General features: G+C 64.4%; 53 protein-coding genes and 2 tRNA genes. 28 read left to right on the top strand and 27 right to left on the bottom strand.

The annotated features are described in order from the left end of the window. Window positions 1–142: 142 nt before the first annotated feature. Window positions 143–1,333, bottom strand: coding sequence for a DNA cytosine methyltransferase (locus tag EXE46_RS08050; protein WP_137687904.1), 1,191 nt, complete (start codon window positions 1,331–1,333; stop codon window positions 143–145). A gap of 123 nt (window positions 1,334–1,456) precedes the next feature. Further along, entirely contained in the window at window positions 1,457–2,074 is a 618-nt protein-coding gene (locus tag EXE46_RS08045; RefSeq protein ID WP_137687903.1) for a carbonic anhydrase, read from the bottom strand. 213 nt (window positions 2,075–2,287) lie between these two features. Here EXE46_RS08045 and EXE46_RS08040 point away from each other — a divergent pair. Continuing rightward, window positions 2,288–2,361 (top strand) — tRNA-Phe (locus tag EXE46_RS08040). 357 nt (window positions 2,362–2,718) lie between these two features. Here EXE46_RS08040 and EXE46_RS17715 read toward each other — a convergent pair. Continuing rightward, a complete protein-coding gene (locus tag EXE46_RS17715; RefSeq protein WP_137687902.1) occupies window positions 2,719–2,985 on the bottom strand; it encodes a MarR family transcriptional regulator in 267 nt (88 codons plus the stop codon). A 134-nt stretch (window positions 2,986–3,119) separates the two neighbouring features. On the opposite strand from EXE46_RS17715, the gene EXE46_RS08030 reads away from it, so the two are divergent. After that, a complete protein-coding gene (locus tag EXE46_RS08030; protein WP_137687936.1) occupies window positions 3,120–3,851 on the top strand; it encodes a PH domain-containing protein in 732 nt (243 codons plus the stop codon). 258 nt (window positions 3,852–4,109) lie between these two features. Here the strand turns inward: EXE46_RS08030 and EXE46_RS08025 are convergent, their stop codons facing one another. Then, complete coding sequence (locus EXE46_RS08025; protein ID WP_137687901.1) at window positions 4,110–4,547, bottom strand: hypothetical protein; 438 nt, start codon at window positions 4,545–4,547, stop codon at window positions 4,110–4,112. 373 nt (window positions 4,548–4,920) lie between these two features. Here EXE46_RS08025 and EXE46_RS08020 point away from each other — a divergent pair, with 373 nt between their 5' ends. Further along, window positions 4,921–6,147 (top strand): hypothetical protein, encoded by a 1,227-nt coding sequence (locus EXE46_RS08020; RefSeq protein WP_137687900.1) that lies wholly within the window; start codon window positions 4,921–4,923, stop codon window positions 6,145–6,147. Next, window positions 6,105–6,362 carry a hypothetical protein gene (locus EXE46_RS08015; RefSeq protein ID WP_137687899.1) on the top strand — a complete coding sequence of 86 codons (258 nt, stop codon included), beginning with the start codon at window positions 6,105–6,107 and terminating at the stop codon, window positions 6,360–6,362. Before EXE46_RS08020 ends, EXE46_RS08015 begins: the two co-directional genes overlap by 43 nt. Window positions 6,363–6,633: 271 nt before the next feature. Here EXE46_RS08015 and EXE46_RS08010 read toward each other — a convergent pair whose 3' ends face one another. Beyond that, entirely contained in the window at window positions 6,634–7,197 is a 564-nt protein-coding gene (locus tag EXE46_RS08010; RefSeq protein WP_241981514.1) for a hypothetical protein, read from the bottom strand. Window positions 7,198–7,733: 536 nt separating this feature from the next. Here EXE46_RS08010 and EXE46_RS08005 point away from each other — a divergent pair. Further along, entirely contained in the window at window positions 7,734–8,399 is a 666-nt protein-coding gene (locus EXE46_RS08005) for a hypothetical protein (RefSeq protein ID WP_137687898.1), read from the top strand. Window positions 8,400–8,401: 2 nt separating this feature from the next. Here EXE46_RS08005 and EXE46_RS08000 read toward each other — a convergent pair whose 3' ends face one another. The 4 genes from EXE46_RS08000 to EXE46_RS17105 form a co-directional block, all read right to left on the bottom strand. Next, window positions 8,402–9,430: a tyrosine-type recombinase/integrase gene (locus EXE46_RS08000; RefSeq protein WP_137687897.1), complete on the bottom strand. Its 1,029-nt coding sequence runs from the start codon at window positions 9,428–9,430 to the stop codon at window positions 8,402–8,404. Between the two features lie 456 nt (window positions 9,431–9,886). After that, window positions 9,887–10,180 (bottom strand): zinc ribbon domain-containing protein, encoded by a 294-nt coding sequence (locus tag EXE46_RS07995; RefSeq protein WP_137687896.1) that lies wholly within the window; start codon window positions 10,178–10,180, stop codon window positions 9,887–9,889. Between the two features lie 32 nt (window positions 10,181–10,212). Next, window positions 10,213–11,307 carry an IS630 family transposase gene (locus tag EXE46_RS07990; RefSeq protein WP_137687895.1) on the bottom strand — a complete coding sequence of 365 codons (1,095 nt, stop codon included), beginning with the start codon at window positions 11,305–11,307 and terminating at the stop codon, window positions 10,213–10,215. Window positions 11,308–11,452: 145 nt separating this feature from the next. Beyond that, entirely contained in the window at window positions 11,453–11,623 is a 171-nt protein-coding gene (locus EXE46_RS17105; RefSeq protein ID WP_199234130.1) for a hypothetical protein, read from the bottom strand. A 60-nt stretch (window positions 11,624–11,683) separates the two neighbouring features. Here EXE46_RS17105 and EXE46_RS07985 point away from each other — a divergent pair, with 60 nt between their 5' ends. Next, complete coding sequence (locus EXE46_RS07985; protein ID WP_137687894.1) at window positions 11,684–12,421, top strand: HAD family hydrolase; 738 nt, start codon at window positions 11,684–11,686, stop codon at window positions 12,419–12,421. Next, window positions 12,418–13,497 carry a phosphotransferase family protein gene (locus EXE46_RS07980; RefSeq protein ID WP_137687893.1) on the top strand — a complete coding sequence of 360 codons (1,080 nt, stop codon included), beginning with the start codon at window positions 12,418–12,420 and terminating at the stop codon, window positions 13,495–13,497. The genes EXE46_RS07985 and EXE46_RS07980 overlap by 4 nt, the downstream gene beginning before the upstream one ends. Before the next feature lie 28 nt (window positions 13,498–13,525). On the opposite strand, the gene EXE46_RS07975 is transcribed toward EXE46_RS07980, so the two are convergent. Further along, on the bottom strand, window positions 13,526–14,089 hold the full coding sequence (locus EXE46_RS07975) for a hypothetical protein (RefSeq protein ID WP_199234129.1): 564 nt from the start codon (window positions 14,087–14,089) through the stop codon (window positions 13,526–13,528). 211 nt (window positions 14,090–14,300) lie between these two features. On the opposite strand from EXE46_RS07975, the gene EXE46_RS07970 reads away from it, so the two are divergent. Beyond that, window positions 14,301–14,495, top strand: a complete 195-nt coding sequence (locus EXE46_RS07970; RefSeq protein ID WP_004599158.1) for a cold-shock protein — start codon at window positions 14,301–14,303, stop codon at window positions 14,493–14,495. Window positions 14,496–14,684: 189 nt separating this feature from the next. On the opposite strand, the gene EXE46_RS07965 is transcribed toward EXE46_RS07970, so the two are convergent. Then, the gene (locus EXE46_RS07965; RefSeq protein ID WP_137687892.1) at window positions 14,685–14,999 is read right to left on the bottom strand and encodes a 2Fe-2S iron-sulfur cluster-binding protein; all 315 of its coding nucleotides are present in this window, start codon (window positions 14,997–14,999) and stop codon (window positions 14,685–14,687) included. A 229-nt stretch (window positions 15,000–15,228) separates the two neighbouring features. On the opposite strand from EXE46_RS07965, the gene EXE46_RS07960 reads away from it, so the two are divergent. From EXE46_RS07960 to EXE46_RS07945, 4 genes are all read left to right on the top strand, one after another. Next, entirely contained in the window at window positions 15,229–16,332 is a 1,104-nt protein-coding gene (locus tag EXE46_RS07960) for a hypothetical protein (RefSeq protein ID WP_137687891.1), read from the top strand. Window positions 16,333–16,416: 84 nt separating this feature from the next. Further along, window positions 16,417–16,800: a DUF5611 family protein gene (locus tag EXE46_RS07955; protein ID WP_137687890.1), complete on the top strand. Its 384-nt coding sequence runs from the start codon at window positions 16,417–16,419 to the stop codon at window positions 16,798–16,800. A 258-nt stretch (window positions 16,801–17,058) separates the two neighbouring features. Next, window positions 17,059–17,517 carry a universal stress protein gene (locus tag EXE46_RS07950; protein WP_137687889.1) on the top strand — a complete coding sequence of 153 codons (459 nt, stop codon included), beginning with the start codon at window positions 17,059–17,061 and terminating at the stop codon, window positions 17,515–17,517. Window positions 17,518–17,607: 90 nt separating this feature from the next. Continuing rightward, complete coding sequence (locus EXE46_RS07945) at window positions 17,608–18,585, top strand: ROK family protein (protein ID WP_137687888.1); 978 nt, start codon at window positions 17,608–17,610, stop codon at window positions 18,583–18,585. 32 nt (window positions 18,586–18,617) lie between these two features. Here EXE46_RS07945 and EXE46_RS07940 read toward each other — a convergent pair whose 3' ends face one another. Further along, window positions 18,618–19,628, bottom strand: a complete 1,011-nt coding sequence (locus EXE46_RS07940) for a PrsW family intramembrane metalloprotease (RefSeq protein WP_137687887.1) — start codon at window positions 19,626–19,628, stop codon at window positions 18,618–18,620. 154 nt (window positions 19,629–19,782) lie between these two features. Here EXE46_RS07940 and EXE46_RS07935 point away from each other — a divergent pair, with 154 nt between their 5' ends. From EXE46_RS07935 to EXE46_RS07925, 3 genes are all read left to right on the top strand, one after another. Beyond that, window positions 19,783–20,175 (top strand): hypothetical protein, encoded by a 393-nt coding sequence (locus EXE46_RS07935; protein WP_137687886.1) that lies wholly within the window; start codon window positions 19,783–19,785, stop codon window positions 20,173–20,175. Window positions 20,176–20,177: 2 nt separating this feature from the next. Continuing rightward, window positions 20,178–21,635: a DUF402 domain-containing protein gene (locus EXE46_RS07930; RefSeq protein ID WP_137687885.1), complete on the top strand. Its 1,458-nt coding sequence runs from the start codon at window positions 20,178–20,180 to the stop codon at window positions 21,633–21,635. A gap of 195 nt (window positions 21,636–21,830) precedes the next feature. Further along, window positions 21,831–25,649 (top strand): glycoside hydrolase family 97 catalytic domain-containing protein, encoded by a 3,819-nt coding sequence (locus EXE46_RS07925; RefSeq protein WP_137687933.1) that lies wholly within the window; start codon window positions 21,831–21,833, stop codon window positions 25,647–25,649. 45 nt (window positions 25,650–25,694) lie between these two features. Here EXE46_RS07925 and EXE46_RS07920 read toward each other — a convergent pair whose 3' ends face one another. The 3 genes from EXE46_RS07920 to EXE46_RS07910 all read right to left on the bottom strand — a co-directional run bounded on the left by EXE46_RS07920 (window position 25,695) and on the right by EXE46_RS07910 (window position 27,218). Next, window positions 25,695–26,030: a NifU family protein gene (locus EXE46_RS07920; RefSeq protein WP_137687884.1), complete on the bottom strand. Its 336-nt coding sequence runs from the start codon at window positions 26,028–26,030 to the stop codon at window positions 25,695–25,697. Between the two features lie 111 nt (window positions 26,031–26,141). Further along, window positions 26,142–26,480 (bottom strand): hypothetical protein, encoded by a 339-nt coding sequence (locus EXE46_RS07915; RefSeq protein WP_137687883.1) that lies wholly within the window; start codon window positions 26,478–26,480, stop codon window positions 26,142–26,144. Between the two features lie 147 nt (window positions 26,481–26,627). After that, a complete protein-coding gene (locus EXE46_RS07910; RefSeq protein ID WP_137687882.1) occupies window positions 26,628–27,218 on the bottom strand; it encodes a 2Fe-2S iron-sulfur cluster-binding protein in 591 nt (196 codons plus the stop codon). A 147-nt stretch (window positions 27,219–27,365) separates the two neighbouring features. Here EXE46_RS07910 and EXE46_RS07905 point away from each other — a divergent pair, with 147 nt between their 5' ends. After that, window positions 27,366–27,848 carry an RNA-binding protein gene (locus EXE46_RS07905; protein ID WP_137687881.1) on the top strand — a complete coding sequence of 161 codons (483 nt, stop codon included), beginning with the start codon at window positions 27,366–27,368 and terminating at the stop codon, window positions 27,846–27,848. Window positions 27,849–28,330: 482 nt separating this feature from the next. Further along, on the top strand, window positions 28,331–29,182 hold the full coding sequence (locus EXE46_RS07900; protein WP_137687880.1) for an endonuclease/exonuclease/phosphatase family protein: 852 nt from the start codon (window positions 28,331–28,333) through the stop codon (window positions 29,180–29,182). A gap of 7 nt (window positions 29,183–29,189) precedes the next feature. Here the strand turns inward: EXE46_RS07900 and EXE46_RS07895 are convergent, their stop codons facing one another. After that, window positions 29,190–29,918 carry a DUF1028 domain-containing protein gene (locus tag EXE46_RS07895; RefSeq protein ID WP_137687879.1) on the bottom strand — a complete coding sequence of 243 codons (729 nt, stop codon included), beginning with the start codon at window positions 29,916–29,918 and terminating at the stop codon, window positions 29,190–29,192. A 433-nt stretch (window positions 29,919–30,351) separates the two neighbouring features. Here EXE46_RS07895 and EXE46_RS07890 point away from each other — a divergent pair, with 433 nt between their 5' ends. Genes EXE46_RS07890 through EXE46_RS17385 form a run of 4 tightly spaced genes read left to right on the top strand, consistent with a single transcriptional unit; the run spans window position 30,352 to window position 39,513 of the window. Continuing rightward, on the top strand, window positions 30,352–32,427 hold the full coding sequence (locus EXE46_RS07890) for a PrkA family serine protein kinase (RefSeq protein ID WP_137687878.1): 2,076 nt from the start codon (window positions 30,352–30,354) through the stop codon (window positions 32,425–32,427). Next, on the top strand, window positions 32,424–34,871 hold the full coding sequence (locus EXE46_RS07885; protein ID WP_137687877.1) for a kinase anchor protein: 2,448 nt from the start codon (window positions 32,424–32,426) through the stop codon (window positions 34,869–34,871). Before EXE46_RS07890 ends, EXE46_RS07885 begins: the two co-directional genes overlap by 4 nt. Next, window positions 34,862–36,256 carry a DUF444 family protein gene (locus tag EXE46_RS07880; protein ID WP_137687876.1) on the top strand — a complete coding sequence of 465 codons (1,395 nt, stop codon included), beginning with the start codon at window positions 34,862–34,864 and terminating at the stop codon, window positions 36,254–36,256. Before EXE46_RS07885 ends, EXE46_RS07880 begins: the two co-directional genes overlap by 10 nt. Continuing rightward, complete coding sequence (locus EXE46_RS17385; RefSeq protein WP_137687875.1) at window positions 36,253–39,513, top strand: SpoVR family protein; 3,261 nt, start codon at window positions 36,253–36,255, stop codon at window positions 39,511–39,513. The genes EXE46_RS07880 and EXE46_RS17385 overlap by 4 nt, the downstream gene beginning before the upstream one ends. A 55-nt stretch (window positions 39,514–39,568) precedes the next feature. Here EXE46_RS17385 and EXE46_RS07870 read toward each other — a convergent pair whose 3' ends face one another. The 6 genes from EXE46_RS07870 to EXE46_RS07845 form a co-directional block, all read right to left on the bottom strand. Next, complete coding sequence (locus tag EXE46_RS07870; RefSeq protein ID WP_137687874.1) at window positions 39,569–40,279, bottom strand: alpha/beta hydrolase; 711 nt, start codon at window positions 40,277–40,279, stop codon at window positions 39,569–39,571. Between the two features lies 1 nt (window position 40,280). Then, window positions 40,281–40,889: a VOC family protein gene (locus tag EXE46_RS07865; protein WP_137687873.1), complete on the bottom strand. Its 609-nt coding sequence runs from the start codon at window positions 40,887–40,889 to the stop codon at window positions 40,281–40,283. A 94-nt stretch (window positions 40,890–40,983) separates the two neighbouring features. Further along, on the bottom strand, window positions 40,984–42,360 hold the full coding sequence (locus tag EXE46_RS07860; RefSeq protein ID WP_137687872.1) for an HD domain-containing protein: 1,377 nt from the start codon (window positions 42,358–42,360) through the stop codon (window positions 40,984–40,986). 13 nt (window positions 42,361–42,373) lie between these two features. After that, window positions 42,374–42,580 carry a hypothetical protein gene (locus EXE46_RS07855; protein ID WP_137687871.1) on the bottom strand — a complete coding sequence of 69 codons (207 nt, stop codon included), beginning with the start codon at window positions 42,578–42,580 and terminating at the stop codon, window positions 42,374–42,376. 88 nt (window positions 42,581–42,668) lie between these two features. Beyond that, complete coding sequence (locus EXE46_RS07850; protein WP_137687932.1) at window positions 42,669–43,493, bottom strand: hypothetical protein; 825 nt, start codon at window positions 43,491–43,493, stop codon at window positions 42,669–42,671. 225 nt (window positions 43,494–43,718) lie between these two features. Next, window positions 43,719–44,690: a DUF2800 domain-containing protein gene (locus EXE46_RS07845; RefSeq protein ID WP_137687870.1), complete on the bottom strand. Its 972-nt coding sequence runs from the start codon at window positions 44,688–44,690 to the stop codon at window positions 43,719–43,721. An 84-nt stretch (window positions 44,691–44,774) separates the two neighbouring features. On the opposite strand from EXE46_RS07845, the gene EXE46_RS07840 reads away from it, so the two are divergent. From EXE46_RS07840 to EXE46_RS07825, 4 genes are read left to right on the top strand one after another with little or no spacing between them, the layout of a single operon-like run. Continuing rightward, window positions 44,775–47,135, top strand: coding sequence for a DEAD/DEAH box helicase (locus EXE46_RS07840; RefSeq protein ID WP_137687869.1), 2,361 nt, complete (start codon window positions 44,775–44,777; stop codon window positions 47,133–47,135). Between the two features lie 22 nt (window positions 47,136–47,157). Continuing rightward, the gene (locus EXE46_RS07835) at window positions 47,158–47,958 is read left to right on the top strand and encodes an SWIM zinc finger domain-containing protein (protein WP_137687868.1); all 801 of its coding nucleotides are present in this window, start codon (window positions 47,158–47,160) and stop codon (window positions 47,956–47,958) included. Beyond that, complete coding sequence (locus tag EXE46_RS07830) at window positions 47,951–48,730, top strand: hypothetical protein (protein ID WP_137687867.1); 780 nt, start codon at window positions 47,951–47,953, stop codon at window positions 48,728–48,730. Before EXE46_RS07835 ends, EXE46_RS07830 begins: the two co-directional genes overlap by 8 nt. Further along, entirely contained in the window at window positions 48,727–49,095 is a 369-nt protein-coding gene (locus EXE46_RS07825) for a calcium-binding protein (RefSeq protein ID WP_137687866.1), read from the top strand. Before EXE46_RS07830 ends, EXE46_RS07825 begins: the two co-directional genes overlap by 4 nt. 77 nt (window positions 49,096–49,172) lie before the next feature. Here the strand turns inward: EXE46_RS07825 and EXE46_RS07820 are convergent, their stop codons facing one another. The 4 genes from EXE46_RS07820 to EXE46_RS07805 all read right to left on the bottom strand — a co-directional run bounded on the left by EXE46_RS07820 (window position 49,173) and on the right by EXE46_RS07805 (window position 52,624). After that, entirely contained in the window at window positions 49,173–49,517 is a 345-nt protein-coding gene (locus EXE46_RS07820) for a DUF5615 family PIN-like protein (RefSeq protein WP_137687865.1), read from the bottom strand. 3 nt (window positions 49,518–49,520) lie between these two features. Then, complete coding sequence (locus EXE46_RS07815) at window positions 49,521–49,811, bottom strand: DUF433 domain-containing protein (RefSeq protein WP_137687864.1); 291 nt, start codon at window positions 49,809–49,811, stop codon at window positions 49,521–49,523. A 64-nt stretch (window positions 49,812–49,875) separates the two neighbouring features. Continuing rightward, entirely contained in the window at window positions 49,876–51,225 is a 1,350-nt protein-coding gene (locus EXE46_RS07810) for a DUF790 family protein (protein ID WP_137687863.1), read from the bottom strand. Further along, the gene (locus EXE46_RS07805) at window positions 51,212–52,624 is read right to left on the bottom strand and encodes a DEAD/DEAH box helicase (RefSeq protein WP_137687862.1); all 1,413 of its coding nucleotides are present in this window, start codon (window positions 52,622–52,624) and stop codon (window positions 51,212–51,214) included. The genes EXE46_RS07810 and EXE46_RS07805 overlap by 14 nt, the downstream gene beginning before the upstream one ends. Window positions 52,625–52,715: 91 nt before the next feature. On the opposite strand from EXE46_RS07805, the gene EXE46_RS07800 reads away from it, so the two are divergent. The 3 genes from EXE46_RS07800 to EXE46_RS07790 all read left to right on the top strand — a co-directional run bounded on the left by EXE46_RS07800 (window position 52,716) and on the right by EXE46_RS07790 (window position 55,557). Continuing rightward, window positions 52,716–54,662, top strand: a complete 1,947-nt coding sequence (locus tag EXE46_RS07800) for an SWIM zinc finger domain-containing protein (protein ID WP_137687861.1) — start codon at window positions 52,716–52,718, stop codon at window positions 54,660–54,662. Window positions 54,663–54,730: 68 nt separating this feature from the next. Then, on the top strand, window positions 54,731–55,255 hold the full coding sequence (locus tag EXE46_RS07795; protein WP_137687860.1) for an ERCC4 domain-containing protein: 525 nt from the start codon (window positions 54,731–54,733) through the stop codon (window positions 55,253–55,255). A gap of 80 nt (window positions 55,256–55,335) precedes the next feature. Then, window positions 55,336–55,557, top strand: a complete 222-nt coding sequence (locus tag EXE46_RS07790) for a UPF0175 family protein (protein WP_137687859.1) — start codon at window positions 55,336–55,338, stop codon at window positions 55,555–55,557. A 164-nt stretch (window positions 55,558–55,721) separates the two neighbouring features. Here the strand turns inward: EXE46_RS07790 and EXE46_RS07785 are convergent. Continuing rightward, window positions 55,722–55,797 (bottom strand) — tRNA-Cys (locus tag EXE46_RS07785). Window positions 55,798–55,991: the final 194 nt, after the last annotated feature.

Genomic DNA, 55,991 nt, shown 5'->3' with positions numbered 1-55,991 from the left:
CACGAGGACGAAGCACGGCGACGTAAGCACTGGAAGGAGCGAGCGCCGCGAGCGACTGAAGCGCGAAACGAACCGCGCGAGTCCCCGTGGCTGGGGCTTTGGAGTCCGTCAGTACACCGTCGATCACTTCTAAAAAGCCTTCTCAGGCCAAGTCCGTCAGCGACTGCTGTTCGTACACGTCTGGGTCGGCGGGGGGCGCGTCGCGGATCTCGGGGAAATACTCCCGGAGCCCGCACGCCAGTTCCTCGCCGAGTCGGACCGGGACCGCGTTGCCGATCTGTTTCAACACGTCGGTCTTCGTCCCCTCGAAGGCGAACTCGTCGGGGAACGTCTGGAGCCGGGCCATCTCGCGGGGCGTGAGGTAGCGGTCCTCGGTCGGGTGGATGAAGACGTTCGTGCTCACCGTCAGCGACGGCTCCTCGGGATCGAGCCGGCGGAGATACGTCCCGTACCGCTTGACGATCTCCGGCTCGTGGGGACACGTGTCGGTGTCCTCGCAGTCGCAGCGGTACTTCTTCGTCTTGAGTCGGTCGGGGAGGTCGCGGTAGTAGCCGCCCGGGGGGACGTGGCGGATGCGTTCGAGCGTCTTCTCGCCGGTGTCCGCGTACGTCATGTTCGGGAGGTCGTCGGTCGCGTCCGCGAGCGCCTCGCCGGCGGTGCGCCACTGCCCCTCGGGCGTCGTCGGCTCCGGGAAGCGGATCGGGACGTCGCGGTCGGTCCCGATGAAGAAGATCCGGCGGCGCTTCTGGGGGACGCCGTACTGTTCGGCCTCCAGCACCCGGTACTCGCACTTGTAGCCGTGGGCGGCGAACTCGTCGACGATGAGGTCTTTCACGTACCGGTCGTCGCTGGTCTGGCGGTTGATCAGGTCGCGGACGTTCTCCATCAACACCAACTGCGGTTCGAGGACGGAGACGACCCGGAGGAACTCCTCGAACAGCGTGTTCCGGCGGTCCTTCTCCATCTCGTCGAGCTCGATCTGCTCGTTGTTGAGCCGGCTGAATCCCTGACACGGGGGGCCGCCGATCACCACGTCGACGCCGTCGGGGTCGTAGCCGGCGCCCGCAACGGCCTCGCGGATCGCCGGGGCGTCGAGCTCGCGGACGTCGCCGTCGAGGAACTCGGTGTCCGAGAAGTTGCGGCGGTACGTCTCCGCGGCGGGCTCCCACTGGTCGCTGCCGAGGGCGACGTCGAAGCCGGCGCGCTCGAAGCCGAGATCGAGACCGCCACAGCCGGAGAAGAAGCCGGCGACGACCGGCGAGTCGTCGCCGCCGGACGGGGCCGCGTCGCTCGCGGCGTCCGAATCGGAGCCGGCGTCGCCGTCAGCGCTCACCGACACCACCCCGCCCGACCGCGGGCACGCGTACTCGGTCCATTCGTGACTGGATTCGCCGCGGGCGCATAAAAACATCACACCTCGGGCGTCGTCCCGCTCTCGCGCCGTCGGAGGCCGGCGTCAGGTCCGGCGCTCGCTGATCTCCTCGGCGATCCGCTCGTCGGGGCGGCGGAGCTCGCCGGACTCGACCTCGTAGACGTAGCCGGAGACGGTCGTGTCTTCGGGGATGAACGCCGACTCGCGGAGGTACTCGACCTGCGCGGCGCAGGCCGCGTCGATGTCGTCGGTCATCTTCACCCAGTCGAGCAGGTCGGCGTCGCCGATCGTGAGTTCCGGGAGGGAGGGGTCGAGGTCGGCGGCGTCGAGGTCGCCGGCCTGTGCTTCGAGACCGTCGCGGATCGCCTCGTCGGGGGCGCTCATCATCCCGCAGTCGGTGTGGTTTATCACGACGATCTCGTCGGTGTCGAAGAAGTTCGTCGTGAGCGCGGCCGAGCGGATCACGTCGTCGGTCACCTTGCCGCCGGCGTTGCGGAACACCTGCGCGTCGCCCAGATCGATGCCGAGCGCCTCCTCGACGGGGATGCGCTCGTCCATACAGGCGACGACGAGGAGGTTCTCGTCCGTGGGGATCCCCTTGCGGCGGCGGCGCGCCCAGTCGTCTCGGTCGTCGACGGAGTCTTCCAGCTTCTCGTGATGGGTGTCGTGGTCGGCGTGGTCGTTGTGATCGTGGGATGCCATCGGCATATCGAACGGGCGGGAGAGACGGGGTCGTTGCGGAAACCACGATCCGCGCCGTCGGCCCGGATCGGCGGAGATATCGTCCGCCGTCTGGGACGCGAGTCGGACGTCGAACGGAGCGAGTGCGACCGAAGGAGGCGAGCGAGCGGCGGCCGATCGGCGCGCCGCCTTTCGAAATCCTTTTGTCTCGAATCGGCGTTGATGCGAGTGCGAGCCGCCTTAGCTCAGACTGGGAGAGCACTCGACTGAAGATCGAGCTGTCCCCCGTTCAAATCGGGGAGGCGGCATCCCGATTCTACTCGATTCTCATTCGCACGCAGGCAACGCCTTACGGCGATTTTTCCGTCGATCTCCCGATTAGATTTGACCATGATTCTACTCGCGCCACGACGCCTTCCGGCGCTTCGTCCTCATTTGACCGGGGAGGCCCTTAGAATTACTCGTGTCTCTGTATCCTCGACACGCAAGGTCTGAAACGGAGGAATTCGGAATTCACCCGGATTGTGCTTCCTCTATAGGTCAGAATCGATTCTAAGCCGCGTGACAAGAACAGAGAGAGGTTTCAGGTCCACCGGCAGAGGAAAGGATCTGATTTAGAATTATCTCCGCTCATATCGCAGTCTCCTCATCTTGAGAAATCGGCTCTATTGGGAATTTGATTCTAAATCCGCCGCGTCTAGATCTCCATCGAGATACTGCCCACCGGTTTCGGTAATACGATAGACACCATTCCCGAGGTGCTGGACCATTCTATAATCGGCTAACTTCCGACATCGTTCTCCGATATACTGGCGAGAGAACCGAACGTCACCACTATCGGCCATCTTCTTGGGCGTACTGGTTTCGGTCGTTGATAGATATTCAAGAATCCGCTCATCGGCGATAGTCATCCAGTCAGCGGAATACCGCATCTACTCCATACTGGTCCACGCCATAGAAAGCCGACTTCGGAAAAATGGAATAGACTACTATAGAGTCTATGAACGCGTCAGAAAGTTATATCCTCTATTCGACAGAATAGCCAGTAAGTAACCTATCGAGAACAATGATCAGGGACAAGCTTGCCGACGCGAAGAAGCGACTTGACGAATGGGATGAGAAGAGGCGCGAGCGTTGGCAGAACAAGGTTGAGGAAACAGGTGATCGTTGGAAGGAACGACTTGAGGAAAAAGCCGCAGTAGACAGGGATATCTCCCAAGTGGAGTCAATCATCGAGCAAGCTCAGGGTGAATCGATCCGGCCGAACAACCTATTCAGGATGCTAAATAACGATGAAACAGTCCCTTATGACCTTCTCGATGAGAACGAGCAACCACACTATTTCCTGAGGGGGAGTTCCATCGACGTGGAGGGTGACGGAGCCGGAGGAGAAAGCATCACGGGCTGGGATCGCGATCGTCGAATTGGTAGTGCTTTTACCGTTCTTACGGAACAACGTGTACTGGTTATTGCCGATCATTTTCGAGGCTATGACCAGCACACTATCCCATACGGATCGATTACTAGTATTAATTTGAATACTGGCCTAGTGAGTACACGACTTACGCTTCAGACTCGCGGTGCCACGTACCATCTGTCGGTAACCACTTCCGATGATGACGAGGTGGAACAAGCAGTTGAATACCTCCGTGAGAGACGCCGCGAAGAGGACAAACCAGGTGTAGACTCAGACGATCCTCTGGATCGTCTTGAGAAACTCAAATCACTACACAATGATGGCGTCCTTACAGACGAAGAGTTTGAGGACAAAAAAGCAGAATTGCTCGATGACATTTAGCACTAATCGGGCTGTATTGGCGAGATCTAGTCCGACAAGTAAGACGGTATCTGGTATCTGAATCGGCCCCGCTCAGGCACGAGAGACGCCCGGTTGTCTCTCTATTTCTGAATACCGACCTATTGATTCGGTCAGAATTAATTCTGAGCGGGCTGACATCGGCTCTAAGCAATTAGAGGGTGGATGGCAGAAGAAAGCCTCATCTTTGCTGGAGGGATTTCTTCTACTGGCATTCACTGCGGTCCAGAGGCTCAGGATCTATATTGCTCCAATCTCTTGGAGATCTTGGAAGATTTGAGCCAAGATACGCCGGGAGGTATCAAGCATCGAATTAGCTCCCTTATCTAATCGCATACCCTCCTGCTGAATGTGCTGAGCTGCTCGGTTATATCGGATCAGACGAAGAGGAATTTCTCGCGCTACCTCCTTCGAATTCTCATCTGCCCGTTCCCGAATCACAGTTTCCATTTGATTAATGAATTCAGCGACTTCTCCCTCTGCTCGATCGTCAATCTTCTCCAAGTCGCAATAGACACCATGACTCTTCCTATTGGTATTATCCTCGGGCGCACCACCGCCGGAGTTTCCTATGGCGTTCGAATTATTGGCTGGAGCCCCACCTCCAGGATTCCCGATCGCGTTATTATTCCCGAGTGGAGCACCGACGCTTGAAGAGATATACTCATCTGCTGACATTATTGTGTTTGAGTTTGAAGTGGATCTCAAAGAAACTTGTCAGTAGAAAGCTCACTTCGATAGTGACAAGAAACTAACTTTCGTCTAGAGCGGGTTAAGCGAAACCGTTCCTTGATAGCGCCTTATCCCCAATATCTTAACAGGTAATGCCCTATCCGAAGAATTACAAAGACATCGCAGCGCATGAAGACTCGATTCAGAAAGCAAGGATGGTCAAGGAACAACTCGAACTCACGTGGTCCGACTTCCTTGAACGAGGAGCGACGGAACTTGCCGCTAACAACGAATAGCTCACAATGAAAGGAGCGAGTATCGGGGGCAAGGGTCCCAACCAGAACCCCCGAGCATTCGAACGAGGTGACTCCTCGAACCCATGTCCGATTTAGCAGTCACTCCTGATAACGGTACTGCCCCTGAAAGTGCTGAAAGCGTTCCTGAGACGGTCGTATATCGGGATCAGTGGATCTGCTGGCGATACGAGCAGGGAGGAGACAAGAAGCCCCCATACGATCCAGAGGCAGGCGAGAAAGCATCGACCAAGGAGCCGGAGACATGGAGTGACTTCGAGACGGCCATCAAGACCTACCAAGCAGGCGACTACGATGGCGTTGGGATCGTTTTGACGGAGGATGACCCAATTGTAGGTATTGACTTCGACTACTGCCGAGACCCAAAGACGGGAGATATAGAGTCTGAAATCCGTCACATCATCGAGAGTATCGACTCCTACACCGAGGTATCTCCATCTGGTACTGGCCTACATACGGTAGTCATCGGAGAGAAACCCGAAAATACTGGGAGCCGGAGCGGCGACGGTATCGAAGTCTACGATTCAGAACAATACTTTACCTTCACAGGGGACCATCTCGGCTCAACCCCGGAGACCATCGAGGAGCGGAACGAAGAACTTCAGGAGGTCTGTAGGGAACATCTCATAACGACAAGGACTGACAGAGATGACGCCATCGGAGAACTTCCCGATGATGACCCTGACGAGGATGCCATCACACAGGCCCAAGACTACATTCGAGAATTCATACACGATCAGAAGACAGGACCACGGGCACGAGAATACTACACAGATCTGCTCAAAGGTCGATACGCCAAACGAGGATTCAAAGACGACAGAAGTGGCGCAGAGACAACTCTTTGCTCTCTCACATACGGCATTCTCCTCGACAGAGATGCCAACCCAGCAAATGCGCGAAACTTGACTTACCACTACGTGAATAATGCGATTGCTGAGAACCCTCGAACCGAGAAGAGGAGAGATCTCCGCAAGTGGATTGAGGGAACGCCAAATCAACAACGGAACTATCGCCAGAACACCCTCAATTACGCGCTACAGAATTTCGACTCGGAGATCTGGAACTACTGGCGGCGGAGTGGTAAGGACGAAAGTACGAATGACTACTGCGAACACGCCTATGAGGTTACACTCGATTCCCTCTACAGTCTCACCATGGAATGCGACCTTTTCGAACCCCCCCCCACCTGTCTACTAATAATACCCCAGAGGACTGTGGGTCTTCGCGCAATTCCCGCTCCCACCCGACGATGGCAGAAATCAGCGAGCGAGCGCAGGAAAAGTACAAATTGACCGAGGATTCGTATCGAGAAATTCTCCGTCGGTTCCGGCGTGATGGCGTCGTGAAGATGGCACGGTTAGATTCGACGACCTACGTGTATTACCCGGCCAGTTACCCCGACCCTGCTGAGGCCTGTTACGTGAAAGTTGAGGGTGAGAAGCGAAAGCCGGACCCTGAGCCGACGCTGGATATAAGCGCCGATGGCAACCAGATGGTCCCGGAATAATCTTAGTAATTACAGCAGCTCACCAGGAGTGAAGGAGAGTGAACCAGATCTGAATTTGATTTTTCCAATCATACTCACGTCAATGGGACGTGACCGGGATTAGTCTCATGACCGACTATACTGGTTCTGGATTCGGTCGGATCACACTAAATGGAGAGATCTACCTTACCGACAATCTCAGCGCTGAAGATCTAGACGACGAGTAGGTGGATCGAATTGTCTATTTCAGCACAATAATGGGATTACAGGGGGAGTAGAACTAGCGGCCTGTCTAACTCCCGTCGACCTTGCTCCGGACGAGAGAGTAGGTCTCTGATGTGAATCGGTACTTGCTGGGATCGGAGTAAGGCTGTAGGACCGTTCGGCCAAGTGCCCGATTCACCTTGTCCTTGACCTCGTTGAAGTCGAACGGATTATCGACCTCGTCGAGAAGGTCCCGCGTGATACCCTCACGATCGCATACCTGCGCCACCAAGGTGTGGAGAGCGCTGGTATCCCCGTATGGGGCTGCGTTCCGGGTATCCCGGTCCGAGTCGTACTCGAGATCCAAGATGATCGGGTTAGTCCCGCCTTGGTGTTCGAGCGTGAGATATCCATCATCGACGAGATCGTTCAGGAGACGAGTGTATTTGAGCGATGTGAGCACTCGCTCCTTGTCGTCGATAGTGTCCTCAAGATCATCCACCTCCTCCGTGTCTTCACGGAGATCAGGGCGATTGAACGTTTGGGGCCCGTGGACATGGGCGATAGTCTTTGCTACTCGTCGACGTGCTGGGGTTAATTCATCCCACTGCGTGTGATTGTCAGCTGGTGTTGAGTCCGATTTGGAGCTCATATGTCGGTATCCGGCCGTCTGAGACAAGAGAAAACTATTAGACCCAAGCCACGTAATTGTGGCATAGGCCCTATACAGCCTCTCTTGTCGCAAGGACCCCGAGTCCCTGCGGCTGGATGAGGGTGTCCATGGGCTGTGCCATCGGCCCGCGGAACCTGCCAGGGAACCACGCGGGCCGAGTCACGTTCAACCGTTTTCTGAATCGTAGACTGGGATTGCCAGCGTTTGCCGTACACAATGTCGGGTTAGAACTTAAGTGTTACTCCCAATGGATATCCGGGTATTGAATTGAGATATGGATTCCAGAACTATTCTCGTATTCTCGGGGAGATATGAATCATACATTCTAAATGTCTAAAGCTTCTCTACACGGATTATAACCTATTAGGAGAGTTCTACAAGTATTTCTTACTCCATATACAATACAAAATACTCTTTGAGATACAGCCCTGGAACACTATCTCGTCTGATTCGAGGATACATCCACACTCCTGCGAAGAACTTATACTTGTATAGTTTGACTTTGTGGTCGAGCTATGGAAACTACAGCAAAATTAGAGTATGGTGTACTAGAGGTAGAAATACACGCGTTTGACGAGGAAGACTACCAGAAAGAGGTCCTTGACCTTATTCAGTTTATTGAGGATAACCAAGATTCGTTAGATGAACTTAGTGGTGTGTCTGATACTGCGGAGATAAACCAATCCAAATCTGAAGTGAAGTCTCTGGAAGAGTTCGGTGAAAGCAACCAGACAGAGACAGAGATCGAGACCATTGATCAGGAAGAAGAATCTGGACCCTTAGCAGACATCGCTTCCGAATTGAGAATATCCGAACACAAATTAGATAATTTCGTATATGTAGACCCTCAGGAAGAGGATTTCCCGGTCTTATATATTGACGAGATGGGTGACATCGGTAATCGGAAAACGGATAGACAACGAATATCCTCACTCATCTTATTGTACGTTTGGCATGAGTGTTATGACGTAGAGAGAATCAAATCCTCATCTCTGAAAGACGCCCTCGAACTCTCCGACGTATCTTCATCAGGGATGGGGAATATGTATCAAGGAGAAGGTGATCGATATTTTGACCGACGGGGGAGAGGTCCTTCAGCAACAGTTAGTCTAACCCCTCCTGGTAAGCGCCAAGCAAGAAAGCTTCTGAAAAGATTTACACAAGACGATAAAAGTGAATAGATTTAGATATTGTCCAGATATCCACGTCGCTGCTCGACCTTCACCTCCTCATCTCGCTTATCGTAGTGCTTGTCCAGAACGTCCTGTCCGACGTTCATTCTATCAGAGACAACCTTCTCAGGCACATCTTCAGTCAAGAAGTGAGTGATTGAGCCCCGTCGAATATCGTGAGGAGAAACATTGACCGGGCACTTACTATAGCCGCCATAGTCAGCCGCCTCACAGTCATCAGGATCACGGCCCTTCGGACAATCAGCACCGTAGTAGCAGGGACGAGTAACGCGATAGATCGCATCGCGGACGCTTGTCGGGTTCATACGGCCATTCCGACTGGTAAGAAGGGGCTCACGCCCATGTTCGTCTTCCACATCATGTCGGTTATATTCCCTCCAGTCCTCAATTGAGCGGCAAACTTCGGCGTTCAGAGCGACGATACGCTCGCCCTCTGTTCCGTTCTTGAGGGGAGTATCTGTTTCTGGTCGATGACGGACAGCGAGTCGTTCGGCATCTCCGTCGTAATCGTCAAGATCGAGCGCGCGAAGAGATCCGAGTCGGATTCCCGTGTGCCACAGAATCTCCACAATCACATGGGCGCGAGAGGCGTGTTCGAACTTCCGCTGATACTCAAGGAGCGCCTCTGCCTGCTCGGTATCCAATATACTCTCGCTCTGTTCGTCGGCCTTGTTGAGTTGAGGCATCAACGCCTCGAATTTCTCGTGAAGATCTTGCTCTACGGCGTCGATAGATCCACACCAGCGAATGAAGATACGAAGGGCGTCGAGTTGTCCCTGAAGCGTGATCGGCTTCAGATCGCCGTCGTCTCTCCGCCACGTCTTGAACCGCTGGAGATCTCTTCCGGAGAGATCGTTCATGTTGTCGATCCCCGCGACGTTCTCACACCAGCGGATGAAGTGCTTGAGACGGTAGTGGTAGCCGTCAAGCGTACTCTGTGATACCTCGTTCTTTCTTGCTTCCAGATACATCTCTTTCGCCGCACCCGGCGAAATGGGTTCGAGTTCTGTCTTCGTCATATCTCGTGGTCCGAAGCGCCGAATTTTGTCGAGAGGAAAGCGAGTGGACACGTGGTACTCTGCGAGCTGTCTCCCTCCCCGCGAGCGCAGCGAGCGGGGGCTCGGAAGATGAGCGCAGCGAAGTCTTCCGGTGGTTCAAATCGGGGAGGCGGCATTTTCCTGCGACCAACGGGAGCAGTGAAAATGCTCCCGAGCCGATTTGAGCAGACGAGTCGCAGCGGCCGAGCGGAGCGGGGGCGAGCGTCTCGGCGAGTTCAAATCGGGGAGGCGGCATGGCTTTTTTGCGCGATCCGCGTTCATTAACCTCGACTGAAGATCGAGCTGTCCCCCGTCCTCACGAGCGACAGCGAGCGGGGAACAGTGAGACGACCGAAGGGAGTCTCACGCGTTTCAAATCGGGGAGGCGGCATATCCTGAATCCGCGAGCGACAGCGCAGGCGGCCGGCACGGCCCCCGTCACCGCCCCGGGCCGAGCGGCGCCGCGCACTCCCGGCAGTAGGTGAATTCGCTCGCGTTTTCCGCGCCGCACTGCGGACAGGTGGAAGGGGCCTCCCCGTCGGCGTTCGGGGCCGGCGGGTCGCGGTCGTAGAGGGGGTCCGGGGCGTACCGGTCGAGGTCGCCGTCGCGTCGCTTCCGGCTGCGCTCACGGGCCTCGCGGAAGATGTCGACGAGCGCCCGGAGCCCGACGCCGAGCGCGACGAGCAGCAGCGCGCCGGTCGCGACGAGGTAGACCGTGCCGGCGTCGACCATGGGGGCGAGTACGGACCCGACAGGTATAATGATTAAGATAACTTTTGAAAGTCGAGAAACTTCTCACACCACTTCTTTGCGAAGCTGATACGCTCTGTTATTTTCTCGAAGGTTTCCTGAACGAGTTCTTTGAACTCGTTTTCGTCTTCAACGACGATCGGTGCCATCGTCCATTTGAGATGATCCCAGACCTTCTCGATTGGATTCAGGTGCGGGGAGCCTGAGGGAATGAAAATCAGGTCGATCCCAAGTTGGTGCGCGCGTTTGCGCGTGTATCTACAGATATGTGCTCCATGCTTGTCCAAGACGAGCAGAATCCGCTTGCCCGGATTCTGCTCGCGGACCTGCTCTAACACGCCACAGATCCGCTCTTTCTTCTCATCTTCGGTGAATCTCACCAGACTCTCACCGTTGAGTGCGTAGAATCCAACCGCAGAATCGTGTGTCTTGACTAACTCACGTTCAATGTGTGGATCGTCGACGTACCAAACCCGCCGTGAATTATCGTACGGCTGTGGCTTCGACGCATCAAAAAATCCGAGGACGGTACCGCCATCAGTACAGATCTCGTCGTCAACAATCCACCCTTCTTCGTCTTCACCCTCACGTTTGTTGTGTGGCTGATCGTCCTCGTCGAGCGCGTCATCGACGCGCTCTTCAAGAATTTCATCAGGATTTTCTGGCCGGTTCGGACGCTTTGGCCGTGGTTTCGCGTATGAAAGACCAAGCTCTCGAAGGAAGGTACCGAGATAATTTGGACTGTAAGAAACATCGAATTCTTCCTGGAGAAGATGCTGAATCTCCTGTGATTTCCACGGTTGATCCTCTCGAAGCATCTCAACCAGCTCGTCTTGTTCGTCTTCGTCGAGTTTCGGGGGCCGACCGCCCCCGAAACTCGGCATAAGTCCTTCGAGACCGCCGTCGTTCCAGGCTTCGACCCAGCGACCGCCGGTTGTTGCGGATACACCTTCACGGTCAGCAGCTTCTGGAATCGAATCACCTCGGTAAAGGTTCTTCAGGAAGCCGAGACGCCGACGCCGGTGCTTGTCCTCGGCCTCACGAAGCAACTCATCGATCTCGTCTTCGGAGAGATGATGTTTGATCTCTTTCCGACGTGAGCGTTCCATTGCCTAACTGTGTCTCTTAGATCACAAAAGATTTCGTACTCATTAATACTGTCGGGTGTCAATACGGCACTCGGTGAACGTGGCGACCGGCGGCTCGTTCGGCGCCGACCGCGCCGACCCGTGACACGGTCGGCGTCGGGGCGGCTCACTCGTCGCCGACGAGGACGGTCGCGAGCCGGTCGCCGCAGTCGGGGCAGTTCAGCGTCTGCCACGTCGCGGGGTCGAGGTCGCCGAACGGTTCCGATCGGGTGGCGTCCGCGGGGGCGACGCTCGCGCCGCACGTCTCGCAGTCGTAGGCGTCCTCGGAGTCTGGCATGGGCGGAGCTACGGGCGCGTCGGCGAAACCGACTTCGCCGCGCGGCGCCTCCGATCCGTCATGAGCCGGTTCGCGGCGGTCGCGTTCGACCTCGACGACACGCTGTGCCGCCACGACCACGACGTCGACGCCCTCTACCGGGAGGCGTTCGAGCGGGCGGGCGTCGAGCCGTTCGGCGAGCCGGACGCGCTGTGGCCGCTCCTCGACGGCCCGCCCGACCCGGACGACCGCGTCGGGTACCTCGGCGCGGGGTTCGCGAGATTGGCGGCCCGGCACGGCCGCGACGTCGACCCCGTCGCGCTCGCCGAGGCGTTCGAGGCGGTCGCGGACGAGTCGCGGGTGGCGTACCTGCCGGGCGCGACCGACGCGCTGGCGGCGGCGGCCGCGTCGGGACCGGTGGGGCTCCTCACGAACGGCCCCGAGGAGCGGCAGCGCGCGAAGGTCGAGGCGCTCGGTCTCGGCGACCGGGTCGACGCGATCGTGTACGCCGGCGACCTGCCGCGCCGGAAGCCGCACGCGGCGCCGTTCGAGCGACTGACGGCCGCCCTGTCGGTGGACGCGCAGGAGACGTTGTACGTCGGGAACTCGCTGGCGTACGACGTCGCCGGCGCGCACAACGCGGGGCTCCGGTCCGCGTGGCTCCGGGCGGACCCCGACGAGTCGGCGGCCCCCTACCGGCCGGACCACGTCCTCGATTCGCTGGACGAGATCGGAGCGCTGCTGGCCGAGGGCGAGACAGGTGCGTCCGAGGCGGGCGCCTCCGAGGCGTTCGGACCCGAGACGGAGGCGGACCGGTGAGCGACGGGGTCCGCGACCGAGCCCTCGCCGAGACGCGGCCGGGAGCGACGCCGGTGAGCGTCGAGCCGCTGGGGCGGGGAAACCGGAAGGAGACGGAGGCGGTCCGGTTCGAGACCGCCGCGCCGGTCGTCGTCCAGCGCTCGGAGACGCCGGCCGCGACGCGGACCGAGGCGGCGCTGCTGGCGGCGATCGGCGCGCGGACCGACGTGCCGGTGCCCGCTCCGCTGGGCGCGGGCGTCGTCGACGGGACGGGCTGGCTCGTCACGCCGCTGGTCGAGGGGCGCGACCTCCACGAGGCGTTCGTCGGTCTCGATCCGACGGACCGGCGCGGCGTCGCGCGAGCGTTCGGGCGGTACCTCGGGGAGGTTCACGAGGCGTTCCGGTTCGCCGGGTGCGGGCGGGTCGCGGTCGACCGAGCGGCTCCCGGCGACGGAGGGGAAGCCGACGGGGCGAGAGTCGACGAGGCGGAAGCCGACGGGGCGGGAGTCAGCGGAGCGACGAGCGAGGAGGAAGCGAACCCTGCCTCGATTCTCGGACGCGCCGCGTCGCTGACGGTCCGCGACTCGCTCGACGCCGAACGCTGGCTTCGCCGGTTCGGCGAGCGACACGTCTCGCGGCTCCCGGCCGATTTCGACGACCTCCGCGAGCCGCTCCGGGAGGCGCTTCGCAATCCGGTCGAGGGCGACGCCGAGCCGCGGCTGTTTCCGTGGGACTTCCGGCCGGGGAACGCCCTCGTCGCGGGGGGGTCGGTGACGGCCGTCCTCGACTGGGAGGCGCCGCTTTCGGCGCCACGAGGCGTCTCGGTCGCCAAGGCGGAACACCTGGTCGCCGACTGGTACGTGTCGGCGGCCGAGGCCGAACCGCTCCGGGAGGCGTTCCGCGCGGGGTACGAGTCGGTCGTCCCGCTTCCCCCGGTCGGGCGCGCGCACCGCGCGGCGGCGGTCGCGAGCGCGGTCGTGGACGGGGAGGGGGTCGTGACGAACCCGCGGTTTCCACCGGTCGGCCGCGACGCGGCGGTCGCGTTCCACCGGAAAGCGCTGGAGCGGGCGGTCGACGGGGCGGTCGAGCGGGAGTGAGCCGGGAGCGACCGGAGCGCGGCGCCGTTCAGTACAGCGCGGTCGCGGCGAGGATGCCCGCGGTCTGCCCGAGCCCGACGAGCGCGATGCCCGCGACGGTGCCGGTCGCGGAGCCCGCGAGCGCGGCGACGACGGCGCCCGCGACGGAACACGCGGCGGCGACGCCGTGGACCGTCGAGCGCGGGACCGCGGGGTCGCGCAGGGCGGTGTAGACGAACGCGGGCGCGGGCAGCAGGGTCCACCCGTAGAAGGCGACCGCGAGGAGCGCGTCCGCCGGGAGCGCGGCTGCGAGCCCGGCGACGGTCCCGTCGCGCGCGAGGAATCCGGCGACGCCCGCGAGTGTGACCGGCGTGCCGGCGAGGATCACCAGTTTCCACGCGCGGAGGACGCCCGTCGCCATGTCGCGCCACGAGGCGACGACGAAGGCGACGAGCAGGACGCTCATGACGACGTGCGCCACGAACAGCGCGTGCGCGGAGACGAGACCGAGGACCGCCCCCGCGGCGACGCCCCACGCCGCCGGGACCAGCAGGGCGGGCCCGTTCTCGCGGAGCGTCAGCGCGGGGCCGTTCGCTCGGGATGTGTGAACCACGCACACTGGTTTCGGGGCGATAATATAAAAACCGGCGTTGGGAAAACTCGACGCGGAACCGACGGATCGGTCGAGTCGGTCGCAGTGAAGTCGTCGTTCGGCCACTGTTTACCCCATGGGTTTGTGTTTTCAGAAACAAACGTCCGCAGAGAGACGTGGTAACTGTACACTCGCAATTCTTATTCCCGGGCGGGCTCTCTTCTCATTCGCAATGGCGACCGGAAAGGTTGATTTCTTCAACGACACTGGCGGCTACGGATTTATTGAGACTGACGACGCGGACGACGACGTGTTCTTCCACATGGAAGACGTCGGCGGCCCGGACCTCGAAGAGGGCCAGGAGCTCGAGTTCGACATCGAGTCCTCCGAGAAGGGTCCCCGCGCGACCAACGTCGTTCGGCAGTAAGCCGATCCGAAAGGTGGGTCGGTCCGGCTGACGCCGAACGCGACTCTGACACACGGTACCAAACGTTTTCGTCCGCGTCGCGGGCTCACGCTCGCCGCGGCCGTATTTTATCCCCGACCAGCGCGCCGCTCGTCGAGCGGGCGTCGGTCGGCGGTGTACGAAAAACAGACGGGAGCGGCGCGTCCGCGCTCAGATGTGTTGCCCGAAGAGCCCGCGGCCCTTCGTCACCTCGACGTCGCCCTCGACTTTCGTCTGACAGGCGAGGCGGACGTCGTGGCTCGGGTGGTGCGGCGGGAGCCAGAGGCGAGCGCGCTCTTTTTTGCCCGGCTCGCTGACCTCGCCCTCGACTTGGACCGCACAGGAGCCGCACGACCCGGCGCCGCGACAGTTGAGCTGCTCCATCTTTCCGTTGTAGACTGAGAGACCGGCCTCTTTGAGCACGTCGCGCAAGACGGCGCCCTTCTCGCACTCGATTTCCTCGCCCTGATAGGATACGATAGGCATGTCGGTGAACGGTACGCGAGCGATCCACAAAGAGTCTGGGTCCGCGGATCGCGACGGCGGGGTCGCGGGGCGAGACCGGACGGGGAAACAATGACTCGAACAGCGAGGTCGGGTGGGGGGAAGACGGCGGGACCGGGAGCGTCGAGGGGGTCGCCCCGCGATCCGGTCGTGTGCCGAGCGTCGGACGCCGACGGGGCGTTTTTTACCCTCGGCACCGCAGGGGAGTACAATGGGACTCAGGTGTCTGCTCGGACACGACTTCGGCGAGCCCGAACTCCAGCGCGAGCGCGAGGAGGAGGGCGACGAGGTCGTCACGACCGTCAAGGAGGTGAAGACCTGCGCTCGCTGCGGCGAGACGCAGGTCGTCAGCGAAAACACCGAGGTGACGACGATGGAACAGCTCGCCGACGAGGCCGCCGCGAAGGCGGGCGGCGGCAACGACGCGGGCACGGCGTCGGGAACGGGCGACGCTCCGGGCGCCGCCGAGGAGACCGCCGACTCCGGCACGGCGCCGGGAGGTGTCGGGGCGGACGACGCCACCGCCGCCGGCGAGGGACTGACGCTCGACGAGGACCCCGGCGCCGGGAGCGACGACGCGGTGATCATCGACGACGGGTCCGCGAGCGACGAGGAGGCCGACACGGTCGGTGCCGGAGCGTCCCCCGAAGGGGGCGACGCGGCGGCGGACGTCGGGGAGCGGCCGGACACCGCGAGCGCTGCGGACGCGACCGACGGGCCGGATCCGACGGACGAGGACGCGGAGCTGCTGGACGCGGGCGGCGAGTCCGGGTCCGCGTCGTCGCCCGCGGCGGACGACGCGCCGGAGTCCGCGTCGGCCGACGAGACGGACGCGGAGAGCGACGACGGCGTGATCCTCGACGACGAGGAGAGATCGACCGAAGACCGGGAGCGGGGCGCGTGGCCGTCGGTCGACGAGGCGGACACGGACGCCGACGGCGCGACCGCGTGGCCCGACCACGGCGGGGAAGACGAGGGGTTCAGCGCGGCCGTCGGCGAGGGCGGCGACGCCGGCGTCGAGTTCGGCGGGGGACTCACCCCGGAGGCCGCGGACCGGGAAGCGGAGGAAGACGAGACGGAGTACGTCGAGGCGCCGGACGACGCCGAGAGCGTCGCCTTCGAGAGCGGCGGCGAGGACGGAACGGGGATCACCCGCGGTGAGAGCCCCGAACTGGAGACCATCGGAGACGACGAACCGACCGAGTACTACTGTCCCGAGTGCGGGATGGTCCGGGCCGCGGACGGGAGTTCGATGCGCGCCGGCGACATCTGCCCGGAGTGCAAGCGCGGCTACGTCGACGAACGACCCCGGTAGGCGGGCCGAGACGGTTCGCAGCGGCGAACCCGCCGAGCGACCGTGACGAAACTGGTTTACGCCGGCCTGTCGAACGGTCGCGGCATGAAGGAGTACAAGATGCGACGCGGCGAGCATCTGGACGACCGCATGCCGGACCTGAAGGGATCCGTGGAGGAGTACTTCGGCGAGGTCACGGGCACCGAGGAGTGGGAGGGCCACGAGCTGTACGTCGTCGGCGACCCCGACAACCCGGTGTTCGACCGGATCGTCGTGGGCGCCGCCGAGTACGGCAGCAAGAAGGACAAGCTGGCGGTCCACTTCGAGGAGCGACCCGCCGAGGACGTCATCGCCGAGGGGAACGCCGACGCCGCCGCGGACGCCGTCGACGCGAAAAACGAGTTCCTGCTGGAGGCGACCGGTCGCGACGCGAAGTCGCGCCGCGACTCGCTGAAGCGCGAAGTCGAGGACGACGCGCCCGACTACTGATCGAGTTCTGCGCTGCCGGAGCGATTTTTCCGCCGAGAGACGCTCGTGACGCCGCTAGCGTCTCGCTCGTTCGACCGAGAGGTGACCGACCGAATCTCCGGAAGTCGTCCGATCATTCCACCGAGAGCCGTCCGATCGCTCCACCGGGAGCCGTCCGGGCGCAATCGGCGAGAGTATCAGGATCGATCGATTAAATATTTATTCAGATTTGAGTTAAAACTCCGCCGTTTTTAATACGTCCGGGGATCAACAGCGTGTATGAGCATCGAAACGGTCGTCCTGGCGGTCGGCACCGAAGACGAGAAGCGCACCGAGCGGCTCGCGAACGAGATCATCGCCCTCGCGGGGCCGGCGGACGCCGAGGTCGTGTTGACCCACGTGTTCGGCGAGGAGGAGTTCGACGAGACCCGAGCGAAACTGGGCTTCGACCCGGACGGCGAGAACTCGACGCCCGATGCGGTCGCGGAGCGCCACAGGACCACTCGGGAGCTGTCGAAGGCGCTGTCCGCGGCCGGCGTGCGACACTCGGTCCGCGGCGCGGTGGGCAATCTCGCCGACGAGGTCGTTCAGACCGCCGAGGGGGTCGGGGCCGACCGCGTCGTCGTCGGCGGCCGGCGGCGTTCGCCGACCGGGAAGGCCGTCTTCGGTAGCGCGGCCCAAGAGGTCATGCTCTCGGCGCCGTGCCCGGTGACGTTCGTCCGCGAGTCGGCGTCGTAACGCGGTTTCGCGGAAGCGCCCCAGTTCTTTACCCCCGCTCGACCGCGCGAAGCGTCCCGCTTAAGTGAGACGGGGCCGCGCTTACACCCGATGTACTACGTGGGCGTCGATCTCGGGGCGACGAACGTCCGAGCGGTCGTCGGCGACGAGACCGCGGCGGTCCTCGGCGCCGCGTCGCGAGGCACCCCGCGGGGACCGAACGGTATCGCCGTCACAGAGGCCGTTCTGGAGGTGGTCCGCGGGGCCTGTGCGGACGCGGGGATCGCGCCGAGCGAGGCGGTCGCGGCCGGGATCGGCTCGATCGGCCCGCTCGACCTGGCGGAGGGGATCGTTCAGGGTCCCGCGAATCTCCCGGACACGGTCGAGCGCATCCCGCTCGTCGGCCCGGTCGGTCGCCTGCTCGACACCGAGGAGGTGTACCTCCACAACGACACCATCGCGGGCGTCATCGGCGAGCGGTTCCACTCCGAGCGCAACCCCGACGACATGGTGTATCTCACCATCTCCTCGGGGATCGGCGCGGGCGTGGCCGTCGACGGCAACGTGCTCTCGGGGTGGGACGGCAACGCCGGCGAGGTCGGCCACATGACCGTCGATCCGCACGGGTTCATGACCTGCGGCTGCGGGCTCGACGGCCACTGGGAGGGGTACTGCTCCGGCAACAACATCCCGAAGTACGCCCGCGAGCTCCACGCGGAGGACCCGGTCGACACGGCGCTCCCGATCGAAGACCCCGACTTCTCCGCGGTCGACGTGTTCGAGGCGGCGGGCGAGGACACCTTCGCCGACCACGTGATCGATCAGCTCGCCCACTGGAACGCCATGGGGATCGCCAACGTCATCCACGCGTACGCCCCGCTCGTCGTGAGCGTCGGGGGCGCGGTCGCGCTCAACAACCCCGACCGCGTCCTCGACCCGATCCGCGAGAAGCTCCCGGAGATGGTGTTCATCAACGTCCCGGAGGTGCGTCTCACCGACCTCGGCGACGATGTCGTGGTGAGAGGCGCCCTCGCGAGCGCGCTGACGGGCGGCACCGGCGACCGTTCGCGCGTCGAGAACGCGCCCTGACGGCGGGGACCGAGCCGAAACCGGGTCGCGGCCTACTGCTCGAACTCGTCTAACTCCGGGGCGACGTCCTCGCCCACCGCGTCGCGCGTGTCGAGGTACGCGTCGCGGTACCGCCAGATCTTCCGGAGGAAGACGTACCCGAACGTGCCTTGGAAGACGACGACGAAGCCGAACAGCGCGAGGATCTGCGGGATACCGAACAGCCCCGAGGCGACGCCGGTCACCGGACCGACGAGCGTGTTGTACAGCGCGTGGATAGCCGCCGCGAGGACGAGCCCCTTGACGATGATCGGCCCGCGGTTCTCGGGGTTGAACTTCGCGAGCCCGAGGTAGTAGCCCGCGAACGCCGAGTAGACCACGTGTCCCGGTCCCGCGAGCGCCCGGAGGGCCGCGATTCCGTCGCCGGCACCGAGCGCCGCGATGCCGACCGTCAGCTCCGCCATCTCAACGTTCTGAGCGATGTACACGAAGTTCTCGATGACGACGAAGCCGAGCCCGGCGATGGCGCCGTAGACCGCGCCGTCGATGACGGCGTCGAAGCGGTCGTCGGTGTAGGCGTACAGCCGCACCGCGAGCAGCTTCACCGACTCCTCGATCGGGCCGACGACGACGAAGAAGAAGACGACGAGTCCGAGGAAGCCGAACGGCCGGAAGTACGGCTGGAGCACGCTGTTCAGTATCGCCGCGAACGTCGCCGTGAGGATGGAAAGCAGGAACGTCGCCACCAGAAGCGACAGCGGCTCTGCGGTCGTCACGTCCGAGACGTACACGTACGCGGCCAGTCCGAGGGCGGGGACGGCGGAGAGGCCGAGGAGGATCGCGATGGCCGGATCGAAGACGAGGCCCAGTCCGAACGAGCCGACGATCGCCAAGAGCCCGACGAACGCGACGAAGACGACGCCCGCCTTCGCCGAGCGCGTGAGCAGCCAGTACAGCGCGACCGAGAGTCCGTCGAGGGAAGTGCGCTCCTCCCACGTCGCGACGTCGTAGAGGTCGCGGTCGTCGTCTGCCCGAGACGCGATCGGGTCCTCGTCGGATGGCATGGAACCCGATTACCACCACGGTGACTTAATCGTCGGTGTCGACGGAAGATTCGCGACGCGGACGGATCGGGGAACCGAGTGGCGATCGACCGGCACGGCGGACGCCGGCCGGCGCGGTCGACAGGGTTGAAACGGCGGCGCCCGAAAGACGGGTATGCACTTCGATCCACGGGTCCAGCGCGCCCTCCGGGAGGCCGGGCTGGACGCGGACGCCGTCGCCGACGCCTCGGACCGCGTCGCCGAACTCGTCGCGCGGGACGCCGACCGCCTCCGGGCGTTCTTCGGCGCGGACGGCCCCGTCTACTCGGACATGAAGATGGCGCACAGCGCGGACGCGATACAGGAACACCCGACCGCCGACGTCGACCTGTTCACGCACGGGAGCGACCTCCGGGGCTACCTCTCGCTCGACGGGTGGGGCGTCCCGGTCGAGGGGGGGCGGATCCTCCGGGAGGGCGACGACGGCGACCCGACCGTCGTCGAACTCACCCTCGGCGACACGGTGAACGACCGCGTGCGGTTCGCGCGCGACCGCGAGGAGCTGTGACGATGCCGCGGGTCCGCGTTCGCGGCATCTACGCGACGGCGCTCACCGCGCGCCTGCTCGACGCCGGCCACGAGGTCGTCGACGCCTCGCCGCCGATCCGCCGGCGCTTCGACGCCGGGTTCCCGAACGAGCCGCCCGACGTCCAGATCGGGACGAGCCGAGACCGACAGGGAGTGGGCGCGAGCGGCGACCCCGACGCGCTCGACGAGATCCGCGGGGTCCTCGTCGGTCTCGGCCGCGACGCGCTCCCGTGGCCTGACCCGGCCCCGCCCGGCTCCGTCCTCGACGGCGAGGTGACGGAGACGCTCGGGGGCGGCGCGGTGGTTCGACTCCGGGCGGGCGACGGCGAGAGCGCCGAGGGGTACCTCCCGTACGGCGACGTCGACGCCCGGGTGGAGACGGGGGACGCGGTCCGGGTCCAAGTGCGCGAGTCCGCGGCGCTGTGGACCGACCGGCGCCCGGAACTCGCCGGAGAGCTGCGGGTCGGGGGCGACCTCGTCGCGCTCGAACCCGGCTCCGGGACGCGGGTCGACGTTCGGGACGACGAGGCCGCCCGGGAGCTGTCGGGGATGCTCGACCTGCTCGACCTCGACCCGCCGGACGGGTGGCGGGCGGTGTGGCGACCCCCCGCCGTCGACGCCGACACCGAAGCGCTGGCCGCCGGGCTCGACGACGCGGTCGCGGCCGCAGAGGGAGTTCGCGCGGCGGTCGGTCCGGGGGACGAGACGGGGCCCGGACTCGGTCTCCTCGACGACCGAAGCCGCCTCCGCGACGCGCCGCTCGCGGCGCCGAACGCCGGCGTCTGGGTCTGGTTCGGCCGCGAGAGCCGGTTCGGGCTCGACGACGCGCGCCGGACCGCGACCGCGACGATGCCGGGCCACCACCGGGTGAAGGCGGGGTCGGCCGACGCCTCGGCGGGCGTCGACCTCGCGGAGGCGCTCTGTGAGCCCGCCCCGGACGCCGAGTTCCCGTTCTCGGTGGTGACCGACGCCTTCGGCCCGCGCGAGGGCGACTCCCTCCAGATCGACCACGGGAAGCCCGACGGGCGGCTGATCACCCTCGGGGAAGCGACGGTCACGGGGGTCGACCCCGACGGGACCGTCACCGTCGAGCGCGAGATGACCGGCGGCGGGACGTACGACGGGCTCGGCGTCGACCGCGAGGCCGGGGACGTCGCCGAGACGAGTCTGAAGGAGGGCCGCTGGTGGTACCCGACGACGTACCGGGGGACGGACGGGGCGGTCCGCGGGACCTACGTCAACGTCTGTACGCCCGTGGAGGTGTTCCCGGACGCGGCGCGATACGTGGACCTCCACGTGGACGTGGTGAAACGTCCCGACGGAACGGTCGAGCGCGTCGACGACGACGAGCTCGACGCGTCGGTCGCGGCGGGCCACACCCCCGAACCGCTCGCCGAGAAGGCCCGGAGCGTCGCGTCCGCGCTGGAGAACGCGCTGTAAGGCGGTGCTCTCGGTGAGTTCTTCGAAGGAGAGCGCGCGCGAACCGCCTCGTCGACTCGGTCGTTTCGAAATCCAATCACTTCGATCCGTTACAATAGCATTATTATTCATCGTATACAGGCACCTAACGGAATGCGTGAGAAACGATCACAGCAAACGTTTGACGGGACGACGCGCCGGGGGTTCCTCGGGAGCGTGGGGGCGCTGGTCGCCGCGGCCGCCTACTCGCGGGAGGTGTCGGCCGACGACGCCGCGCGGGTGGCCAACGACGCGGACGACCTGATTCAGACGGTGGAGTCGCCGGACGGCTCGATCGCGGTGACGGTCGACGTGTCGGACGGGATCCCGACCTACGAGGTCTCCCGGAACGGGACCGCCTACGTCGGGCCGTCTGCGCTCGGCTTCGACTTCCGGAACCAGTCGGCCTTCGGCGCGAGCGCCGAGGGAGAGGGCGGGCCGGTGACGGTGACGGGGACCGAGCGCGCGTCGGCGACCGAGGAGTGGGAGCCGATGTGGGGGGCGTACGACGGGGTGTCCGCCGAGTACAACGCCCTCAGCGTCGGCCTCGCGGACGCGGCGGGAGACGAGACCGACGATTCGGCGACGGACGACAGTTCCGGGGCGGACGGGGAGGACGAGTCCCGGAGCGCGACGCTCCAGATACGCGTCTTCGACGACGGGCTCGGATTCCGGGTCGTCCTCGGCGAGGGGTTCGCGGAGAACTCTGACCTGGCGGTGGTCAGCTCCGAGAACACCGGCGTCGACTTCGCGGACGACTACACCTCCTGGTGGATCGAGAACGCGGTGACGAACCCGCGGTTCGAACAGGAGTACGCGGAGACGCCGCTGTCGGAGATCCCCGGCGGCACGACGGACCGGCGGCCGACGAACACCCCGATGCGGGTCGGCGCCCACACCCCGCTCACGGTCGACGCGGGCGACGCGTACCTCAGCGTCCACGAGGCGAACCTCGACGACTACGCGGCCGCGACGCTCGCGCCCCGGAGCGACGACGGCGGGACGGCGTTCGCGACCGAGCTCACGCCGCTACCCGACGGCACGAAGGCGTCGCTCGAACTCCCGGCCGCGACGCCGTGGCGGACGATACAGGTCGTCGACCGGCCGGGCGAGCTGATCGAGTCGCAGCTGGTGCCGCTGCTCGCGGACTCGCTCGACGAGTCGGCGCTGCCGACCGGGAACGGGGGACCGGACACCGACTGGATCGAGCCCCGCAAGTACGTCGGCATCTGGTGGACGATGATCGCGGGGCAGGCGAACTGGGAGTACAGGACCGACGACGAGGTCGCGGGCGGCGGCGGGAACCCCGCCGCGTACGTCCACGGGGCGCGGACCGAGCGGATGAAGCGGTACATGCGCTTCGCGAGCGAGAACGGCATCGACAGCGTGCTCGTCGAGGGGTGGAACGAGGGGTGGAGCACCTACCCCGGCGACGGCACCGGGTTCGGTTTCGGCGTCGACGACTCATACCCGGACTTCGACGTGCCGGAGGTGACCGGCTACGGCGCCGACCTCCCCGATCCGGTCGAGATGACGATCCACAACGAGACGGCGGGCAACGTTCCGCAGTACGAGGCCGCGGTCCTCGACGAGGACGTGTTCGCGGGGTACGAGGCCGAGGGGATCAACTCGATCAAGAACGGGTACGTCTCGGACCCCGGGCTCGGCATCGACGGCGACGGCGCGGAGCCGACCCACAACCAGCACAACCAGCTCGCGGTGAACCACCACCGGCTCGTGATCCGGGAGGCGGCCACGAACCGCCAGCTGCTGGAGATCCACGAGGGGATCAAGCCGACCGGCGAGATCCGCACCTACCCGAACGTGGCGAACCGCGAGGTCGTGAAGGCCCAGGAGTACGACGGGTTCGGCCAGCTCGGCTCGAACGTCGGCCGCGACCACCACGTCACCCTCCCGTTCACGCGGAACCTCGCCGGGCCGGTGAGCTTCCAGCCGGGCATCTTCGACATCACGTTCGGCGACGACCGCGGCGACCAGATCCAGACGACCCGCGCCAAGCAGCTCGCGATGTACCCGACCTACCTCAGCGGCCTCCAGATGGCCGCCGACCGGATCGAGGGGTACGTCGACGAGACGTTCGCGGTGGGGGAGGGGCTTCAGGCCGCCGCCGGCGACCGCGACGGCCTCGTCACCGACGACTCGTGGCGGGACGCGTTCGGCACCAACTTCGTCGCCGTCGACCCCAACCGCGCGCCGAGCGGCTCGTCGGTGTCGTTCGCGGTCGAGGACGTGCCGAGCGCCGGCACCTACGATCTCCACCTGCGCTACGCGAGCGACGCCGAGGAGAACGCGGGCCGGGTGATCGACGCCGGCACGCCGCGGGCGACGCTGCGCGTCAACGACGCGCGAGAGACGATCGAGCCCGACTACGAGAGCGGCGACGGCGGCTTCAGCGGCGACGTCGGCGGGTTCAACGTCAACGCGGTCGCGGTCACCGAGTCCGGCGAGCCGTCGCCGGTCCCGGCCGCCTACGAGGGGTACACGCCCGAGAACGAGAACTTCGACGCGAAGCCCGAGTTCGAGTTCATCGAGTCGGTCCCGGCGGCCGGGTGGGACGAGACCCGCGTCGTCGGGTCCGCGATCGGCGACTACCTCGCGATCGCGCGCCGCAGCGGGGACGAGTGGTACGTCGGCGCCATGACCGACGGCGACGGCCGAGCGGTCGACGTGCCGCTCGACTTCCTCGCGCCCGGCGGTTCGGGCGACGCTCCCGGGAACTCCGGCGACGCGCCGGGACGCGGGAACGGCAAGGGGAACGGTCGCGGCAACGGTAACGGCCGGGGGAACGGAAACGGTCGCGGCACCGGCCGCGGTCGGAACGGCCCGAAGTACGTCGCGGAGATCTACTCGGACGCGGTCGGCGCCGGGGTCGACGCCGATCCGACCGGGGTCCGCATCGACGAGGCGGTCGTCACGCCGAGTTCGACCCTGCTGGGGTCGCTCGCCCCGAGCGGCGGGACGGCCGTCAGGCTGCGCCCGGCGCGCGGCCGCGAGATCAACCGGCTCCCCGAGTACGAGCGGCCGGAGCAGGAGCTGGATGTGGAGATCGCCGACGAGGTGGTCCTCGGAGAGCCCCTCTTCACCGCGACGGGCTCGAACGACGCCCCGTTCGTCGGCGGCACGGTCGTGGAGGTGTCGATCGACGGGGAGGTCGCCTCGCGCGACATCGTCCGACTCCCGCCGAACGCGACGAACGAAACCGTCGAACTCGGGTTCCGGAACCCCGGATTCGGCACCTTCGACGTCGTCGTGCGCGAGGCCGAGAGCGGGACCGAACTCGCCGCCGACACCGTCACCGTCGTTCCCGGCGACGAGGTCGCCGAACTGACCGACCCCGCCGGCGACGACGACGGGCCGGGCGAGTACGTGTACCCGACCGCCGACGCGTTCGAGGACGGCGCGTTCGACCTGCGCGCGTTCCGCGTGTTCGAGACCGACGACGAGTACCGGTTCGCGTTCGAGGTCGAGAACCTCACCGCCGGGTTTGGCGGGACGTTCTCGCCGCAGTACTTCGTCGCCTATCTGCGCGATCCGTCGGATGACGGCGGCCCGAGGGGCGAAGTCGGTGACCTGAACGTCACCGCCGAATTCGCTGACACGTGGCGATATCGGGTCAGCTCGGACGGGTTCGGCGCCGGCGCCGTGGTCGACGGCGCGGGGAGCGAGGTCGGTTCGGTGGAGCGATTCGCAGACCTCGAATCGAACGTCGCCGTCGTCTCGGTCCCGAAGACGGCGCTCGGAGGGAGTGACGTTGGTGACTGGGAGGTCCTTCCGGTCGTCGGATCGGCGAACTTCGGGGCCTTCCGCGACGTCCGGATCGACGCCGGGGGGTACGTCTTCGGCGGCGCACGGGAGGGCGCGGCCGGCAACGCGCCGCGGGTGATCGACCTGATCACGCCGGAGGGCGTCTCGCAGGCCGACGCGCTCGACTACAGCGCGGACTCGCTCGCGTCGCTGCCGTTCACGTCACTGTAGACTAGAAAGAGGAGCGGAGGGCGGGGCGGGGTCGGCCCGTCTCGTTCAGAAGTGGTTCGCGGACTCGGTCTCGTGGCGGAGCTCGCCGCCGCGGCCGCCCTCGACGGTGGACGCCCCGTTGTCACCGGAGGAGGCGGTCCGGACGGTGACGTCGTCGACCTCCTCGAAGTCCATGATGAGGTCGCGGCGGATGTTGTCGGCGGTGATGTTCGAGATGCCGCAGCCCGAGCAGGTGCCGCCGAGCTCGACGACGACCTCGCCGCTCTCGGGGTCCGCCTCGCGCACGACGCTCGTGCCGCCGTGCATCTGGATGATCGGCATCTGTCCGACCATCCACCGCTCGACCCGGTCCGCGAGGCTCTCGTCGCTCTCGTCGCTCATTACCTCCCGTTCGCTCCCGACCGTATGGAAAGTTGCGGTTTAGGAGCCGACTCGCGAGCGGAAAGGAACTGTGTCATCGTCGATGAGACGGGATGAAAGCAGATGAAACCGCTATCGATCCCCCTCGTCGCTCCTGTCCGCCGACTCACCGGACTGGCTGGGGAGCCGCGTGGGATCGGCCGCGTCGTCGCCGTTCATCGAGTCGTCGCGTTCGAGGAGGTATAGGAGCGGGCCGAGCGCGGTCAACACGAGGACGCCGGGGAGGGGGGCGTCGGGGACGAGGATCAGGGTGACGACGCTGGCGCCGCCGGTGAGGACGACGAGGGCGCCCCACGTCGCCGGCGTGCCGAGGTCGACGCCGACGCGGGTCGCGTCGCGGTAGACGAGCGCGGCGATCAGCGCGACGGCGACGCCGCCGCCGCCGGCGACGAGCGCCGTGGTAACGGACATACGAGCGGTTGGAGCGACGCGGGAAAAAGGATGTCGCGAGCGGACGCGAGCGGGAGAAGGCGAGGAAGGAAGAACGCGGGGAAGGAAGAATGCGGGGAGAGAAGAATGCGGGGAAGGAAGAAGGCGAGAGGGCGAACGCGGGCGACGCTACGGCGCCTCGCCGGTCTCGATGCTGAAGGAGTCGCGCGGGTAGGCGACGCAGGTGAGCGTGTAGCCGTCGTCGATCTCGGCCTCGTCGAGCATCTGCTGGTTGTCGTGTTCGACGAAGTCCTCGGAGGGGCCGTCGGTGATGTGGCCGGCACAGGAGACGCACTGGCCCTGACGGCATGCGTACGGGAGGTCCCACCCCTCGTCTTCGCCCTGTTCGAGGATGGGCTCGTCGTTCGAGAGCTCGATCGTCTCGCCCTGCTTGACGAACTCGACCTCGAAGTACTCCACCTCGTCTTCGGGGATGTCTCCGGGGCCGGAGCTGACGGTGCCGCCCTCTTCGAGTTCGCCCTCCTCGCCCTCCGCACCGCCGGCCGGGATGGCGCCGCCGCCGCCACCGCCGCCGACCGCGCGGTTGCCCGGCTCCGGGAACTCCGTCTCGGGGACCGCGGACGCGCGGTGTTCGAGCACTTCGTCGGCGATGTCGGTCGTGGGCTCCCACCCCGTCCCCCGCACCGAGGTGACGAGGACGATGAGCAGCGTCGCGACCGCGGCGAGGACGATCGCCGGCGGGTTCACGAGGTTGAGCATACGAGACGATATGGAGAGGTGGATTAAGACCGTTTTGATCGGTCCAACGGGACGAGAGCGAGACCGGAGGGTGTCGTCCCGAACCGATTGCCGGGAGCCACGCCGCGGAGCGGTCCATTTATCGGCCGAGCGGTCGACGGGACGGCCATGGAAGTGAAATCGCGGCACCACCTCCGGAGCGACGAGATCGCGGCGATCCGCGAGGCGGTCGCCGACCACCTCGGAGTCGACGTCGACGGGGACACCTTCGAGTTCGTGGAGTTCGTCGACGCCGGCTACGAGCTCGTCTTGGTCGACGGCGAGCCGGCCGTCTTCTACGTCGACGAGGACGAGCCGTTCCTCACCGTCCGCGGCGCGAACGACTACGAGCCGGAGACCGGCGTCGTCACGGTCGATTCGGGCGCCATCTCCTTCGTCTCCGACGGCGCCGACGTGATGCGCCCGGGGATCGTCGAGGCGGACGCGTCGATCCGCGAGGGGGACCTGGTCGTGATCGCCGAGGAGACGCACGGCAAGGTGCTGGCGGTGGGCCGCGCGATGGTCGACGGCGACGATATGGTCGGCGACAGCGGGAAGGTGGTCGAGTCGATCCACCACGTCGGCGACGACCTCTACGAGTTCTCGGTCTGATCCCGAGCGACGGCGAGCCCCGTTCTGCGACGCTATTTATAACTACGATGCGGTGGCGCGTGCCTGCGAGGCCGCCCCGCGGCCGAGCAGCACACGCGAGGGACGCGGTGAGCGCTCGGAGAGCGCGAACCGCGAGGCTGGGGAGGCGTGAGGTGCGGTCGCGGTGCGGGGCGGGACTCGAAGGGGCAGTCGCGAGGCGGGCAGAGGCGATGTAAGCACCGCAGGAGCGAACGCAGTGAGCGACGAGGAGCACAGCGAGCGTCTGCCCGCCTCGCGACTGGGGCTTCGGAAGTGTCCCTGTCGATCAACGATCTATAAGCAGCTACGTACAGCCGAGCGACTGGGGCTTCGGTGGTATTCGTGTCTCTCGCGCATATATAACTGGACCCGAGATCGTCCTACAGCCGGGCGGTCTGGGCGCCACCGGCTTCAGCGTCCCCGCTCCGCGCCTTTTAATCACCTCGGCCGCGACGGCCGACGTGATGACCGCGATTCGGGTGCTGAGCTACAACGTCCGCTACGCCAACCGCGGCGACCACCACGACGCCTGGCACGACCGCCGAGACGGTGTCGGACGCCTCGTCGGCTTTCACCGGCCGGACGTCGCTGCGTTTCAGGAGCCGCTGCCCGAGCAGCGCGACGACCTCCGCGAGCGGCTCCCGGCGTACGAGTTCGTCGGCCGGGGCCGCGAGGCCGGCGGCGAGGGCGAGGGGTGTCCGATCGCGGTCCGAGGCGACCGCTGGACGGTCGCCGCGAGCGACACGTTCTGGCTCTCCGAGAGCCCGGACGAGCCGTCGACCGGATGGGACGCGTCCTACCCCAGAATCGCGACATGGGCGCGCGTGCGCGCTCGCGAGAAGGAACTGGAGCTCCTCGTCGTCAACACGCACTTCGACCACGTGAGCGCGACCGCGCGCCGCGAGGCCGCCCGGCTGCTCCGCGAACGGGTCCCGGAGATAGCGGGCGCGGACGGGGACGGAGACGGGCGCACCGAGACGCTCCCGGTCGCCCTCGTCGGCGATCTCAACTGTACGCCGGGGTCGGCCCCTCATCGAATTCTCGTCGGCGACGACCCGGAGCGCGACGGGCGAACCACCGAGAAGCCGGCCGACGACGGGATCGCGCTCCGCGACGCCGCGGCCGCCGCCGACCTCCGGCACGGACCGGAGACGAGCCTCACCGACTTCGCCCGCCTCATCGACGGGCGGCGGATCGACCACGCGCTCGTCTCGCCCGAGCTCGCCGTCGAGGCGTTCGCGACGCTCGCGGACCGAGACGACCGCGGACGGTACCCCTCGGACCACCTGCCGATCCTCGCGCGGCTAACGGTGTAGGAGGTCGCTACTCCCCGTCGACGTCGCCGCCCTCCTCGCCGTCGGCCGTCTCTTCCTCCTCTTCGGCGTACTTCGCTAGGATCGTCTCGTAGCCGCGCTTCGCGATCTCGTACGTCTCGCGGAGGTCCGCCACCGGCGTCTCGCTCGCGTCGACTCGGAGGTCGTTGTAGTAGGGGTCGTCCGCCTCGTCCTCCGTGTTCCGGACGAGCAGCGCCGCGGACTGGACCTCGAGGTCCTCGCGCTTGTCGCCGCCCGCGGCGTGGCCCGCGGCGAGGGCGTCGATCAGCCGCTCGGCGAGGGGCGCGCCGCCGTGCGCGTCCGACTCGTAGGCGGCCGCAGTGTCCTCGATCACGTCCTCGCCGGTTAGGAGGTTGCCCGCGACGGTGTAGTTTTGCCCCTCGCGGTGACCGTACCAGTCGTTACACTCGTCGCCGGAGAACGCGAACGTCCCGTCGGCGTCGACGCCGTGGAGCTGGCGCTGCGCGCTCCCCTCGTCGGCGTTCAGGAGGGCCTCTAACGCGTCGTCGACGGCGAGCCCGTCGCCGAGGTACTCGATCCCCTTCCGGCCCAACTCGACGTTGACGAGCGACTGGGTCGCCACCGCGCCGTCCGACGAGGCGAACGGGCAGAGCGTGCCCACGCCCGGCAGGCGAGTGGTCACCGCCACGCCGAACCGGATCTGGTCGCCGCCGTCCTCGTCGGTGTACCGCTCGCGGACGCAGATGCTGAACGTCACACCCGTGCTGCGGTGGCGTCCCGCAAAAGGGTGCGTTCCGGGGGCGAGATTTCCGGTTCTCGGCGCGCCGGACCGCCCCTCGGTCGGCGCGCGCGAGCGATCCGCGGGGCTCGCGGCGTCACCGCCGTCGTGGATCTCACGAGCCGGGCATAACAGCGACCGACGGACCGTCACCGAACGGGGGCGATCCGACGACCGCGGCGGTTCCGGATCGATACTGTCGTGTGTCAACTGGCGACATACTTATCCGTGGCAATCACTCCCACATATATAGCCTCGGATACGGGCGAGGCGATCACCGGCACCGACGCGCACCCCGACGACACGCTGCTCGCGGTTCGACGAGCTGTTGACACGCGCACGGAGAGCGGCGGCTCCGACCGTCGCGCCGATCGCCGGCGACGCCGTCCGCCCTCCGGGTAAACATGATACGATGGCAGACCGACACACGCTCGAACGGCTCAGCGAGGAGTACCGGACGGAGGTCCCCGACGACCTCAGAGCGGCGCGCTCGTTCGACTGGTACCTCGACGCGCTGTACGACGACCCGACGATCGCGCGGAACGCCCACCAGCGCGTCGCGGACATGTTCGACCACTACGGGACCGACTACGACGAGGAACACGGCGTCGTCGAGTACGCGCTCGCCGCCGAGGACCCGCTCCACGACGGCGAAAACGTCTTCTACGGCCGCGAGGTTCACGAGGCGATCCACGAGTTCGTCAACAAGGTGAAGTCCGGCGCCCGGGGGCTCGGCCCCGAGAAGCGGATCAAGCTCCTGTTGGGACCGGTCGGCTCCGGGAAGTCGCACTTCGACTGGCTCGTCCGCCGCTACTTCGAGGCGTACACCCGCGAGGACGCGGGTCGGATGTACACCTTCCGCTGGGTCGACCTCTGTTCGGTGATCGACGACCAGGACCCGGACGACGACACGGTCCGCTCGCCGATGAGTCAGGACCCGCTCGTCCTGCTCCCGAAACCGCAGCGACAGGCGGTGATCGACGACCTCAACGAGCGGCTCGACGCGCCCTACACGCTGCGGAACGAACAGCACCCCGACCCCGCCTCGGAGTTCTACCTGAACGAACTGCTCGCGCACTACGACGACGACCTTCAGCGCGTCCTCGACGAACACGTCGAGGTCGTGCGGCTGGTCGCCGACGAGAACCGGCGAGAGTGCATCGAGACGTTCGAGCCGAAGGACAAGAAGAACCAGGACGAGACGGAGCTCACCGGCGACGTCAACTACGCGAAGCTCGCGGTGTACGGCGAGTCCGACACGCGCGCGTTCGACTACGCCGGCGCGTTCTGCAACGCGAACCGGGGGCTGTTCTCCGGCGAGGAACTCCTGAAACTCCAGCGGGAGTTCCTCTACGACTTCCTCCACGCCTCTCAGGAGTCGACGATCAAGCCGAAGAACAACCCGCGGATCGACATCGACCAGGTGATCGTCGGCCGGACGAACATGCCGGAGTACCGCGAGAAGACCGGCGACGAGAAGATGGAGGCGTTCAACGACCGCACCAAACGGATCGACTACCCGTACGTGTTGGAGTACGAGAGCGAGGCGAAGATCTACGAGAAGATGCTCGCCAACGCCGACGTGCCGAACGTCCACGTCGAGCCGCACGCGCTGGAGATGGCGGGCCTCTTCGGCGTGCTCACCCGGCTGGAGGAGCCGACCGACGGGACGGTGAGCCTGTTGGAGAAGGCGAAGGTGTACAACGGCGAGCTCGAAGACGAGGAGATCGACGCGCGGAAGCTCCGCGAGGACGCCGCCGAGTCCGCCGACGTCGGCGAGGGGATGGACGGGATCTCGGCGCGGTTCGTCGGCGACGAGATCGCCGAGGCGATCATGGACGCCACCCACCGCGACCGGAGCCACCTCTCGCCGCTGTCGGTGTTCGACCACTTCGAGGCGAATCTCGGCGGTCACGGGTCGATCGCGGCCGACGACCTCGACCGCTACGAGCGGCTGCTCGACCGGGTCCGCGAGGAGTACCGCGAGCGCGCCATCGAAGACGTGCGCCACGCGTTGGCGTACGACGTGGACGAGCTCCGCCGGCAGGGCGAGAAGTACATGGACCACGTGATGGCGTACATCGACGACGACACCGTCGACGACGAGCTCACCGGCCGCGAGACCGAGCCGGACGAGACGTTCCTGCGCGCGGTCGAAGAGCAGCTCGACGTCCCCTCCGACCGCAAGGACGACTTCCGGCAGGAGGTGTCGAACTGGGTCTCGCGGCGCGCCCGCGAGGGGCGCGGCTTCGACCCGCAGGAGAACGACCGGCTCCGCCGCGCCCTCGAACGCAAGCTGTGGGAGGACAAAAAGCACAACATCAACTTCTCGGCGCTGGTGTCCGCGACCGACCTCGACGACGAGGACCGGAGCGCGTGGGTTTCGGCCCTCGTCGACCGCGGCTACTCCGAGGACGGCGCCGCCGAGGTGTTGGAGTACGCGGGCGCGGCCGTCGCGCGCTCGGAGATCGAGGACGGGGAGCGATGAGCGACCGCACTCGTCCCGACGGCGGCGAGGGGTTCGTCGCCGCGGCGGACGAGACGCTTCGGGGCGCGTACGACCCGCCGATGAGCCTCGAAGACTACGTCGACCGCGTGCTGGAGAACCCGACCGCGGCCGCCTCCGGCGCGGGGTACGTCCTCGCGGCCGTCGAGTCGTACGGGACCCGAGAAGTCCGGGAGCGCGGCGAGGCGCTCGACCGCTACCGCTTCTTCGACGACCCCGCGAACGACGGCGAACACGCCGTGTTGGGCAACACCCGCGCGCTCAACGCGTTCGTCGACGACCTCCGCGCGGCGGCGGCCGGGAGGGGTAACGACGAGACGATAGTGTGGATCGACGGCCCCACCGCGACGGGGAAATCCGAGTTCAAGCGCTGCCTCGTCAACGGGCTCCGCGCGTTCTCGAAGACCGACGCGGGGCGACGGTACACCGTCGAGTGGAACGTCGTCGGCGCCGGGGCGGGCGTCGGCGGGACGGGCGCAGCGTCGCTCTCGTACGGCGACGGCGGCGACGCGGGCGAGTGGTACCGCAGCCCGGTCCAGTCGCACCCGCTGTCGGTGTTCCCCGAGGCCGTCCGGGAGTCGATCGCGGCGGCCGTCGACGGCGACGCGTACCCGATCGCCGCCGACACGGAGCTCGACCCGTTCAGCCGCGAGGCGTACGACCACTTGGAGTCCGTCTACCGCGAGCGCGGGCGGCGCGACCTGTTCTCCGCGATCGCCGACCGCGACCATCTCCGGGTGACCAGCTACGTCGTCGACGTGGGGCGAGGGGTCGGCGTCCTCCACGCCGAGGACGACGGGACGCCGAAGGAGCGGCTCGTCGGCTCGTGGATGGGCGGCATGCTCCGCGAACTCGACTCGCGCGGGCGGAAGAACCCGCAGGCGTTCAGCTACGACGGCGTGCTCTCGCAGGGGAACGGCGTCGCGACCGTCGTCGAGGACGCGAGCCAGCACGCGGACCTGCTCCGGCGGCTGCTCAACGTCCCCGACGAGCGCCGCGTCAAGCTCGACAAGGGGATCGGGATGGACTTGGACACCCAGCTGATCGTCATCTCGAACCCCGACCTCGACGCGGAGCTGGACCGGCACGCCGAGCGCGGCGACGCGGACCCGCTGAAGGCCCTGAAGCGCCGGCTCTCGAAACACGAGTTCCGGTACCTCACGAACCGCCGGCTGGAGGCGCGGCTGTTGCGTCGAGAGATCGCCGGCGCGACCTCGATCGCGGCGGCGGGTCGCGACGACGGAGTCGCGGAGGCCAGCGGGGGCGGCGACGCCGCCGCGAGCGCCGACGGGTGGGACGCCGGCGACGCGAGCGATCCCGGCGCGGCGCCGCTGTCGATCGGGGTCCGGGAGTCGGACGGGACGGTCGTCGAGCGCGAGCTCGCGCCCCACGCGATCGGCGCCGCGGCGCTGTACGCGGTCGTCACGCGGCTCGACGCCGACGACCTCCCGGGCGACCTCGACCTGATCGAGACCGCGGAGCTGTACGAGACCGGCGAGGTCCGTCGCGGCGACGAGGCTGTCACGATCGACGACGTGACCGTCGCCGACGGGGACGGCCGCAACGGGATCCCGGTCACCTACGTCCGCGACGCGATCGCCGACCTGCTCGCGGCGACGTCCGACCGGAGCCACCCGGAGCTCCCCGTCGAGCGCGTCGTCACCCCGACGGACGTGCTCGACGCGATGGCGGAGGGGCTCGCCGACGCCCCCCTCTTCTCGCGGGCCGAGGTCGCCGAGTTCGAGGGGCGGCGCGGACCCGTCGCCGCGCGGGTCCGCGAGCGGCAGCGGGAGGACGTGGTCGACGCGATCCTCGCCGAGGAGACGGTCTCGACGGAGACCGTCGCGGAGTACGTCGAGCACGTGTACGCCTGGGACGACGGCGACTCGACGACGCGAGAGCCGACGGCGCGCGAGCGCGGGGACGAGGCGCCGGACCCGCTCGCGATGAAGGTGTTCGAGACGGAGACGCTCGGCCGGTTCGACGAGGGCGACTACCGGGGGACGGACCCCGGCCGCGACGTCGAGCGGTTCCGGCGCGAACGGGTGATCCGCGGGCTCACGCGGTACGCGTGGCGCAACCGCGGGGACGCGTTCAGCGTCGACGAGGTCGACCTCGCCGAGGTGCCCGAGCTGAAGGCGGTGATCGACGCGAACGACCTCGCCGACGTGAAGCGGCGGTTCCCGGACCTCGACCCGGCGGCGTGGGCCGACCCGCCGGCCGACACCGAGACAGAACGGGTGAAGTCGGCGACCGTCGACCGGCTGTGCGAGGGTGGGTACACCCCGGCGTCCGCGGAGCTGACGAGCCGCGCGGTGATGGAGGACGTGCGCGAGGAGTGGCCCGACGTCGACGGCGAGCGCGCCGGCGACGAGGGGGCGAACGGCGGCCCGGACCGGAACGGGGGTGAGAGCCCGTGGGACTGACCGAGGACCGCGAGCGGTTCCGCGAGGTGGGCGAGGATCGGCGGGAGGACCTCGCCGAGTTCATCAGCCACGGCGACCTCGGCGGCTCCGGGGCCGACCGGGTCCGGATCCCGATCAAGCTGGTCGACCTCCCCGCCTTCGAGTACGACCGCCGCTCGGCCGGCGGCGTGGGGCAGGGCGGCGACGGGCAGCCGCAGCCCGGACAGCCGGTCGACCCCGAGCCGGGCGACGGCGACGAGGAAGGCGACCCGGGCGAGGAGGGGGGCGACCACGAGTATTACGAGATGGACCCCGAGGAGTTCGCCCGCGAGCTCGACGAGGCGCTCGGGCTCGACCTCGAACCGAAGGGGAAGCGGGTCGTCGAGGAGGTGGAGGGCGACTTCACCGACACCGCCCGGGCCGGGCCGCGCGGCACCCTCGACGTGGACGAGTTCTTCAAGCGGGGGCTGAAGCGACACCTCGCGACGGACTTCGACGGCGAGTACGTCCGCGAGGGACTGTTCGTCGACGGCGCCGACGCCGACGACGTGTTCGCGTGGGCGCGCGGCGAGGGAATCCCGGTCTCGAAGGCGTGGGTGACGGACGCGGCCGCGACGCTGGCAGAGGAGCGCGGCGAGCCGATCGCGGCGCTCGACCGCTGGGAGAGCTTCGACGCGCTCGACGAGGCGGTCGACCGCGAGCCCGTCACGCACCGTATCCGGCGCGAGGGCCTCGACAGCGTCCCCTTCCGCCGGGAGGACGAGCGGTTCCGTCACCCGGAGGTGATCGAGAAGCGCGAGCGCAACGTCGTCGTGGTCAACGTCCGCGACGCCTCCGGCTCGATGCGGGAGACGAAACGCGAGCTCGTCGAGCGCGTGTTCACCCCGATGGACTGGTACCTGACGGGGAAGTACGACGCCGCCGAGTTCCGGTACGTCGTCCACGACGCCGAGGCGTGGGAGGTCGACCGCGAGGAGTTCTTCGGGATCCAGTCCGGCGGCGGCACCCGGATCTCAAGCGCGTACGAGCTGGTCGAAGATATCGTCGAGGAGTACCCGTACAGCGAGTGGAACCGGTACGTGTTCGCCGCCGGCGACTCCGAGAACGCCGGCAGTGACACGACTGACAACGTGATCCCGCTGATGGAGTCTATCGACGCCAACCTCCACGCCTACGTGGAGACGCAGCCCGGCGACGGCGCGGCCAACGCGCGCCACGCCGACGAGGTCGAGGCCGCGTTCCGCGGCGACGACGGCGTCGCCGTCGCGCGCGTCTCGGAGCCGGCCGACGTGACCGACGCGATCTACGAGATCCTCAGCACGGAGTCGGGCGGGGAGTCCGACGGGGCCGGGAGCGCGGGCGGCGGAGCGGCCGCCGGGCGGACCGACGGGGGTGAGCGGCCGTGAGGGACGACCGGATAGAGGCGAAACGCGAGGCCGACTCGCTCGACGAGCCGGCGCGTGAGGCCCGCGAGCTGGCGGAGCGGCTCGGACTGGCGCCGTACCCGGTCCGCTACTGGGTCGTCGACCACGACCAGATGAACGAGCTGATCGCCTACGGCGGCTTCCAGCGCCGGTACCCGCACTGGCGGTGGGGGATGAACTACGAGCGACAGTCGAAGTTGGACCGTCACGGGCTCGGGAAGGCGTTCGAGATCGTCAACAACGACGACCCGGCCCACGCGTTCCTCCAGGAGTCGAACTCGGCGGCCGACCAGAAGGCCGTCATCACCCACGTGGAGGCGCACGCCGACTTCTTCGCGAACAACGAGTGGTTCGGCCTGTACGCCGACCGCGGCGAGGACGGCCCGAACGCCGCGGCGCGGCTGGAGCGCAACGCCGACCGGATCGCCGCGATCGCGGCGCGGACCGACGTCGACCGCGACGAGGTCGAGCGGCTGATCGACGCCGTGAGCGCGCTCGAAGACGCGATCGACCAACACAGCCCGGTCGACGCCGCACGGTCGGTCGAGGAGCCCGGCGTCGCGGCCGACGTGAGCGACGGGGACGACGAGCCGCTCGCGGCGATCGAAGCCCGGATCGACGACCTCGACCTCTCCGAGGAGGTGCGTCGCGACGTGTTCGACGACGAGTGGCTCGAAGCGAGGGGCGAGGGGGTCGAGCCCGAGGAGCCGCGGCCGGACGTGCTCGCGTTCCTGCGCGACCACGGCAAGCGGTACGACCCCGAGAGCGGCAAGGCGGTCGACCGCGAGCCGTGGGAGACGACCGTCATCGACGCGGTCCGCGAGGAGGCATATTATTTTGCAGGCCAGAAACAAACGAAGGTCATGAACGAGGGATGGGCCTGTGTCGCCCCCGACACTCCCGTCTTTACCGAGGAGGGGCTCCTTCCGATGTGCGAAGTCGTCGAAGATCTCCCCACCGTATCCGACGGTAACGGGGCACGAGCCACCTACGACTCCAACGTCATTGCGGATCACGATACCGTTTCGATCGAGACTCGACGCGGCTTCGAACTACGCGGTTCCGAAAGCCACCGGGTCCGGAAACCGGACGGTTCATGGGTTGAAATGCGGGATATCTCCAAAGGTAACGAGATCGAGATATCAGGTGGAGGCGGCCTTTGGTCGACAAGTTACGTCGATATCGATTGGCAGCATCCGGAACACACTACCCTTGACGACGTAGCCGACGAGGCAGGCGTCTCGATCTGGACCGTTATGCGCTATCGTAAGACGGGGCGTGCGGAACGATCTGAGGCCATCGAGAGAGCACTAACGTCGTACGACGGGGAGAACCAGATCGTCGCGAAGAGCGAGATCATCGCCGTTCCCGATCGGGTTTCCGAGGAACTCGGACGCCTTCTCGGTTTACTGGTCGGAGACGGACACGTTTCGAAAGCGTCCGGCCAAGTAGGATTTACGTCCGGTTCAAAGGCCAAAGCCGAGGAGTTCGCCGGATTGGCCGACGAACTATTCGGGGTCTCTCCGACCGTCTCCGAAGACGGATCGCGATGGCGGGCGTACATTTATTCCATGAATCTGGTTCGGCTGCTCACGGAGTGGTTCGATCTGCGAACGGGCGCAGCCGATAAAATCGTCCCAAAACCCGTCCTTCGCTCGCCGAAACCAGTTGTGAGCGAATTCCTCCGAGGATTGTTCGACGCTGATGGATACGCCGGTGACCAAGGAGTGATTCTCAGCACTAAGAGTAAATCGGTCTCGAAGGTCGTACAGCTACTGTTGGCAAATTTCGATATCCTCTCACGTCGTCGAGAACAGTCCGACGGCTGTTTCCACGTTCATTTGACCGGCAAGTCTGCCGATCGGTTCCATGAGGAGATCGGGTTCGGTTACTCCTCCAAGGACAAAGCGCTCAAGAAGTATCTCGACGAACTCGCGTGGTTCGAAATCGAGGAATGGACTGACGAAGTCGTAAGTGTCGAAGAGGGAACCGGAGACGTGTACGACATCTCCGTGGAGGAAACTCACCGATACGCGGGGGCTGGGTTCATCAACCACAACTCGTACTGGGAATCCACCATGATGGGCGGCGAGGGGTTCGCCGGTCCCGACGAGTTCCTCACGTACGCCGACCACATGTCCCGGGTGCTCGGCTCGCCCGGACTCAACCCCTACAAGCTCGGGTTCGAGCTGTGGACTCACGTGGAGCTGCGGGCCGCCCGCCGGGAGGTCCTCGACAAGCTGCTCCGCGTCGAAGGAGTGACCCCGGAGAACTTCCACTCGCGGGTCGACCTCGACGAGGTCGCCGACCTGCTCGAACCCCATCCGGCGATCGCCGGCGCCGGTCCGGCGACGCTCGACGAACTCGCCGAACTCGCCGCCGACGGCGACCCGCGCGTGGACGCCGAGGCGGTCGACCGCGCGCTGTCCGCGCGGGACGAGCGCGGGGCCGGCGCCGATGCCGGTGAGAGCGAGGCAGACGACGGGATCGACGTCGAGCGGTACCCGTGGAAGCTGCTCACGCGTGAGGGGCTGGCCGAGCGGCACTACGTCCTCTCGCGGCCGGAACACCGCGGCGCGCTCCGGAACGTCTCGCGCGCGGCGCTCGAAGAGCAGGCGCGGTACCTGTTCGACGTGGACCGGTACGAGACGGTGGCGGCGGCGGTCGCCGACGTCGACCGCGCGGCCGGCTGGGACCGGATGGTCGAGGTCCGCGAGAGCCACAACGACGTGACGTTCATCGACGCGTTCCTGACGGACGAGTTCGTCCGCGAGGGGAACTACTTCACCTACGAGTACAGCCGGGCCGCCGAGGAACACCGCGTCGCCAGCGTCGACGCCGACGACGTGCGGAGGAAGCTGCTCCTGCGGTTCACCAACTTCGGGAAGCCGACGGTCGTCGTGTTGGACGGGAACTTCCGGAACCGCGGCGAACTCCTCTTGGGCCACCGGTACAACGGCGTCGCGCTCGACGAGGAGCGCGCGCGAGCGACGCTGAAACGGGTCTTCGAGCTGTGGGGTCGCCCGGTGAACCTCGCGACGATCCGGGTCGAGTACGACGACGGCGAGGTCCGGCGGGCCAAGCGGCGGGGCGAGGAGCCGGAGGGGACCGAGGTCGGCGTTCGGCTACAGTACGACGGCGGCGAGGTCACCGAACACGACCTCGACGACGCGATCGAAGCGCGGATCGCCGCCGACGAGGTCGACTACGACACGAAGCCCGACGACTGGCTGGCGTGAGTCGACCGGGCGGTGTCCCCGCCGCTCCACCGCTCCGTCCGCATCGAGGGTCGGCTCAGGCGAGGTCGCCTACCAACTCCGAGACGGCCGCGACCTCGTCGTCGTTGATCCCGTGACCCATCCCCTCGTAGATCCGCTCGTCGACGTCGGCGCCGAGCGCCTCCAACACCGCGGTCGTCTCGTGGACCCGCTCTTCGGGAATGTGCGGGTCGACGTCGCTACAGCCGACGAACGCGGGCGTGCCGGCGAGGGGACCCTCTCCACTGTCGCCCGCTTCGCCGTCGCCCGTCGCGGTCGAGAGATAGTCGTCGACGTCGACCGCCTCGCCGATCAGCCCGCCGCTGAAGACCGCGAGCCCGCCGTAGCGGGCGGGGTTGCGGGCGACGAACTCGCTCGCGAGGCAGGCGCCCTGCGAGAAGCCGCCGACGAGGACGCGGTCGCGGTCGATTCCGGCGTCGAACGCGCGGTCGACCGCGGCGCCGACGGCGCGGAGTCCCGAGCTTCGTCCCGGCTCGTTCTCCGCGACCGGGGCGAGAAACGAGTTCGGATACCACGTGTTGCCGGCGGCCGCGGGGGCGAGCAGGGCGACGTCGCGGTCGCCGGCCAGCTGTTCGCCGAGGTCGATCACGCTGCGGGCGCTCGCGCCGCGACCGTGGACGAGGACGAGCGCCGCGTCGGCGTCGTCGAGGTCCGTCCCGGCGGTGACCAGCGGTTCGTCGCCGTGGGGGTCGTCGCCCGCGTGCGGCGACGGGGATCGGCCGGCCATCTCAGACGCCGACGCCGGCGTCGGGGAGGTCGTGTTTGTTCACCGGGAGGCCGAGCTCTTCGAGGGCGCCCTCCATGTGCCGGTCCTGAGCGAAGTCGGCGCCGTCCTCCTCGCGGAGGCGCTGCGCGGTCGCGAGCACCTCGCCTTTCCGACCGTCGGGGATCTCGTACTTGTCGGCCGACAGCTCGATGACGAGCCCGTTGTTGTCCTGGGTGTAGATCGAGTGGAAGATGCCGCGGTCGAACACGTTGTACCCCTTCCCCGCGTCTTCGAGCGCCGCCATGATATCCTCGTACTCGTCGGGCTCGACGCTGAAACACAGGTGGTGGACGGCGCCCGTGCTGACGCGCTGGCCGCGCGCGGACGCGCGCTCGTCGCTCACGAACACCGTGAGGATCCGGTCGTCGCCGGTGTCGAAGAAGAGGTGCGTCTGCGAGGGGTCGTCGAGGTTCGGCTGCCGCAACACGAGCGGCATCCCGAGCAGATCGCGGTAGAACGCGAGCGTGTCCTCCTCGTTGCTCCCCCAGACCGTGATGTGGTCGGTGCCGCTGGTGTGGAACGGTGCGTCCGGACGCTCCGACGTGACCGGAGCCGAGTTCTCGTCGCTCATACCGATCCACAGGCGACCGAACCGTATAAAAACGAGCGGGACGGGACCGTGACCGGCTGACACCGGTGTTATCGGGTCGTCCTCGGTCCCCAAGTCAACCGCCGTACTCCGCGCGGAAGCGGTCGACGAGCCAGCGAGTCGCGCGCTTCCGGTCGCCGTCGGGCACGTAGACGAACGGAATCGGGCTGTCGAACGCGCGGTCGCCGTACAGCCCCCAGTCGCCCGCCGACCGGGTCGTCCCGCCGTACGCGATCGGGATGTCGGCCAGCTCGGAGGGCTCGTACTCCGGGACGTACGAGCGCTCGATCCACACGTCGTGCGCCGGCACGCCCAGCTCCGCGGCGAGCTCGCGCTCGAGCCGGTCGTCGCCGGAGACGAGCCACTCGCCGAACGCCTCGCGGTCGACGTCGATCCGGTCCGCGTAAGCGATCCGGTGTTTCCAGCAGGTCGTCGGAAAGCGGCGCGCGCGATACCGGTCGTACAGCGTCGCAAACGTCGTGTCCGGCCGGTCCCGCGCGAGCCGACGTAGCCGCTCCGCGACCGTGTTGTCGTCGATCTCCCCGTCGACGACGCCGTCTATCGTCACCGGCGGATCGCCGGTGAGCGCGGCGGCCCGCTCCGTGAGCTCGCGGAGCAGCGCGTTCGCGAACACCGACTTGTGGTGTTGGGTCACCCACATGTACAGCGCGATCCGGCCTTCGAGGTAGTTGCCCAGCGTCGAGAGCGCCTTCTCCGAGAGGGCGAGCCCCTCGTCCGGGTGGGCGGTGTACGCCTCGACCATGCGGTCGGTGTCGAAGCTCAACACGTTCGCGCCCGTCATCCAGTTGTCCCGGGAGATGTAATCGAGCCGGTCGACATCAACCGGGGAGTGAAGCAACTGCGCGCCGAGCCCGTGCTGCCACGGCCCGCCGCGCTCGTACACCAGACTGTACCCCAAGACGTACGCGCACACCTCCTCCGGATCGACCGACAGCGACCGGAGCGCGTCCGCGAAGGTGTCGAGAATCAGCAAACAGCTCAGGAGTTCGTGGGGGCTCGCTTCCCGAACGGGCGCGTCGCCGAGCCCCGCCTCGCGAAGCGACGCGACGAAGCCGCGATCGGCGAGTCGGTCCCGGAGTTCGCCGGCGTCGAGATGCCGCTCGCAGACGTGCGAAAACGGCGGATGACCGACGTCGTGGAGCAGACACGCGCACTCCAGCGTCGCTTGGATCTCGTCCAACGTCGCCGAGGACGTCTCACGGGTGAAGTACGGCTCCTCGCGGAGGTTCTCGAAGACGCGCCGACCGAGGTGGTACACGCCGAGACTGTGTTCGAACCGCGTGTGATTGGCCGCGGGATAGACGAGATGCGTCGCCGAGAGCTGCCTGACGTACCTGAGCCGCTGAAACTCGGACGTGTCGATAACGCGATCGACGACCGCGTCGGCGAGCTCGATGTAGCCGTGAACGGGGTCTTTGATCTGTGTCGTCATCTACGGATTCCAGTCACCGCTGCCAGACGGGCGGCGCGACGCCGAGCGCGCGAACGACGAACGGGTAGACGAAGGCGATAGCCAAGACGAGCACCAACGACGCCGCGAGGCCGAGCCCACCGACGACACGCTCGACGACCGCCAGCGCAGCAAACATGACGACGAACATCACCACCCAATGCGGAGCGAGCTGTCGAATCTTCTCCGTTGCCGAAGTCATGTTCCCGGTAGCGGCCCCGGCAGGTAGTGGCTGTCGGTAGCAACCGCACGAACAGAGTCCAAAACGAAATCGACCGTCCGATCGACGGTCAGTACCGCGACGGGATGAACGCCATCCCGGCGAGCATGATCGACGACAGGACCGAGAGGACGAGCACTCGCGAGAGCCCGCTGTTGTACTGGTCGAACCGTTCGATCTCCGAGACCTGCGCCTCGTACGCCTCGATATCGGTCGACATCCGCAGCGTCGACGCGTCCGGGAAGTGCGCGACGTAATCCGTACCGCCGAGCGTCACCGTCGACTGCTGGGCGACCTCGACCGTCTCCGTCTCGGTTGTCTCCCACACGAGAACCGCACCGCCCGCCGTCACGTTGTCGACCGTAACCGTCTGTCCGTCGTACTGAATCGTCTCGCCGGTCGCGTAGGTCCGCTCCTCGGGCGCTGGGAAGTACTCGTCGACCGGGACGAGCGTCCGCTCGCCGGAGTTGTCGGTCACCGCAACGTACTCGCCGTCTTCGAGGGTGACGGTCTCGTTTTCGGCCGCGTCGTCGGCCCCGAGTATCGCCTGGCGATCCAGCACCTCGACGAGCGTGAACTCGGTGGCGTTCTCCCCGGGGATCTCGACGCGCCACTCACGGTCGTCGACCGAGACCGTCGACCCGTTCGCCCACGTCTCTGACGTTTCGGCCGTGAAGTTACGTTCGAGCGTGCCCGAGATGACCGTCTGCCCACCGTCGGTCTCGCTCTCCGAGATGTCAGCCACCACGTACGACTCGCCGCCGACATCGATCGACTCGCCCTGAGAAGCGTCTATCTCCGGGTTTTCGAGCGCTATCTCCGGACTCTCGGCCGTCGCGGTCAGGACGCCCGCCACGCCCGCGACGGCGAGGAACAGCGCGACGAACACGGCCACAGCGCGTCGTTGCATAGTTGACGCATGGGTCACCCGGTGTTTAACGGTTACTAAGCGGGGCAGTTCGCGGGACCGCTTGCGGGCCACACCTCGTACAGAAACAGAAAGCCAAGGGCCAGCTAACAGGCAGGCTTTTATATAATAGAAACAGTAACTTAACGTTAATATTGCGTATTTATACGCTCTTAGACCCTGAATCGCCATATCTTTCCTAAATTGTTCGACCTACCCCTGGATCTCTGTTCCCGTGCTAAAGCTGGTGAGGTCGTCGATACGCTCTTCGAGGGCTTCGATTTCCTGTCGTAGTTCGTCCGACTCCGCATCGTCGCTAGCTGCCAATCGGTCTTTTAGCCCCTGTAGACGCGACTCTTTGACCTCGTCATCGACTTCGGCTTTCCGAACGTACTCGCTTTCGGAGACTTCGTAGACATCCGACTCCGCTAACTCCGTTACGTCCAGTGCTTCTGCCACTTTACTCGAATCAACACTCATGACGCGTTCACGCGCAATCCCAGCGTCTTCAAGCGTATCCAGCACGTCTGCCTCGTCTCTGAGTGAGCGATTTCGGCGTGACGTTCGCTGGACCGAACCGTACTGGCCGTGGACAGGTTGGTCGTGATGGAGACGGTTGAGTAGCACGTCGGCGACATCCTGCCGGAACTCGTTTGCGTTCCGTTGCACATCCGAACAGAGCGTATAGATATTCACCAAGGCGTCTGTCTCAAGTTCACTGAGGTCTGTCACGTCGTGGCGCTCCAGTGCATCAATGAGAAGCAAGGCATCGGAGTAGACATCCAGTCCGTCGGGTTCGATACGAGCATCCGCATCAGGAGCGGTATCACCGTCAACGAGTTGTGTGTCTGTCGGGTCCTCCGTTTCGATGATGACTCCTCGGTCGCTGTCGATTTCGAAGCGTGGATATAGGCTCAGGACTGCTGGATACGGGTCGGCGTCGGCTGGCAGACGGTCAAGCTCGAATTCGCTATTAGAATCCTGAATCCGCCGGTAGAGCGTTTCGAATTGCTCACGCTGGAGTGGGTGGCGCTCACCGGACTCGTCGAACGTAATGACGACACGATGCTCCTGGACATCGGTAATGCGAAATCGGTCCTCGGAGAGCGGGGTAATGAGCTCAGCCCCCTCGGAGAGGTCATCGAGTTCGTCGAGTAGCGTGTGCCAACTGACACTGAATGGCATGTCGATTGGTACGACGGCTTCGGGTAAAATGTTCAGGACACGAGTCTATATCCCTATATGCGATTGCGCGTGTAGTAGGTGGTAGTGGACGAGTTCGTCGACTGGGTTCGGCATCGGGACTACTACCACAACCAGATACAGTTCCAGCAGTCGATACCTGCTCGCCGCCCCGAGACACGACCATGTGAAATGAACCGTGAGGTCAGCGAACGGCTCGCTAACCGGGGCATCGACGAACTCTACGCACACCAAGCCGAGGCGATCGACGCCAGTCGGCGCGGCCAGAACGTCGTGTTGGCGACGCCGACAGCAAGCGGCAAGAGTCTCACATACACGATTCCAGCCATAGAGCGCGCACGTGACCACGACGGACGCACGCTGTATATTGGCCCGCAAGTCGCCCTGATCAACGACCAGGAAGCGACGCTATCGGCGTTTGCTGAACCGTTCGACGACGTGTCGGTGACACAGTATACGGGCGCACTCTCCGGAGCAGAGCGCCAGGCGGCCCGCGACGAGGACCCATCAATCGTGTTGACGACGCCCGATATGCTCCACTGTGGCCTGCTCAGTCACGCCAGCGATATCTGGCGCACGTTCTTCGAATCACTCGACCTCGTGGTCGTCGACGAGGTCCACGAGTATCGCGGGGTGTTTGGTAGTCACGTCGGACTCGTGCTTCGCCGACTCACACGTCTCTGTGAGCGATTCGGTGCGGCCCCCCAGTTCGTGTGTTGTTCCGCGACGATCGGTAATCCCCGCGAGCACGCGGCGACGATTACCGGCCAGCCCACAGAGTCGTTTGCCCTCGTCGACGAGGATACCAGCGAAACTGGCCCTACACACTGGCTGTTCTGGCAGCCACCGAAATACGACGAGGGCGACGCACCCGCCGGGGCAGGCCAACGTCGCTCCCATCACGGGGAAACCATGCGACTGTTTGTCGACCTCATTCAACGCGGCTACCAGACAGTAGCGTTTACACGCGCCAGACAGACGGCAGAGCGCTACGCCACCATCAGTAGCGATACACTCACAGAACGCGGGAAACCCGACATCGCTGAGGGGGTCACTGCCTATCATGCGGGACTCCGCGATGATCGACGAGCGGCCATCGAGACAGCTCTGCACACAAACGAATGTGCCGGCGTCTGGAGTACCAGTGCGCTCGAACTCGGCGTCGATATTGGGAGTCTCGATGCCGTACTGCTGGACGGCTACCCGGGGACGCAAATGTCGACGTTCCAACGGGCTGGCCGCGCCGGGCGTGGGACGGACCCGAGTCTCGTCGCTCTCGTCGCCAGCGAAGACCAACTCGATCAGTACGTCATCAACCACCCGAAAGAACTGTTCGAGGGAACCCCGGAACGTGCCGTTGCCGATCCATCCAACCCACATCTCCTCCGACTGCACACCCATGCTGCGGCTATCGAACACCCGCTTCGAACGGCTGACGAGCAGTATTTCGGTTCGACATTTCCTGGCATTGTCAGCACGCTTACAGACGAAGGAGCGCTGTCACGGCAACAGACAGCCGATGGCCTCGAATGGCGACGGACGGCCAGTGGTCGAACGGTAAACCCCTACGAGCGTGGGCTCCGAACCATCACCGATCGCACTGTCGTCCTCCGAGTCCGGGGTGGGCAATCAGATCGGCTCGGCGAACTGCCCCTCGACGCCGCACTTCGGGACGTTCATACGGGTGCGATATACCATCATCAGGGCCAGAGTTACGAGGTCCAGTCACTCGACCTCGACCGGGACGTGGCGTGGCTGTCGCCGACGGACAGTGACTACCAGACCCGCGTCCAGTTCGAGGAGTCGATGACAATCGAGGAAGACATCACCAGCAAACCGCTGGCGACCCGAGAAGATGTGACTGTCCACTTTGCGGACGTGACCCGCCGGAAACAGGTCATCGGTTTCCAGCGACGAGACCACCGAACGGGCGAGGTTCTCCATGAGGAATCACTTGACCTCCCCGAGACGACACTCTCGACACGGGCGCTGTATCTGACGCTTCCACCCGGACTCGAAGGTCTCATGCAGACGATGTCCGGGTCGTTCGACGGCGGACTCCACGCCGTCCAGCATGCCCTCGTTGCGACGTTCCCGCTGGTTATCCTCTGTGACCGGCGTGATGTCGGCAGCGTCTCGACGACGGACCACCCACAAACCGAGACGAGTGCGCTGTTCATCTACGATGGCTACCAAGGTGGTGTCGGACTGGCCCGAAACGGATACGACCACATCGAGGAACTCCTCCAGCACACGTGGGGGTTGCTCGCTGACTGTGGCTGTTCGGACGGCTGTCCGGCCTGTATCCAGTCACCCCACTGTGGCCGGGCGAACGAACCACTCGACAAACGCCTCGCGGTGACACTCACGATGGCGCTGGCTGACCCGGACAGGCAGGGTGACACTGTCAAACCGAAATCAGATTAGACTCGGCTGCGAACGACAAGATATGAACGTCGACGAGGACACTATCCGGGATCGGACCACAGATGCCGTGTTCGAGCGTGGACAAAAGTACCGGAAGGAGGGGCGGATACAACAAGTTGACCGGTTCGACGACCTCGTAACGGCAGCTGTTAGTGGGTCGAAGCTGTACGACATAACAATCGAGTTTGGTGGGCGCAGTCTCGACACCAACTGTACCTGCCCGTATGATGGGGGCGGCGACTGCAAACACGTTGCTGCTGTCCTGTTGGAGATAGTCGAGGGCCCGCCACAAGACGAGAGCGAGCGTGTCGAGGGGATTCTCGAGGATGTGTCGGCCGACGACTTGCGTGGGTTCGTCCGTGACGCACTCGCCGAGCATCCGGAGTTACGCGAGCAGTTTCTCGCACAATTCGGCGACGACCACAAACCGGTCGAGGAGTACCGTGAGGAAATCGCCCAACTATTCGAACAGCACGCCGACCCAGGGGTGTACGATACAATTGACTTCTCCCGGTTTTTCGAGATTGCCGAGCAGTACCGTGAACGAGATCGGTATCTGGCCGCGGCGACGGTCTATCGGGCCGTTTTCGAAGAAGTGGACGAGAAGTACAAGTGGGTCGACGGAGCATACGACCACTACGCGAAAACCATCCAGCGAGCCATTGACGGCTACGCCGACTGCATCCTTGCAACCGATCCAACTCCGGAGGAGTTCGATACCTATGCTGGTGTCTTGGAAGCGCGGACGACGACGGATCTAGCACTCAATAGCGAACAGTTCTGGCGCGCGGTCGACGACCTCGAGGAGCGATACGATGGGTGAGCTAACAGACCGATTCGTCATCGAAATCGGGAGCGGCACAGTAGCGCATATTATCGATATGGATGCCGACCAGTCTGAGGCGGAGTCTCGATTTTCACTCGGTCCGCGTGTATCCGGCGAAAAGATGTGCAGTAGGGGTTACCGTCGTCCCGGCGATCAACGCGTTTCGTTCGCTGACTTCACAGCTGACCATGATATCGACAAAGACGGATTCGAGGGCGATGCACCGGACGAGATTTGTTCGTACTGCTGGTCGAACACGCAGAGCGCAGTAGGGGAAGCACAAGAACGAGGCGACGACGACATCGCCGAGAAAATCGGAACCGTCGGGTATCGTCTCCGGTGGAAGCAGAAAGGGCGTGCGCGAGACGAGTGGTACGACATCGTCGTCAGCCCCGAGACGACGATGGCAGAACTGGACAGGCTCGTCTGTCGGTTCACCACGCTCGATGACTTTCATCTCCGGATGTACGGCCTCGAAGACGAGTATCTCGACTCCAGTCTCAACGTGCTTCCAGACCACCAGTACGAAGAAGCGGGTGACCGTTCATATACGAGAGCGAGCGAGATGACGATTGCAGAGGTCGCCGAGCGTGCCGGGCTCTGGGAGGGGGACCGACTCGGTCTGGTCTACGATTTCGGCACGCCGTCGCACTACTACTGCATCGTCAAGGAGGTCTACGAACCTGATGAACTTGAGACGGTTCTTGACGACAACGACGTGATTACGTCGACCGACACGGCTGCGGTTGTCAGGGAGAAGCGACCATGACGCAGGAGACAGACGAAGAGCGAAACAAGCGCATTCGGAGGGAGATACTCACTGATGCCTACACGGCAGATGAGATGGCTATCAGCTGGTGCTATCACCTCGAACGCGAGATGACGTTCCCATTCCAGGCACGATGTATCGAGGAGCGAACGATCTCCCCGCTGAGAGAGGATGAAGAGGTGCCAGTCGTAGGCATGACGGACGAAGTCGTCAGCAACAGGGAGATGTTCGTTCTCGTGGAGTGGATGGACCGGGAATTTGGCGTGCCACTGTCACAACTCGAAGTGCTCGACGGAGACAGCGATACCAGAGAAGCCGTCGACGACTGGCACTACTGGAACGGCGACGGCGGGCGATTGGGCTGAACATACAGCGGGTTTCACAGAAAGGTTCTCATGAGGGAGCTCGCCACATTTGAGCTTCGAGGTGACCGGGCCGTCGCTCAGAGCCATTCCTCGCCAACGTACTCAAGACCCTGCAACTCCGCCTGTGGGTAGTTCTGCGAAACGGTGTGGATGATATCTGCGACCTGCTCGACAGAAAGCGTTGCATCGTCGAAATACAATACCGCTCGATACAGCCCTTCGTCCACTTCAAGTACGAAGTCGTCGTCGTATGTCACAATCACGCGATCGGTGTCGAGCGAATACCGTGCGATCGGATGGTCGGCAGTCTCCTTTCCGAACTCGGGCACAAAATCGACGTGTTCAGCGTCATGTCCGTAGTTCTCAAGCCGATGGAGTACCTCGTGTTCGACGTTCTCGTCGAGGATGAGCCGATACGTCATCGATCAGTTATCGGGTGGCGTGAGTGACGACCGCTTTCTGGCTTCGGTGGCCGCTCGCTCGTGGCGCTTCTCAACCCGTCGCATCTCATCGGGATTGTTGTGATAATACGCGAGCGCCTCGTAGATATCTGCGATGTCTAAGTTGTATCGCTCGGCGACTCGTCCGGGGGCGAGTCCGCGCTTTTCAACGCGTGCGTGCACATCCTGGACGGTGACGCGGCTCCCCTCTATATGGGGCTCCCCGTGAATCTCCGAGTCTTCGGCAGAGACGATTCGATACTGCTGGGTCGCCATTGAATATCGATAGGTACTCTTGGGACTTGAAACCTCGCCGAAGTGAGCGTGCGTCGCCGCGCGTTCAACGACGGTCCATCTCGGTGGCCGACGCGTATGCCTCGGCTAACTCGACTATGTCGTAGACGTGAATCCCACTCTTGAACCACAATACGCGATCCGCGGCGTCCCCAAAGTCTTCGTCAGCACAGTCGAGTCGCTCCGAAACCGCTAACACGAAATTGTCGGCGTCGACGTGCCGAATCTTCGCCAGCTTCGACGCCAAGTACTCCGGGGTCCAAAAGCCGACAACCTCCAGAATCGCCCGTCGGCCGTCGGGATGTTCGATGGCGAAATCCGGAATCATCACCTCGTCTCCAAGGTCGAACACGTCGTCTTCTCGCTGGAGTTCCCATTCGGTGTTTGCTCGCTCCCACTTCCGGGCAAGCGTTCGTTCGATATCGCTATCGAACTGCTGACCGGTGCTGTAGTGCGAGACGAGCCCATCAGTGGTGTCAAGCGTGAACTGATGGCTGGTACGGGTTGCGTCGTCGTCGAGAATTTCGGCGTTCATTTCCCAACGGTCACACAGTGGCAGGGCCGGCAGGAAGTTCGCCATCCGTATACCGTACTTCTGGGACTTCCGAAACAGCGACACTGGACCGTCGAGTTCTGCTTCGTAGCCGGCGGCGTCGTCCTTACTGTCGACGCGGGTCCCGTCGACATCGATTGGATAGATCCGGTGCATTAGCCCGAACAATTTCACGTAGCTAAACACCGTGCCGAAGTGGTCCCACACACGAATCCGCATTTCCGAAGCGTCATAGAGAACGGCTTGGGCCAACGCCAGATTGTACCGCGCCAGCAACCAGTCGACAGTCTGTTCGGTCTGGTCGTACTCCTGCTCGCTGTTTCCGGTCAGCTTGGTCGTCGATGTGTCACTCTCTTCCTCGTCATACCCGTCGACAGTCTGCTCCCCGAACCGCACCAGTCGTTTGTTATCGTCCAGATCCGCGTACATACCTCGGTAGCACGCTTCGAGTGAGATGCCGAGTTCGTCGGCGACTGCGCTGTACACTTCGAGTTTCTGTGTGTCTTCGCCGAGGGTCGGCTGGCGAACGATCGGGTAGCTGTCGTTCGCGCGTTCGAACAGTCGCTGGCGAATCTCGCGCGGCTCGACAGCGGCCTGTTGCTTGAAGTCACACTCGTCTTTCAGTAGCTTCGCCAATCCCTGAACGATCTTGTAGTCGGTGTCGTCGACAGTCAGTTCGTCGATGGCAGCTTCAAGGTCGCCTTTGGGTTCACCGAGATGGGATTCGAAGAGGTCGATAAGTGTGGCTGCCGTCTCCCGATACTGCTCGTCGGACATATCAATAAAAAGCGGCCGAACCTCCCCCTCACGTGTTCGTGACCGTGCGAGATCAGCTGTCAGCACTGCTACTCACCCCATCACGGCGTCGCTGGGAGACGTACGTCTCCATCGTGTCGGTCGTAATAATCTCGTAGAGCCGTGCTGGCTGGCGGTCATCAGTAGGGCGGAGGATTCGGCCGAGCCGTTGGGCGTACTGTCGCTTCGAAGCGCTTCCCGAGAGGATAATACCGACATTGGCTGCGGGGACATCGATCCCTTCATCGAGTACCTGCGAAGTAGCCAGCATGGAGTACTCCCCGGAGCGGAACCGTTCGAGAATCTCGGTGCGCTCGTCGGTGTCGGTCTGGTGGGTGATACACGGGAGAATGAACTCCCGCGAAATGTCGTAGGCGAAATCGTTGTTCGCGGTGAAGACGATAACGCGGTCATCGTGGTGACGTTTGAGCAGATTATCGAGTGTATCGAGTTTCTTGGTCGCAGTGCGAGCGATGCGTTCGGCTCGCTGCTTTGCGACGAGCGCCCGTCGCCCTTGCGGGTCGTAAGCGGTCCGCTTGAGAAACTCCGCGTAGCCTTGCTCTTTCCAGAGATCGAAGTCGTGACTGTCGACGTAGTCCCGGTAGATCTGATACTCGTCGTCGTATTCGGTCCGTTCCTCGCTGGTAAGTTCTACGGACATCTGGATGGTTTCGTACTCACTGAGGAATTCGCCCGCAAGATTATCGACGGCCTCTCGATAGACGACCGGTCCCATCCGGTCTTCGAGGAGTTCTTCGCGGCCGTCAGCGCGCTCGTAGGTCGCTGTGAGGCCCAACCGGTAGGGCGCAATCGTCATTTCGGGAATCTGGAGGTATGTTTCGGCCGCGAGATGGTGCGTCTCGTCGGTGATGAGTAGACCAAACTGGTCGCCGTACTCGTCGATATAGCGGTAGGCGCTGTCGTAAGTTGTGACGGTTACTGCTCCGATATCGTGACTCCCACCACCGAGGACGCCGATATCGTCTGTGAGTTGGTCACCGAACGCGTTGGTGAGTGTTGCGTGCCACTGGTTCATGAGGTCAATCGTCGGTGTGACCACGAGCGCGCTCACGCCGGCGTCGGCAATCGCCTGCAATCCGAGGAAGGTCTTCCCGCTGCCAGTCGGCAAGATAACGGAGCCTTGCCGGTCGTGTGTACGCCACGCGTCGAGGGCAGCCTGCTGGTAGTCACGTGGCTCGATTTGGAGCGCTGGCGTCAGGGCCAAGTCAGGATAGGCTCGGGCAGTATCTTCGATGTCGTGCGTAAATCCGTCTTGTAGTGTGGCTTGTTCATCGTCATCTGTCCAGTGCCCAGCCCAGTCTAGCAGTGCTCGATATCGATAGGCTTGCGCGCGATACTCGTCGACGCGGTCGTCCCACTCCGCGTACGGGACTGTTTCGGGTGCGTCGTGAAGCACCAGCGTGCCGTCGTCGAATTCGAGCCGCATTCAGTGTGTGAACGCACGCGCCAAGTACGATTCAATCTGTTGGGTACAGCAGTACGTTTTCGGTCTCGAACGTGGTAGGAGGACGTAACAGATGGACTACCCGACGCCGGAAGAGATCCGGGCTCTCTGCACCGAGCAATCTTTCGAACGGGGACGCAACTACTACCAGCAAGACCGTGTTCAGGAACTGCATATCGACGGCGGCGAAATCAGCGCAACTGTCCGGGGCTCCAACTATTACGACGTGGCTATCGACGTAACGACCGACCCCATCCGTACCCGCTGTAGCTGTCCGTACGACTACGCAGGAGATTGCAAGCACATCGTCGCAGTCCTGTTGGCCGTCGACGACCGTGATACCGGGACGGGCAGCAACGCTGATGATTCAGACAGGACGGTGTCGGAAACTGTCGATATCGAGGCTCTGGTCGAACAAACGGCCGTTGCGGACCTCCGAACGTTTCTGCTCGAAGTCATCGAAGACGACCGTGACATCTGTGACCGTTTCGTTGCGTTCACGGGCGAAGCCACCGGCAAGACGGTCTACGACTACAAACAAGAGATCGGTCAGTTGTTCGAGGATGCGGCCGGTCGTCGGGGGATGGTCGAACACGACACGTACATCGACTTCTCACAGTACCACGACCTCGCGGAGACACATCGGGAGCGAGGCCACATCGATTCGGCGACGGATATCTACCGAGCGATTGCAGAGACAATCCGCGAGAACCTTAACCGGGTCGACGACAGCGGAGGGCATTACGGACGTGAAATCGAGCGAGCTATCAAGTCGTACGCGGAGACGGTCGTGGAACAGGGTCTCGACCACGAACAAAAACAACCGTATATCGAGTATCTCTGCCGGGAGTTCATCGAAGCCGACCACGGGTTCGCCAGTGACTACTACGACGACGCGCTGCGGACACTCTGCACGACGGCTGACGATCTCGAATACTGGCTGGAGGCGCTAGATTCCCATGTGTCGGGCGTCGATCTCGATATAGTGAAATCGGGAAAGCAATCTCCTTCGGAGCACGAGTCGGCGACAGACGATACATCGGAGCGCCATCGTGACCGAGTGGATGATATCCTCTATGTCTCCGATTTCACTGACGGACCGCTCACCACCGACGATTTCACCCGCGGGACGCTTGATATCGAACATCTGGGTGTCGGGACACTGAAACTGGAGTACTTCGTCGGTGACGCGTTCGAGGAACTTCGCGTGGACGACCCGACCACCATCGAGGAACACACCGTCGATGTCGAACTGACCGGATCACGTGCAGACGAGACAGAGATATCGTCCTCGCTTCAGACACGGCGTGTTATCTCCACGTACATTTATCCCCTCGAAGAACTCGGTGAGGAAGAAGCGCTTTCGGCGCTGTACGAGGAAGTCTATCTCGAAAGCACCCGTTTCTGCAAAGAATACGCCAAGCGACTGAGAGACGATGGAGACGAAGAGCGGGCGATTGATGTCATCGAAGACGGCATCCACACCTTCGGCTCGACACGCAATCTTCGCTGGCTCGCCGCTGACCTCTACGAGGGGCGGAACCCGGACAGCTATCGTGACACACTGAAACAGTTGTTCCTCGACCACACGGAGTGGGCAGCCTACGACGAGCTGAAAGAGATCTGCGATAACCAGGAGTGGCAATCGCTCCACCAAGAGTTCGAACAACAGTTTGCGGACGACCGACAGCAGCTCATCAAGCTGTACATCCACGATGGCGACCTCGAAAAAGCGTTTGCTGAACTGAAAGACAGTGACGACCTCTCCCTACTGAAACGATACCGAGAGCCAGTCGCCAGCGTCGCCCCGGTAGAGTACTTTGAGCAGTACCGGGAGCTGCTTATCCCGTTTGCCGCCGGCGAAACCGGACGGCGCCACTATCGGGAGATTGCCGACCACTTGGAAGAGATGCAGGAGCTCGTCCCCGAAGAGCGATTTGAGGAATTTGTCGGGTTCCTCAAAGACGAACACTCGAACCGGCCGGCGTTTCTCGACGAACTCGAAAAGGCAGGGTTCTAACCGAGTCTGTGAGGGTGCTCACCTTCCTACGAGGGTTCATGTCCGATACCAGCCCCATTGCTCGGTAGATGGACGAACCACCACACACGATTCCCACCACAGTACTGCGAGACAACCGTGAACAGCAGCCGTGGACGTTCGACGGATATGCAGTCGAGACGCGTGACGTGACACTCTCGACTGGCGACTACGCCCTCCCCGCCGACTGTGCACATGATGTAGAAGCAGACACCTACCATCCTCAGTTTGCGGTTGAGCGAAAGTCCGGGCACGACTTCCTCACCGCACTCACCTGGGAACGAGACCGTTTCACGTCCGAACTGCAGCGGGCCGCCGAGTGGACACAGCCCCTTACGGTCGTCGTAGAGGAGTCTTGGGAAGCCCTGCTTTGCAATCGTGGCCCCATGACGTGGCGAGACATCCATCCGAACCAGATAGCGGGCACCGTCTCGGCGTGGACTCGCCACTACAACGTGGCGTTTCATTTCGCCAACTGTCGACAGCAAGCCGAACGCTGTGCGTTTCTCTGTCTCGTCCGCCACAGCCTGCTACGACGATTTGACAACTCTGACGGGGCAGACCATTCGATATAGGCGCGTCTATCGTATTTCGATGAAATGACATCGAAAGAGAAGCTATATTATTACGTCCATGGATTCCAAAGATACGTACGATGGCCTCTTCGAGTGATGAACCATCAGACAAGTTGGCGACAGCGGTGGGCCGGTACGCTCTTGGCGACCTCTCGCTCGGACGTGCCGCCGAAGCGGCCGGACTGTCCCGGTGGGAGTTCGAAGAAGTGCTGGAAGATGCCGGTTTCACATCTCTCTACGGGCCGCGTACTGACGAACAGGTCGAGCGAGAGGTTGATATTGCACTCGACCTCGACGAATAGATGGTAGAGAGATATTCCCAGCCGGTTTTCCTTGATGCCACCGTCATCAGTAAAAGACGAGAATCTCACTGACCAGCCAAATGTATTTAGAAGGTGATATACGGTCCACGAGAAGGTGTGAAGCCCCAGACAATGTCGTCTTGGGCTTTAGGGTAACGTGTGAGAGCCAAGGGCCGGATTTGAACCGGCGTTGGGCGGCTCTGCAGGCCGCTGCGTCTGACCAGACTCTGCCACCTTGGCGCCAAGCGAACGTACCGCTGTTGAGCGTTTAAGCCTAGCGGTCGCGCGTGACGACCGCTGTGCGCGTAGTTCGCGGGATATGAAGAAAGCCCACGGACGCGCTGTCCGTGGGCTGAGTGGGATGGTTCCCGTATGAATGGGCAGGCGGCGACCCGTGGTTCCCAGAAGATCGCTCACTCCAGTACTTCACGGTA

Origin of the sequence: Halorubrum sp. GN11_10-6_MGM (assembly GCF_005435165.1) — an archaeon.
Lineage (GTDB): Archaea > Halobacteriota > Halobacteria > Halobacteriales > Haloferacaceae > Halorubrum.
The sequence above is the reverse complement of the archived record's forward strand: the minus strand, read 5'-3'. Positions and strand labels throughout refer to the sequence as shown.

What these genes read in the sequence shown, in the direction of transcription:
- EXE46_RS07985 (WP_137687894.1), top strand. Translation starts at nt 11,684, where the DNA reads ATGAGCCGGTTCGCGGCGGTCGCGTTCGACCTCGACGACACGCTGTGC.
- EXE46_RS07995 (WP_137687896.1), bottom strand. Translation starts at nt 10,180, where the DNA reads ATGGTCGACGCCGGCACGGTCTACCTCGTCGCGACCGGCGCGCTGCTG.
- EXE46_RS08025 (WP_137687901.1), bottom strand. Translation starts at nt 4,547, where the DNA reads ATGTCAGCAGATGAGTATATCTCTTCAAGCGTCGGTGCTCCACTCGGG.
- EXE46_RS07890 (WP_137687878.1), top strand. Translation starts at nt 30,352, where the DNA reads ATGGCAGACCGACACACGCTCGAACGGCTCAGCGAGGAGTACCGGACG.
- EXE46_RS07860 (WP_137687872.1), bottom strand. Translation starts at nt 42,360, where the DNA reads ATGACGACACAGATCAAAGACCCCGTTCACGGCTACATCGAGCTCGCC.
- EXE46_RS07970 (WP_004599158.1), top strand. Translation starts at nt 14,301, where the DNA reads ATGGCGACCGGAAAGGTTGATTTCTTCAACGACACTGGCGGCTACGGA.
- EXE46_RS07915 (WP_137687883.1), bottom strand. Translation starts at nt 26,480, where the DNA reads ATGTCCGTTACCACGGCGCTCGTCGCCGGCGGCGGCGGCGTCGCCGTC.
- EXE46_RS07845 (WP_137687870.1), bottom strand. Translation starts at nt 44,690, where the DNA reads ATGCCATTCAGTGTCAGTTGGCACACGCTACTCGACGAACTCGATGAC.
- EXE46_RS07815 (WP_137687864.1), bottom strand. Translation starts at nt 49,811, where the DNA reads ATGGCGACCCAGCAGTATCGAATCGTCTCTGCCGAAGACTCGGAGATT.
- EXE46_RS07855 (WP_137687871.1), bottom strand. Translation starts at nt 42,580, where the DNA reads ATGACTTCGGCAACGGAGAAGATTCGACAGCTCGCTCCGCATTGGGTG.
- EXE46_RS07805 (WP_137687862.1), bottom strand. Translation starts at nt 52,624, where the DNA reads ATGCGGCTCGAATTCGACGACGGCACGCTGGTGCTTCACGACGCACCC.
- EXE46_RS08045 (WP_137687903.1), bottom strand. Translation starts at nt 2,074, where the DNA reads ATGGCATCCCACGATCACAACGACCACGCCGACCACGACACCCATCAC.
- EXE46_RS07885 (WP_137687877.1), top strand. Translation starts at nt 32,424, where the DNA reads ATGAGCGACCGCACTCGTCCCGACGGCGGCGAGGGGTTCGTCGCCGCG.
- EXE46_RS07910 (WP_137687882.1), bottom strand. Translation starts at nt 27,218, where the DNA reads ATGCTCAACCTCGTGAACCCGCCGGCGATCGTCCTCGCCGCGGTCGCG.
- EXE46_RS07795 (WP_137687860.1), top strand. Translation starts at nt 54,731, where the DNA reads ATGGACGAACCACCACACACGATTCCCACCACAGTACTGCGAGACAAC.
- EXE46_RS07965 (WP_137687892.1), bottom strand. Translation starts at nt 14,999, where the DNA reads ATGCCTATCGTATCCTATCAGGGCGAGGAAATCGAGTGCGAGAAGGGC.
- EXE46_RS07990 (WP_137687895.1), bottom strand. Translation starts at nt 11,307, where the DNA reads ATGGAACGCTCACGTCGGAAAGAGATCAAACATCATCTCTCCGAAGAC.
- EXE46_RS07960 (WP_137687891.1), top strand. Translation starts at nt 15,229, where the DNA reads ATGGGACTCAGGTGTCTGCTCGGACACGACTTCGGCGAGCCCGAACTC.
- EXE46_RS07865 (WP_137687873.1), bottom strand. Translation starts at nt 40,889, where the DNA reads ATGAGCGACGAGAACTCGGCTCCGGTCACGTCGGAGCGTCCGGACGCA.
- EXE46_RS07955 (WP_137687890.1), top strand. Translation starts at nt 16,417, where the DNA reads ATGAAGGAGTACAAGATGCGACGCGGCGAGCATCTGGACGACCGCATG.
- EXE46_RS07870 (WP_137687874.1), bottom strand. Translation starts at nt 40,279, where the DNA reads ATGGCCGGCCGATCCCCGTCGCCGCACGCGGGCGACGACCCCCACGGC.
- EXE46_RS07935 (WP_137687886.1), top strand. Translation starts at nt 19,783, where the DNA reads ATGCACTTCGATCCACGGGTCCAGCGCGCCCTCCGGGAGGCCGGGCTG.
- EXE46_RS08010 (WP_241981514.1), bottom strand. Translation starts at nt 7,197, where the DNA reads ATGAGCTCCAAATCGGACTCAACACCAGCTGACAATCACACGCAGTGG.
- EXE46_RS07900 (WP_137687880.1), top strand. Translation starts at nt 28,331, where the DNA reads ATGACCGCGATTCGGGTGCTGAGCTACAACGTCCGCTACGCCAACCGC.
- EXE46_RS07930 (WP_137687885.1), top strand. Translation starts at nt 20,178, where the DNA reads ATGCCGCGGGTCCGCGTTCGCGGCATCTACGCGACGGCGCTCACCGCG.
- EXE46_RS07790 (WP_137687859.1), top strand. Translation starts at nt 55,336, where the DNA reads ATGGCCTCTTCGAGTGATGAACCATCAGACAAGTTGGCGACAGCGGTG.
- EXE46_RS07835 (WP_137687868.1), top strand. Translation starts at nt 47,158, where the DNA reads ATGAACGTCGACGAGGACACTATCCGGGATCGGACCACAGATGCCGTG.
- EXE46_RS08005 (WP_137687898.1), top strand. Translation starts at nt 7,734, where the DNA reads ATGGAAACTACAGCAAAATTAGAGTATGGTGTACTAGAGGTAGAAATA.
- EXE46_RS07950 (WP_137687889.1), top strand. Translation starts at nt 17,059, where the DNA reads ATGAGCATCGAAACGGTCGTCCTGGCGGTCGGCACCGAAGACGAGAAG.
- EXE46_RS07800 (WP_137687861.1), top strand. Translation starts at nt 52,716, where the DNA reads ATGGACTACCCGACGCCGGAAGAGATCCGGGCTCTCTGCACCGAGCAA.
- EXE46_RS08015 (WP_137687899.1), top strand. Translation starts at nt 6,105, where the DNA reads ATGGCAGAAATCAGCGAGCGAGCGCAGGAAAAGTACAAATTGACCGAG.
- EXE46_RS07830 (WP_137687867.1), top strand. Translation starts at nt 47,951, where the DNA reads ATGGGTGAGCTAACAGACCGATTCGTCATCGAAATCGGGAGCGGCACA.
- EXE46_RS07905 (WP_137687881.1), top strand. Translation starts at nt 27,366, where the DNA reads ATGGAAGTGAAATCGCGGCACCACCTCCGGAGCGACGAGATCGCGGCG.
- EXE46_RS17105 (WP_199234130.1), bottom strand. Translation starts at nt 11,623, where the DNA reads ATGCCAGACTCCGAGGACGCCTACGACTGCGAGACGTGCGGCGCGAGC.
- EXE46_RS08000 (WP_137687897.1), bottom strand. Translation starts at nt 9,430, where the DNA reads ATGACGAAGACAGAACTCGAACCCATTTCGCCGGGTGCGGCGAAAGAG.
- EXE46_RS07825 (WP_137687866.1), top strand. Translation starts at nt 48,727, where the DNA reads ATGACGCAGGAGACAGACGAAGAGCGAAACAAGCGCATTCGGAGGGAG.
- EXE46_RS08030 (WP_137687936.1), top strand. Translation starts at nt 3,120, where the DNA reads ATGATCAGGGACAAGCTTGCCGACGCGAAGAAGCGACTTGACGAATGG.
- EXE46_RS07940 (WP_137687887.1), bottom strand. Translation starts at nt 19,628, where the DNA reads ATGCCATCCGACGAGGACCCGATCGCGTCTCGGGCAGACGACGACCGC.
- EXE46_RS08020 (WP_137687900.1), top strand. Translation starts at nt 4,921, where the DNA reads ATGTCCGATTTAGCAGTCACTCCTGATAACGGTACTGCCCCTGAAAGT.
- EXE46_RS07920 (WP_137687884.1), bottom strand. Translation starts at nt 26,030, where the DNA reads ATGAGCGACGAGAGCGACGAGAGCCTCGCGGACCGGGTCGAGCGGTGG.
- EXE46_RS17715 (WP_137687902.1), bottom strand. Translation starts at nt 2,985, where the DNA reads ATGCGGTATTCCGCTGACTGGATGACTATCGCCGATGAGCGGATTCTT.
- EXE46_RS07820 (WP_137687865.1), bottom strand. Translation starts at nt 49,517, where the DNA reads ATGACGTATCGGCTCATCCTCGACGAGAACGTCGAACACGAGGTACTC.
- EXE46_RS07945 (WP_137687888.1), top strand. Translation starts at nt 17,608, where the DNA reads ATGTACTACGTGGGCGTCGATCTCGGGGCGACGAACGTCCGAGCGGTC.